A 54,404-nucleotide genomic window follows, 5' to 3' on the forward strand; every position below is an offset into this window, starting at 1 on the left:
GCTTTACAAGTTTATCTTCACAGTATGAAAAATTCAGATTGTCTTAGTGAACCGCCGTATACCGAACGGTACGTACGGTGGTGTGAGAGGCCGGTAGATAAATTAATTATCTACCTCCTACTCTATTATAATCAAGTTTTATGACCGTAGGGAGTAAAATAACCATATCTATTCTTTATTCTCTATTATCTATTCTCTGTTTTTTAAAATTCTCCCGTATTAAAAATAAAAAATTGGTGATAATACTAATAAGATATAAAAAACACGGGGGTGTACATATGGACGAGTTCAATAATAATAACAATAATGATAATAAAAATAACAAAAACAAAGAAAAAAAGTGGACTAAGCTAAAATCGAATTTAAAGCATGCTGTACGAAAAATAGGAGACAAAGATGGATTTTATATAATTTTATTTATTTGTGTTTGTATAGTAGGAACCACTGCAGTATGGGTGTCTAAAAACAATGTAGACAAAATATCAGATAATAATAAATCTGGTATTGAGTTAGTAGGAAAAAACGAAGATAGTAATATTGTAAAAGGCCATGATGAATATGTAGATGAGTTCCAAAACAATATCGAGCCTGAAGCTCCTTTATCGGATAATAATAAAAAACAGGATAAGGGAGATAAGATAAACAAAACTAAAATAAAAGAAACAAAAGAAGAGATGAAAGAAACTAAAGATAATAAAAATAATAACAAAGCAACAAAAGAAGAAATTGCAAAAGCTAATAAAGAACAAAAGACAAACTCTAAATCTAAAGAGGCAAGCACAAATGTGAATACTAAAAAAGAAATAAAGACTAACATAAAGGCCAATATGATAATGCCTTTAATAGGAAAAGTTTCTAAGGAGTATACTATTGATAACTTAGTATACTCAAAAACACTGGAACAGTGGTCAGCCCATAAAGGTATAGATATCAAGGGGAGAGAAGGCAGTGTTGTTAGAGCAGCACTAGATGGAATAGTTTCAGAGAAAAGAAAGGACCCACTATATGGAATAGTTATAGTCATAGACCATGAAAATGGACTAGAGACTGTATATGCAAATGTTTCTACCATGGATATGGTAGAAGTGGGGCAAAGGGTAAATAGTGGAGATGCTATAAGTGGTATAGGCAAAAGTAAAGGCATAGAATTAGCCGATGGACCCCACTTACATTTTGAGGTTTTAGAAAATGGAGAAAAAGTAGATCCAAAAAAATATCTTCCCGACACGCAATAAAAAAATAATGTAGGTATTGAATATATTCTATACCTGTCCTTGGACGAGGACTAACAACACAACACATTTTATTATTTAAGAATTCATAATCCATTTTGTTGTTGAGTGATTCATAATCCATTTTGTTGTTGGGGGATTCGTAATCCCTTTTGTTGTTGGGGGATTCGTAATCCCCCCAACCAAATTAAAGTCCAAAACATTATCATAAAGTGTTCTAATAAAGTTGATAATCGCATAAATATTTAATAAAAGATTTTTAATACTAGAGTAAAATATCACAAAAGGGGGTTAGATATGTGAAAGATTATATAGAAGAACGGGCATTAGAAATTGCAGATTATATAATAAATAGAAAAGCAACCGTAAGACAAACGGCCGAAATTTTCGGAGTGAGTAAGAGTACAGTACATAAAGATGTAACGGAACGGCTACCTAAAATAAACCCTCTTGTAGCAAGAAGAGTTAAAGATGTACTTGAAACTAATAAAGCCGAAAGACATATTAGGGGTGGCAAAGCTACAAAATTAAAATACAAAGCACTTAAGTAGATTTACTACTCTTAAATAGAATACCGATACTAAAAATCCATATTGTCAGTTAACAAAATTATGGATTAAAAAACAAAACATCAATAAAAACATATAAAAATAAAAATATTATCCTTTAAAGGATAATATTTTTATTTTTATATGTTACTTTTTGAAGGATTTTAACAGAGTTTATAGAATAGTTCTAATTAAAGAAGAAAGTAGGAAAAAAACAAAGAATAAAGAATGGAGAATAAAGAATAAATAAAGTAACCTTCGGCTGAATTCGAAGCTACAGATTTTATTGGTGGTCAGAATATCCAGTTTATTGTTGTTGAGAATGTCTAGTTTATTGTTGTTAAGAATACTCAGTTTATTGTTGTTCAGAATACCTAGTTATTGTCGACTAGGTTGCCTAGTTGTTGGGGGATTCGCAATCCCCCAACCATATTTATTCTTTATTCTCTATTGTATCTAAATAAATAAAGTGTATAAATAAAAGAGGGGAATAAAAGGAAAGTGAGGTCGAGGTAATGTTTACATTTAGAACAGATATAGGGATAGATTTGGGAACTGCAAGTGTTTTAGTCTACTTAAAAAACAAGGGAATAGTTCTAAAGGAACCATCAGTTGTTGCCATCAATAAAAGTACCAATAAAATACTAGCTGTAGGCGAGGAAGCAAGACGTATGCTAGGAAGAACTCCTGGAAATATAATAGCAATAAGGCCATTGAAGGATGGAGTAATATCCGATTTTGATATAACGGAGAGGATGCTAAAGTATTTTATAGCTAAGGCATCAGGGAAAATGATGTTTAAACCTAGAATAATAGTATGTGTACCAAGCGGAGTAACAGAAGTAGAAAGAAGGGCTGTTATTGATGCAAGTAACCAAGCCGGTGCTAAAAAAACTTACCTTATAGAGGAACCTATTGCGGCTGCAATTGGAGCCGATTTAGATATAACGGAACCAAGTGGTAACATGGTTATAGATATTGGAGGAGGTACAACAGATGTGGCAGTTATATCCCTTGGGTCAATAGTAGTTAGTAAATCCATAAAGGTAGCAGGGGATAAGTTTGATGAAGCGATAATGAGATATATTAGAAAAAAACATAATGTAATGATAGGGGAAAGAAGTGCCGAAAACTTAAAGATCAATATAGGCACCGCCTATCCTAGGAAAAAGGATATATATATGGACATAAAGGGAAGAAACTTAGTAACTGGACTTCCTAAAAATATAAAAATTAGTTCATCAGAAATGTTAGAAGCTTTAGAAGAACCCATAGCAGCCATAGCAGAAGCAGTTCATTCTGTGATAGAAAAGACCCCGCCGGAACTGGCAGCGGATATTGGGGATAAGGGTATATATATGACTGGAGGAGGTTCATTACTCCATGGGCTAGACACTCTTATAGCTAAAAGAACAGGTATACCAGTAATGATAGCAGAAGATGCAGTTTCCTGCGTCGCTAAAGGTACTGGACAAGCACTAAAATCAATAGATGTACTAGAAAGCACCATGCTTTCCGATGACGATAAAAAAAGAAGATACGACTAGATTAAAGAAGAAAGTGTAAAGAAGAAAGAAGAAATATAAAAAACATAGTGGAGAGCTATCTGTAGGGATAGTGATGCTCTGTTCACTACTAATTTATAAAATCTCATTCTAAAGTATAGCGGGGAATTCGTTCCCCGGTTTTTCGTTGTCCGGGAGTTTACTCACTTAGTCGTTGTGGGATTGCACCGTTGTGTCGGAAAACTTTCCTCACTCTGTTGTTGGGGGATTCGATCCCCCAACCCAAAAACTAAAAAAAAATATAAAATCTAAAGAATCAAAAAAATATATGGTTGATTCTCTAAATATTGTGGGACTGCCCCCATTATATCAATGGATTCTCATACCTCTGTTGTTGGGGGATTCGTAATTCCCCAACCCAAAAACTAAAAAAAATATAAAATCTAAAGAATCAAAAAAATATATGGTTGATTCTCTAAATATTGTGGGACTGCCCCCATTATATCAATGGATTCTCATACCTCTGTTGTTGGGGGATTCGTAATCCCCCAACCCAAAAACTAAAAAAAATATAAAATCTAAAGAATCAAAAAATATGTGGTTGATTCTCTAAATATTGTGGGACCACCCCCATTATATCAATGGATTCTCTTACCTCCGTTGTTGGGGGATTCGTAATCCCCCAACCCAAAAACTAAAAAAATATAAAATCTAAAGAGTCAAAAAAATATATGGTTGATTCTCTAAATATTGTGGGACTGCCCCCATTATATCAATGGATTCTCTTACCTCCGTTGTTGGGGGATTCGTAATCCCCCAACCCAAAAACTAAAAAATATATATAAAATCTAAAGAATCAAAAAAATATGCCGATAATTACACTAGAGTTAAATTAGGATTTATAACATAATTTTAAATTTCACAATACAACTTAAAAAAAATCAAAAATCTAATTAAAAACTTTACAAAGGTAGCTCCGAATTCCTTTGAAGGTTACCATTAAATAGTGTAGAGGGGGAATTCATTCTCCCGGTTGTTGGGAAATCCCCAACTGGCAAAAACACTGGAAAGGAGTTTTCTAAATGGATAGAGGTCTATATATATCTGCAACATCCCTTATATCAAATAGAAGAAGAATGGATGCCATATCCAATAACCTAGCCAACGGTAATACCACTGGCTATAAAAAAGATGTGGTAATATCAGAATCATTTCCCAATGTATTACTTTCTAAAATAAACGATAAAAGCCATACGGCTCCAATCAAGGACTTTCAGGGAGTAGAAGTAAATCAAGAGGGAGATGTATATAAAGTATCCCTAGAAACAGGATACTTTAGGGTAGAAACTCCAGCAGGAATAGATCATAGTAAAGAGTTAAACTTTGTCGTGGATGAAAGTGGATATTTAAAAACATACTATAGAAATGAAAATGGAAATATAAAAACCGATGGAGAAAATGTGGTATTGGGAAAAAATGGTCCTATAAGAGTAGAAGATGGAGACATTGAAATAGATAGAGAAGGAAATATAATGTCAAACGGTCAAACTATAGACAACATAGTAACATTTGCTAATCCCAATGTAATAGGAACCATGGGAAATGGAGTTAGGTTAGACCGACTTAGAACTAACTTTACCCAGGGTAACTTTATAGAAACCAATAATACTTTAGATTTAGCTCTAAAGGGACAGGGATTTTTTAAGGTACAAGTAGAGGACGAAACAATGTATACTAGGGATGGAAACTTTAAACTAAATAATAATGGAGAATTAGTAACATCAAATGGATTAAATATATTAGGACAAGATGGTCCTATAGTACTAGGAAATAATCAATTTTCAATAGAAGAAAATGGGGATATAATAGTTGACAATGCAGTAATTGATACTATAGATGTTGTGGATGTAGAAAATAAGGAGTATCTAAGAAAACAGGGAGATAATCTTTATAAAATGTTAGAAGATGGAAATGGACAAACCATAAATGGAGAGGAAGTCCCCTTTAATGGTGAAGTATTAAGTGGATATATTGAGGGCTCTAATGTAAACAATATAAAAGAGATGGTAAAAATGATATCTGTTTTAAGAAACTATGAAGCAGGACAAAAGGTCATTAAAGCCAAGGACGACATGTTAGGTAAAGCAGTATCGGAAATAGCTAGAGTATAAAAAGGAGGTAATATAAATGAATAGATCACTTTGGACTGCAGCCTCTGGAATGAGGGGTCAGCAGCTTAATATAGATACTATTTCAAACAATCTTGCAAATGTTAATACTACTTCGTATAAAAAACAAAGAGTAGAGTTTAAAGACCTTTTATACTCTACAATAAAAAGAACAAACCTTAATGATAATCAAGGTAGGCCAGTAAATCTAGAAGTAGGTCACGGTGTTATGCCAGTGGCAACAACAAAGGACTTTGCCAACGGCAGCCCAGTTGAAACCCAAAACCCCCTTGATGTAGCCATAGACGGTGGAGGCTTCTTTGCTGTAGCTACACCCAATGAGGAAATCAGGTTTACAAGGGATGGAAGCTTTAAATTAAGTGTAGATGATGGAGAAAGAATATTAACAACATCAGAGGGATACTATATATTAACAGAGGACGAAGATGTTATAACCGTTGAAGAGGGTATGACGGACTTAAACGTTGACCAGTTGGGAAATGTAACAGCAAGAAATGAAGATGGTGAGATAGAAGAACTGGGAAGACTTGCCATAATCGATTTTCCAAATCCTCAAGGGCTATTAAGCGACGGATCCAACCTATATAAAACAACAGAAGCCACTGGGGAACCTATATTTGTTGAAGCAGATCAAATGAAGAGTAAAGTGCTTCAAGGATACCTAGAAAGCTCAAATGTTCAGATAGTAGAAGAAATGGTAAAAATGATAACAGCTCAAAGAGCCTATGAAATAAACTCAAAATCAATACAAACAACCGATGAAATGATGCAACAAGCTAATAATCTAAAGAGATAATATAATGGGGTGTTAAAATGGATGGTATAAATAATATTAACACTATAAATACTATAAATAACAGTAAAATAAAATCTGAAAACAATAAACTAAAAAACCTACAAAAATCATCAGACAGTATAAAAAACGACAAAGAGTTAATGGAAGTCTGTAAAGACTTTGAGTCAATATTTACAAACATGATGCTTAAAGAGATGAGAAACACAATACCTAAAGGTGGCCTAACGGAAAAAAGCAGAGGAAGGGAAATCTTCGAAGATATGTACTATGATGAAATGTCAAAGAACATAAGCAAAAACGATAACGGAATAGGTCTAGCAAAAATCCTTTATGAACAATTTAAAGGTGTTGGGTATAATAAATAAGGCACAGTATTTTGTGCCTTATTTATATGTTCACTTTAAATACGGAGGAGAAAGGAGAATTTAAAGTGGAGAATTGAGAATGGAGAGTGGAGAGTTAGTGTTAAAGAAGAAAGTTAAAAGCAAAGAATAGATAATATAGAATAAAGAACAGATAAGGAAACCTTCGACTGAAGTCGAAGCTACAGACTTGTAGAGGCAAAGAATAGATAAAGAAACCTTCGATTAAAGTCGAAGCTACGGACTTGTTGTTGGGGGATTCGTAATCCCCCAACCCATAAATTTAGGAAGATCAAAAACTGTGGGATTCTAAAGCATCCCTTCGGCAAACGTAGGGTCTGGGCATGCCCAGGCCATCCGCCCTGTTAAGTGGCGGGGAACGGACCGAAAACAAAACCAATAAAAAACAAAAAAACAACTAACAACCAAAAACCACCGAAACACCCTAATTTATAATTTAAAATCTACAATTTAAAATTCCGAAGCATCGCTTCGGCAGAGGGAGTGAAACTAATGCAATTCACCGAAGTACTAAACCAAGCAATGGTACTATTTATCCTACTAATAGTAGGTTTCATAATTAAAAAACTAAAAATACTAACAGACGAATTTAACAAGGGCCTATCAAATCTACTAATAAACGTAACATTACCAGCCCTTATAATAACATCAATGAACTACAAGTTCTCAAAAGAAATGTTTGATAACAGCATCCTTATACTTATCATAGGAATAATAACCTATATCTATATGATAATAATATCAAAAATATTTACTAAAGCATTCCATACAGAAGAACCCCAAAGAGGAGTATACAAATTCCTTGTACTATTTTCCAACACAGGATTTATGGGATACCCCATACTAAACTCCATATATGGAGAAATAGGAATATTCTACGGAGCAATATTTAATCTATTATTTAACATAATGATATGGACTGTGGGAGTCTCATTTGTAAATCAAGAAGATAAAAAGATAAGCTTAAGATCCTTAATAAACCCAGGAATAGTGTCTGTAATAATAGGATTTAGTCTATTTATATTCTCAATAAAACTACCAAACTTACTATATACGTCCCTAAAATCTCTAGGAAGCACCACAACACCATTAGCAATGATACTGGTAGGTTCACTACTTGCCGATGCCAAGTTTAGTGACATATTTAAAAATTATAGACTATTTATAATAACAGCTATAAGACTATTTATAATACCAATATCACTAATATTTGTTCTATCACTATTTAATCTACCAGAAATAGTAATAGGTGTAATAGTAATAGTAAACGCAATGCCTGCTGCCGCAAATGCAGCAATATTTTCAAGAAAATTTGAATCTGACTACAGACTAGCATCCCAAGGAGTATTTCTAACCACCCTCTTAAGCATAGGGACTATTCCAGTTATATTATTATTATTAACAAAATTTATATAATGTACCCTATAGACAGGGTTTACCCTGTCCTTTTCATCGTCCAACTTTCCACTCAAAGGACTTCCAATTCCTTATTTGCCAAGGAACTTCCAATCTCTTTATTGCCAAGAAACTTCCAATCCCTTTATTGGGAAGGTATTCCAATAATCCCTTCGTTGCTAAAGGATTGAAAATTCCCCTTCGTTTTCGGGGATTTTCAATCCTTGTCGTTGTTGGGGCGGATTATAATCCCTATCGTTGTTGGGGGATTCGCAATCCCCCAACCAATAAACCCAGAAAAGACAAAAAAACACAAATCCTCAAACACCCTCTCAAAAAAGTAGCTTCCAATCCATTCAAAGATTCTCTATAACCCTCCACTAAAAAGCCTCCTGTTGTTCTGTTGTTGGGGGATTCGTAATCCCCCGACCAATAAACCCAGAAAAAACAAAAAAACCACAAATCACCAACCCTCCCTGCTAAAAAGTAGCTTCCAATTCATTGGAAGGTCACCTGCCCTCTAAAAAGGGTTTTAAATCCCATGAAACTTGTCAATACTCATAATAAAACCTAAATAAAAAAGGAGAGAAACCATCATGACCAAATCAAAAAAAGAACGGGAAGAACAGGTATCCTATGAAATATCAAGATTCATCGAATTTCTATTTTTTGAAACCCATACCTCAGAAAAAACAAGAAACAGATACAGAGACAACCTAATACTCTTTGCCAACACCATAATGGGCTACACAGACACAACTATGTATACATTAACAAAAGCAAATATCAAAAATTTCATAGAGCTATCATTAATAGAATCAATAATAACATCAAAACAACAACTTAACTCAATGCTAACCACCCTAAGAAAATTTGTCCATTACCTAGGTTATGAAGGAATAATGGAATATCAAGAAAACAAAAAACTATTAACATGGTTAGATGACAGAGACTATTTTAGAAAAAAATACGACACATTTAAATCAATGAAATTTAAAGATGAACTAACAATAGAACAGTGGCTAAACGACGAATTTCTAGATAAGGAAAAAACTAAAATAACCAATCTAGACATAAACAAAAACATACATAACATTATAAAAGACCAAATAAGTAACAATCCACTAATAGAAGACTATGATAAATACATAAATTACATAGAAAATAACAACATAAAAGCAACAGAAACCAATAAACATATATCAAGAACCCATTTAAAGGAACTAAACAGTATAATGAGAAACATAAGGGATAATGGAAAAACTCAAAATCAAATAGACAATCCATATCTCCAACTATTCTACCAATTTTCCATTGACAACAATATAATAACTATCAAAGAAGAATACATAATAGAATCGAAAAACTTTAATAACTATAAACAGTTATCTTTTTCAGAAAAATACACTTTATTCATAGACCACATATGGAACAAACTAAACTGGGCAGATTTACTTAAAAAGCCCCCTATAATAATAAAATTTGAACAAGAAAATAGAAAAGCCTATGCAGAGATGCTATCAAACCTAGCCATAGATAAATGGTATGAGTTTGACAAACTAAAAATAAACTACGAACCCAAGGGAAAAATAAAAGATCCCTTAGATATCATATACTCCCTAGGAAAAGTAGGAGCCATGGATCTATCCATAGCCTTTAATTCCAGAATAATAAGATACTTTGATTTTTTAGGGTTAGTTGATGTAAAATATAATAGCGGCAATAGATACGATAAAACTGGAAAAGACATAAAAATAATAAAACTAACAAAACTAGGATATAAAGTATTAAGCATATTATCGGGCAAAACACACAAAAAAGAACCACAAACCAAAGTAATAAGTTTGTTTTAATATTACATTTGGCCATGCTGAGGAATTGTAGATTGCTATAATGATAAAAGAGATTTTTAATCTCTCCTACTATTAGTGGACTTCCGATCCTTTTAGTTATTGTGGGGATTCCAATCCCTTTCATCATTAGGAAATGCCTAATCCCTTCATCATTAAGGGACTCCCACCCATTTTTGTTGTTGGGGGATTCGTAATCCTCCACCCCATAAACCTAGAAAGGTTAAAAAATAGTGGATTCTCAATCCCACCTTAACAAAAAAAGTAGCCTCGAATTCATTCGAGGATTACCTTTGCAGTAACAAAGTAGCTCCGAATTCATTCGGAGGTTTCATCTGTAGGCTTGAATATATTCAAGCCTCCCCCGCCCTGAAAGTGGCGGGAAATGGACCAAAAATAAAATTAATAAAAAACAAAGAGTAATTAGCGACCAAAAACTATATAATCCCACCAATTTATAATTTAAAATTTACAATTTAAAATTCCGAAGCATGGTTCCAAGGCAAAAACTCAGGCCCCACAAATAATTAACAATTAACAATTAAAAATTAACAATTCCGAAGCCCTCGCTTCGGCAAAAGGGAGGAATCAAAATGTTAAACACAACAGAAATAATGAACATAATCCCCCACCGATACCCATTTTTACTGGTGGACAAAATAACAGAACTAGAAAAAGGAAAAAAGGCAATAGGCATCAAAAACGTAACTATGAATGAGCCCTTCTTCCAAGGACACTTTCCAGGTAACCCATTAATGCCCGGTGTTCTAATAGTAGAAGCCATGGCACAGGTAGGTGCCGTAGCTGTCATGACTCTTGAAGAAAATAAAGACAAGCTAGCAGTATTCACAGGCATAGATAAAATAAGATTCAAAAAACAAGTAAGGCCAGGGGATACACTAAAAATGGAAGTAGAGCTTATATCCATGCGAAGAGGCATAGGAAAAGCAACGGCAATAGCCTATGTAGGGGAAGAAGTAGCATGTAAAGGAACACTAATGTTTGGGATTATAGATAAATAGAATCATTACCTATGACAAGTAACTTCCACATCAGTCGAAGTTACTTGTTATGTCTTTATTATTTTTAAGATATTTCAGCGCTTTATCCAAATGTTCTGGTACTTCGTTATAATACTCTTGAGTTATATATATACTCCTTGTTTTGTAGTGTTGTTATATTTGTTCTTTACATTATATAATATCTATAATACCATAGACGGAGAAGATAAAAGTAGATTATTATAGTTTGTTTTTATAAAGGGACTTAAGGGGAGAGATAAGACTATGAAAAATCTTTTTAATAGATTGGCTATCAATAGTAAAGAGCAAATATTATTATTTATTAAGGGGATAATACTCGGAATGGGATTTATTATTCCTGGGGTAAGCGGAGGTACAATCCTAGTTATTTTTGGTATATATGAAAAGCTTTTAAGTGACTTGTTAAAGCTTCATATTACTCCCTATATTAGTATGGGATTTGGAGCTTTATTTGGAATTATGTCAGGGAGTTTTATAATATCCTATCTTTTCGACTTTTATGAAAGTCCAACATCTGCATTTATACTAGGATGTCTTTTAATGTCGGTTCCCTTTATGCTAAAGAGAACAAAGGGATTTTCTAAGGTGAATATAATATTACTTATTTTAGGTGCTGTTATATCCTTTACACTAACAGTTCTCCCTACTATGATAACATCGGAAAGTTTATCCTTTGGCCAATTATTTATAGCTGGATTTATTGCCAGTGGAACCATGATGATCCCTGGAGTTTCAGGAAGTGCAGTACTGATTATTTTAGGAATGTATGAAGATATGCTTAATGTTATAAAGGGAGTTCAATTAAATTATTTAATTGTATTTGTAATAGGGGCGGTTGTAGGGGTTATAGTCCTTGCAAAAATATTTAAAACCCTTTTTCAAAAGTATCAATCCCAAGTGTTGTTTCTATTTTCAGGTTTGATAATAGGTTCATCTAGGCTTTTGTTTCCCAGCGATATAGATGTATTTTCTATAATTACATTTATAGTAGGATTAGTTATTGTTTATCGTTGGGGTAATTATAAATATAAATAGGTTTGATTTAGGGACTGGGATGATGGTCCCTTTTTTGTTAAAGAAGAATGGGTAAAGAAGAAAGAAGAGATAAAAATAATATATTTTTTTTACAAATAATTAATTTTATTATAAAATAAACATAATAAAAAACAATACATTTAAAATGTTGAAATTTAGGAGGATTAAATTATGTTTAGAAAACTATCGTCATACTTGTTAATTATTTGTTTAGTGACGACTATTATATCACCAATATCCTTTGCAAAAACTAAAAGGAAAAATCCATCTAGGGAAGTGTTAGAAGAGAAGATAGAAGATATTGCAAGAAGAAAAGGAGTTCCTAGTGTATTACTTAAGTCAATAGCTAGGGTAGAAAGTATCTATCAGCAATACAACTCAGACGGAAGTGTTTTTACAGGTCCCAGTGGCAGTATAGGCCTTATGCAGATATATAATGCCTATGGTTGGTTTGATACTGATAAATTAAAGAACGATGTGGACTATAATATAGAAGCAGGGGCTGAAGTATTGCTAAAAAAATGGGATGATGCAGTTCATAGGCTACCAAGCATAGGTAATATGGATCCAAATGTATTGGAAAACTGGTATTTTGCCATATGGGCATATAATGGCTGGCTAGCAAGAAACAATCCCAATGCAACCAGCAAAAAGTATACATATCCACAGCTTATCTACATGATAGCAGAGGAAGAATATGGACAAGATATAACAGAAATAGACCCTAAGTTACTTCCTAGAAGTGGAAGACCAAGCAGGAGCACCCACTTTGATACCCCAAGTCCTGCCCATAATGCTAATATAGAAATGTATCATAAGGGAGACTTAGTGAAAGTGGATGTTATTAGCGCTAGTTTAAGTCTTAGGGATGCCCCTAGGGGAAATACGATAGGGAGTCTTAAAGATGAAACCATGTTAGAGGTAATATCTGAACCTAGGTTAGAAGGGGGATATTATAGATACAAGGTTAAAGAAATAGATGGAGATAGGCAAGGATGGGTAACTGGAAACTGGATATCTAAAACTGGGTCTAAGTATCCCTTTACTGATATATCCGGGTCTTGGGCTAAGGACTATATACTAAAGCTTAACGAGCGAGGAATAATATTAGGGAATGGAAAATCTAAATTTGAGCCTAAAAAAGAATTAACCAGGGAAGAGGTAGCAGTATTTATAACTAAAGGGTTCAGGTTAAATGGCAATGAATATAAGCTTAAATATAAAGATAAAAATAAAATATCAAAATCTGCCATGGAATCGGTTAAAGCTGTAAGTGACATGAGGGTCATGGGGGGCTATGAAGATGGTACCTTTAGACCTAAAGCAAAGTTATATAGAAAAGATGCAGCATTTATGGCTAGAAATTTATTAAGGGTAGTAGAAAGTAAATTAAAACCTAAAGAAGATATAGAGTATAAGGATATAGATGAGTTATCGGAAGCATATAAAGAGGCTATAAACTTTGTTAGTGCTAATAATATTATGACTGGAAAAGATGGATTTTTTAGACCGAATGATTATGTAACTAAAGCAGATATAAGTAAGTTTATTATTGAGATAATGGATTTATTAGGTAAGCACTTTATGTAGCTATCGAAACTGTAGGTTTTGTAGAACAAGACCCAAGGAATTCAATATATTGCATCCCTATACATACTTGGATATAGGAGGTAACTCTTGATTATAATGGAGGGGAAGGAATTCCTTCCCCTCCATTATAATCACTTAGTTGTTTGGTATAGTATTAGTGACTGTTTTGTCAGTTGTCAGGTGTTTATTAACTCCGTCTTGCTAGTTGCTAAGGGTTCATTAACCCCGACTTGTTAGTTGCTAAGGGTTCATTAATCCCGACTTGTTAGTTGCTGGGGGATTCGTAATCCCCCAGCCTATTTTTTATAAGCATATACTAAACTATCGGCAATAACCTCTGCCATATCCATAATCAATGATAATCGTACATTATGAAGACTAAATCCAGTGAAACCTTGGGATATATCCACTATCCCTATTATAGATATATCTCCAATGGAAGGGAGTTTCTTTCCCACTCCTTTTCCGGGATATATTGGTTTGTTTCTTATCTGAATTTTTCCCACATCATTTTTTTCTCCTAAGCAAGCATCTATGGCTATTATAAAGCCAAAGGGATGTTTCTTTTTTATATAATCTATTCTTTCCTTTATATTTATAGCATGAATAGGGTTTTTTAATGTTCCATATATATGAAAAGGGAACTTTTTATTTTTAAGCATGGTACCTACTAGGGGACCTAAACAGTCTCCGATACATTTATCGGTTCCTATACAAACCACTACTATTTCGTTATGGAAATAAGGGTGTATATATTCACCAAGTATAGAAGTGCTATTATTATCGTCATATTTTAATTCCATTTTTTTTGTTTTCAAGGTAATTCCCCCTTATATATGATATGACTATGCTTTTAAAAAGGGGAATAGTACTTTTTAATTAAAGAAGAAAGGGCAAAGAAGAAAGAAGAAATATAAAAACGTAGGGACAGGGCATGCCCTGTCCGGGGGACGGCCATAAAATATCCTTGGAGAAGTAGCAGAGAATTCATTCTCCGTTACATCTTGTTGTTGTGGCTTATTAACCCTGTTGTTGGGGGATTCGTAATCCCCCAACCTATAAAAATAAATCCCATATTAATACATAAATTTTCTATAACAATAAATAATATTACTAAAATAACTTTATTATAGGAGTGATATAAATGAAAAAGAGATCTTATTATCTTACTTTATTATTAGTACTTACTGTTACCACGGTGGCATTGATGTTAAATATGCAAGCTTAATTTAAAGTTAATGTTATCACATAACTTCCTAATCTAGGTCAAATCAAAGCCCTTAAATGCTAATGTTAATGTAAATACTTCAAGTTCAAGTTTATTATATGCCACCGTAAGAAGGGTGTTAAAATAAAACAGAATGTTTTATTACCTTCCATAATAATATATAATGTATGTGTAATGGAGATAAGCGAATATATTGGAGGTTATTATGGGGGGCATAATTACAATTTTTAAGGAAGAATTATTTATATTACTTCTTTCTGCAGCACCTATTTCTGAATTAAGAGGGGCGATACCAGCAGCTATTACTGTACTTGGTTTTAGTCCTTTATATAGTTTAATACTAGGGGTGATTGGTAATACTATACCTGTTCCTTTTTTACTTAAATTATTAAAACCATTGTTTGATTTCTTTGGGGAAACGGGAGCCTTTGGAGGAATAATAACATGGATTAAGAAAAGAACATTAAAGAGAAGTGATAAGGTAAAAAAATATAGTATAGTAGGTTTATATCTTTTAGTTGCCATACCATTACCGACTACAGGGGCATGGACCGGGTGTTTAGCAGCAACCCTGTTTAATATAAAGTTTAAGCATGCTTTTCCTGCTATATTATTAGGAATATTAACATCAGGAATTATAATGGTATTAGTAACAACCCAGGCAACATGGCTTGCTAAATACTTATTTGCAGAGGTGTAATTAAAGAAGAAAGTGTAAAGAAGAAAGAAGAAAAAAAATGTAGGGACTGAATATATTCAGTCCCCCTGTCCTATGAAGAGGCAGGGGGAACAGAATAAAAATTTATTTCCACAATAACAAAAAATATTGACACTATTTCACCAATATGGTATCATCATATTAATATAAAGAAACTGAATAAAAATCTTGATGCCTTATCAAGAGCGGTGGAGGGAAAGGGCCCTATGAAACCCGGCAACCAATGGCTAAGCTATACGGTGCTAAATCCCGCAGAATGGAGATTCTGGAAGATGAGGTGACTCGTGAAAACGACCTCTTCTTTTTAGAAGGGTTTTTTTATTATGTAATATAATAGGGAGGTTTAATCTCTATGTTGGGCCTCAATATATTAGGGCTCTACAAGGATTATACTATTAAAGATTTTTAATTCCATTGAGTTAAGGGATGGATAATCCCTTGTTGTTGGGGGATTCGTGACCCTCCAACCATAAAAATAAAGGAGGAAAAGAAATGAGAAAATGGCTATTTACATCGGAGTCAGTTACAGAAGGTCATCCAGATAAAATGTGCGACCAGGTTTCAGACTCTATACTTGATGCAATATTTGAAAAAGACCCAAATGCAAGGGTGGCTTGTGAGACGTCGGTTACAACGGGACTTGTATTAGTTTCTGGGGAGATTACTACTGATTGTTATGTTGATATACCAAAGGTTGTTAGAAAGACTATTGAAGGAATAGGATATACTAGAGGAAAATATGGATTTGATAGTGAAACTTGTGCAGTTCTTACGGCAATAGATGAACAATCTTCAGATATTGCCATGGGAGTTGATGAGGCTTTAGAGCATAAGAATAAAGAAGAAGATGAAAGAAATTTAACGGGAGCAGGAGATCAAGGTATAATGTTTGGATATGCATGTAATGAGACAGATGAACTTATGCCCCTTCCAATATCATTGGCCCATAAATTAGCAAGAAGATTATCAGAGGTAAGGAAAAATGGAAAGTTACAATATCTAAGACCCGATGGTAAGACCCAGGTTACAGTTGAATACCATGATGATAAACCGGTTAGGGTTGATACCGTGGTTATGTCAACACAACATAGTCCCAATGTTGATTTGGAAACTATAGAGAAAGATTTAATAGAGCATGTTGTAACAGAAATTATACCAGCTGAATTATTAGACGATGATACAAAGTACTATATAAATCCAACTGGAAGATTTGTAATAGGTGGTCCCCAAGGGGATGCAGGATTGACAGGAAGAAAAATAATAGTTGATACCTATGGTGGCTATGCAAAACACGGAGGTGGAGCTTTCTCAGGAAAGGATCCAACAAAGGTTGATAGATCAGCGGCCTATGCAGCTAGATATGTGGCTAAAAACATAGTTGCTGCGGGACTTGCAGATAAATGTGAACTACAACTTGCATATGCAATAGGTGTAGCTAAACCGGTTTCAGTTTTAGTTGATACATTTGGCACAAATAAAATAGAAGAGTCTAAGATAGAAGAGTTAGTTAATAAGCACTTTGACCTAAGACCTGCTGCTATAATAAAGGATTTAGACTTAAGAAGACCTATTTATAAGCAAGTGGCTGCCTATGGACACTTTGGTAGAGACGAGCTTGATTTACCTTGGGAAAAGACGGATAAAGCAGAGATTTTGAGAAAAGAAGGGCTTGAAATTAAAGAATAAAGAATAGAGAATAAAGAATAGATAAGGAGCAAAGTGGCCTCAAGCCACTTTGTTTTTTTTTATAACGGATTTTGCGACTGTAAGGAGTAAAATAACCATATTTATTCTTTATTCTCTATTATCTATTCTTTAAAAATAAATGTGACCTTAGACTTAAGTCTAAGGTCACATTTATTTTTATGAGTCATATTATATACCATAGATAGTTTAACCCTATACAATACAAAAAAAGGATGGGGTATAATGTTATTATTCATTTTTACAGGGGTGGTGTATGTATTCTTTATATATGGGGTTATAGAGTTTTTTAAAAATCTATATAAAGATATATATACTAAAGGCAAAGCATATGAAATGTCGGAAATTAAGATATTGGTTGAGGATTTGGATGATATTGAGTATACAGTTAGTTTACTTAAAAAGAATTTTAATAATATAATAATATTAATTAATGGTGAGGATGAATATCTAATAGAAAATGCTACAAATAAAGTAAAGGATCCTAATATTAGATTTGAAATATTGAAAAGAAGAAAACTAGAAAACTCTTAGAGAGATTTTAATAAAGAAGAAATACAAATTAAAGAATAAAGAATAGAGAATGAAGAATAGATAAGGTTATTTTACTCCTTAGGGTCGTAAACTTTAATTATGTAGGGGCTGAATATATTCAGTCCCCCCGCCGTAAGAAAAGGCGGGGAAAGAATCAGAAATGAAATTGCCACTGATGATGGCAAAATCTATGTTGTTGGGGGATTCGTAATCTCCCAACCCATAAACTCACTACTTAAAAAACTAAAACTCCCAAATTAACAAAAAACCTCCAAAGAGCTATTATTACATTACCGGTAATAAATAGGGCCCTGAAATTTGGAGGTTAGGTTATGTATAAAGAGATAAATTCTTTATTAGCTCAAAGTCAAAGGGGAGATAGAAAAGCTAAAGAGAAACTTGCACTAAAATTAAAACCCTTAATATTAAGTTCCATAAAAAGATACTATAATAAAGCTACTTTATATGATGATCTTATACAAGAGGGGTATGAAGTAGTTCTTAGATGTATAAGGGATTATAATAAATCTAAAAATGCATATTTTCTAGGGTATGTAAAAACCATGTTAATGTACCATTACTTGGACAAGCATGAGAAAAAGTATAATCAAGTATCGATAAATAAGCCAATAGGAGATGAAATAGAAATAATTGATACCATAGCTGATGATTATTCCCTAGAAGATTCAGTTGTTATGGATCATGATATTAAAACTTTGTGGGACAATATATCGAATTTGACAGATAGGCAAAAAACAGTGATTTTACTCTATTATATAAAAGGGATTTCCCTAAAAGAAATCTGTAAAAGACTTAATGTATCCTATAGAACTGTTGTAAATACTAAAGTATATGCCATTGAAAAAATAAAGGCAAATTTATTATAGTAAAAAATCACCTCTGGAGATATATAAGTAATGAAAGGAGGTGATACAGATGGCATTGGATATAACTAATAAGGATTCAAAACTTAGGATCAGATTTGATGGGGGATTAGATGACAAGGGAAAACAGATATTAAAGTCAAAGACGTATTCAAAGATTAAACCAGAGACCACCGATGATGATATCTATGGAGTGGCAACATCATTAACAGGACTTCAAAATCTACCATTGATGTCTGTGACTAGAGTCAACGAAGTGGAATTAGCAGAGGCTTAAATTATCTAAAGATTCTGATATAAGGAGGTGAACGTATGGCTGATAAAAGATTAGAGATGACCTTTAAAAATGAAGCTGATAAAAGGACAACCATTTCAATAGATAACCCTAGAGATGACATAACCGATGCAGAGGTTCAAACTGCTATGAATGATATAATAGCAAAAAACATTTTTAACTCATCAGGGGGAAATTTAGTAGGCATATATAAAGCTAGAATAGTAACAACAGCTGTAGAAGAATTAACGGTTTAAAATAAAAGCGGCCCCTTTGGCCGTTTTTATTTTTAAAAGAGGAGAGTTGAGAATTGAAAGTGGCGGGAATGGACCGAAGGTAAATTGATTTAAAGAATAAAAATAACTAACAACCAAAAACTACGAACCAGCCTAATTTATAATTTAAAATTTGTTGTTGGGGGATTTGTAATCCCCCAACCAATAAAACTGGGGAAGGTAAAAAATGGGAGGTTTAGAATCTACTGGTAACGAAGAAAATCATCCCAATTTAAAATTAACAATTCCAAAGCAAAACTTCGGCAAAGGGGGTGTGTATAAAAATGGAGGAAATATATACTCATGTTGCAAACCTAGGGTTTCCCATAGCCGTTTCTATTTATTTGCTGGTAAGAATAGAAGGTAAACTTAGTAAACTTACAGAGAGCATAAATGAGTTAGCCAAGGTTATAGAAACTAGAAACCCACTCCAGTGAATATAAATAACTTAAAAATGAAAAATATTTATAAAAATAAAATATATCCATTGTAAATTAACATACTATGTGATATAATTTCACTAAAGTTATTCTTAAGTGAACCTATAGTTGAATTATAATAAAAAGAGGGGGAGTTGTAATGAAGAGGTTTTTAGTAGTAGGGTTAGTATTTTTACTTTGTTTTGGAATGTTTGGACAAGCATCATTTGCACGTTCAGATAGTAGAACAGATAACATACCACAACTAAACGGTACAATAAGATCGGATGTATGGATTCAAAGTTTTGCAGATTCCGATGGAACTGGACAATTTCAGGTTACTGCAGACTATAGCAGCTCTAGTCATCCAAGACCAAGTTGGATAAAAACAGAGTGGGATTTTTATGCTATAGGAATATCTGCATCGATTAACTTTAAAGCTGGATCTGGTTCCATTTCTGGTTCAGGATATACATCAACTAGTGGTGGATACTGGAAAAATTCTAACGGAGCTTCTACAGCATGGTATAGAGGCAGAGTTGGAGCTAATGGACTTACTGTATACGTAGGTTGTGAAAATACGGCTTCAGGATTTGCAGCGGGAGTACCATTTTCAACAACTGCTAGGGTATAAGGATAAAACTGTAATATAATAATTTAAAGGTTTAGGGTTCACTTGGAATAACTTTAGTAAAATTCTCTAAGAAATTAGGGAATTTTACTTTATATATCTTTATGATATAACTGTTAATTTTAAAGAATGGAAAGGATATTTATAAAAAGTATTATATTGGGAGTAGATAATTATGAGAAAAAAATTTACATTTTTATTGCTGGGAATAGTATTATTATCATTAATTATTTTTATAAATCAATTTAACCAAGAGACATACTTAAAAGTCAGTGATGTCAAGTTGGAAAACCAAGAAGATATAGATAAGTATTTCTCTAAATTTTTAAATAATACTAGTTTTGAAATTATGGAGTATAGCCATTTGCCATCATTAGAAAATACACTGGTTAATTTAAAGATGATGAATAGGTTGGGTTTAATAGATGAAAAAAATATTAATAGGAACAATCTTAAAAAATTACTTCAAAAAGAAATACTTGAGCTTGGAAATCAAAATGATGACATGGGATTATATAGGAAGTATGATTTGCTGCATTCTTATCAAAGTTATTTAGACGAGTTTAATATAGGGGAAAGTGATTTGGTACTAAATTTAGCTGGGGATATAAATCAAGATGTGGATATGGTTTTAGAGTACATGGAAAGTCATCCAGAAAAAATTGTTACATATCTAGAGATATTAAACAAAATCCTTTATTTAAATGTGGAAAAAAATATAGAAGATAACATAAAGGGAGAAATTGAAAAGATAACAAATATTAACTACGACAAATATCCGCCATCGGAGCAAAGGATGATTAGGTTTAATTTATTAAAGTCATTTAATTATTTAGGGTTAGATAATAATGAGTTAGAAGGAGAATGTAAAAAAACACTTAATAATATGATTGAAAAATATAAAATAAATGGTAATATAAGTATTAAAGATATAGTCATACTAAATAAAGGGGTAAACATATTCTCAAATGATTTAGGGGAAAATAAAAAGTTAAAAGAAATTGTTGAAGAAATGAAACTTATGTTGATAGGAAGAAATGATCATCAAACCTTTGTAAAAAGTAAGGTCTATGATTTGATCAATACATTAGATTTATGGGACAGTGACTTAAAAGAATGGGTACTTAATATGCCTAGAGATAAGGGGTATATATATCCTAAACCGGTCAGCTTAATTCCCACCTTTAGGAATATGTATTTGTATCTAAGAGTAAACCAATTAAATAGCATGGATTTTAAAAGGATAGAAAAAAATAAAATGAATTATCTAGAAGATATTATTAAAATGTATGGCTCAAGGACATTGAGCAAACAGGAACTTTACTATGGATATAAGCTAAAGAAATATTTGAAAAGTGAAAGATTAGATAAAATTATAGAAAAAACTAAAGATAAATACATAGGTGATATTAATAGTCTAAAGATTACTAAAAAAAATATATATGAGAATTATATGTTATTTCAAATTTTAGATAACAGTAGAAATAAAAGCAAATTAAAGGATAAATTTTATGCTTATTTTAACAATGGAGATCTAAATTGTGAAAATCCCGGAGAAGAGTTATTTATAAATATGATGAAGCTTAATATTGATTTACTTAGTGGAGAAGATATATCCCATGGGGATATAAAAAAATATAATAAAATGATAACTGATTATAAAGGGGAATTAGAAATCACCATACTGAAGATGTATTTGAGGGCCCATGAAAACTTAAATATTAAAGTAAATGCTGGGATGGTCCAGATTATAAAAGAAAAGCTAAATAGATATAGGGTGAAAAACGGCTATTTTATAGATGGGAGATTCCGTTCCGTAAGTTTATATGGAACTCAACAGGGTTTAGAAATTGAATCTTTGTTAATATTAAATGATAGGAGGGATGATGGTGACTAATACTATTTTAGAACTAAGGAATATTTCTAAAAGATATGGAGATAAAAAAGTTCTTAATGATATAAGCCTAAAGGTTAATTTAGGAGATATGATATTAATAAAGGGGAGTTCTGGAGCTGGGAAATCAACATTATTAAATATATTAGCTTTTTTAGAAGCTAAAGACTGTGGGGAGATTTTTTGGAAAGGAAAAAATATCGATAGCCTAACTATCAAGGAAAAAAAGGGTATTAGAAAAAGGGAAATGGGATTTATTTTTCAAGAATTTAATCTATTTGAGAACTTAACAGTTAAAGAAAATTTAGATGTCGTATTATCCCTTACTACAAAAACAACAAAGGAAGATAGAAAAGGTAGGATAAAGGAATACTTACAAAAATTTCAGATGGAAGATAGGGGAGATACATATGTTAAACTCTTATCGGGAGGGGAACGGCAAAGAGTAGCAATAGTAAGAACCTTTTTAACAGATTCCACTATTGTGTTTGCAGATGAACCCTCAGCAAATGTAGATGATAAGAATAAGGATATAATAAAGGGATATTTAGTGGAACTTAAAAATGCTGGAAAAAGTATAGTTATTGTATCCCATGATGACTATTACGATAAAATTGCAAATAGAATATATGAAATTAAAAATGGATATATTAAAAAGATTCCCGGGGAGGGAGAGAGATGAGAATTGCTTTTTTATTTTTTAAGAGAAATTTTAAGAAGTTTACTGGCATAATACTGTCTCTACTATCTTTTCTTTTAGTAATGAATCTTATACTGGGAATAATACTATCGGTAAATGATAATTTTAAAAGGGGAATAGTTAACAACAGTGACCTATATTTTATGGAAGTATATAATGAGGATGCTCCTATGGATATATCCCTTAAACTAAGGGATAAAGTAAATAGTATTGAAGGGGTTGAAAGCTCATTTTTTGATTTTTCCCATCCAGTAAAGTTATATGATAAAGGGAAAAATAATATAGACATGACAAATATATTAGGTGTTGAAACTAAGGCATTACAATATTTTAATGTAGATGATATTGATGTAGAAGAGGACTTTATTTTTATAAATAGGTCTTTATCTGATAAAAAGGAGTTTAAAGATTTAAAAAAAGGAGATAAGGTTTACATTAAAGATTATAAGTATGTTAAACAAGGTGATTCCTGGGAAGGGGAAGAGTATTTTTTAGAGAGAACATTTTATGGTTTTTTAGATTTTGATGAAAATAACATATTTAGGAATAATATATCCCTAATAGAATATAATTCTGCTGAAAAAATAGCTAGGGGAATGACAAGGACGGGAGATCCTTATTTTAGCAGGTTTATAGTAATAGTACCTGAAGTGGATAAATTAGAGGAAGTGGCAAACATAATAAGGGAAGAAGATAAGGACTTAAAGGTTAGGTATACATTGGACGAAACTGGAAGTTTACCTAGTTTTGCTGTGATTATAGTAGCTGTAAGTGCTTTAATAATAGCTATATTATTTTTAATAAGTGTTTTTAGTGTGTTATCTAACCTAAATCAAATATTAGAGTTAAGGAAGAGGGATTTTGCCCTATTTGATATGTTTGGTGTAGATGAGAAAGAAATCATGAAGATGTTTATAGTTGAGTTATTTATCCATGGTATATTAACCTTCATTAGTACGGTTGTAATTACATATGTTTCCTTCTATTTATTTAGGAGCTTTTTACAGTTTGATTTATTAACAGAGTATTTATATATATATATTCTGGTAGATTTTATATTGGCTGTCGGAATGCTGGTATTTATAGGAATTATAAAACTTAAGAAGACCCTAAAGGCTAATGATACCATGGGATTTTATAAGGAGGTATTGAAGCAATGAGAAGATATTTAAGTCTAGGAATGATTTTATTTGGCCTTACCCTATTTATAGGTGGATGTAGCTTTGGGCCTAAGATGGATGTTTATATAGATGGAGATACTAATGAAGAAAATATAAAGGCTATTGGTGAAAGTCCGATTTTTTATACAAAACCTAATGATGAATATATAGAATATATATACTATGACAGGGATAACAGTCTATCGAAAGAGGTGAATATTGGATATGAATATATAGCAAAGGAAGATTTATTAACTATAAGTGACAAAGGAGATTATCTATTAGCTCAAAAAAATATGGGAAAGGGAATTGATAGACTTATAGATCTTACTGGATTAAAAAGTTATAAACTTACATCTAGTGGATATCAGATGATAGGGGAAAACAAAGAAAACATTCTTTTGCAAAGATTTGATGAAAATAAAAACCAGTGGACTATAGAAATCTTTAATAAATCAAGTAAAGCTCTAGATACCAGTGAATTCTACAAAAATATTAATGAAACAAGTTCAGAAATAAACAGGGGAATAAGTTTAGGGGAAAAAAGATTCCTCTTTGTTTTTAAAGAGGGCGATGGTACATATCTTGCCTATGTGAATAATGATAACCTAATGTATACTAAAATTAGTGATGAGATTATGAGGGATATTAAAATTTTGCAAAATGGTGAAAATGAGGTTGTAATATATAAGGGATATAAAGAGGAAATTTCTAGAGGTGTTATAGATCCTAAAATTATCTTTATACGATATGAAATTAAAGATGATACTCTTAAGGCCCAGATAGATAAAACCATTGATATAGAGAATAAAAACAATAGATTAGATGGTAGTGAATCCATGGAGTTTATTAGAGATAAAGAAGGATACCTAATATTATTTAGATACCAAGGAAATGGAGCTATGAAATTATTTAAAGTAGGAAATGGGGGAGAGTTAACAGAGGTAGATTCGGTAAATAATTTTGATACTAAAAGGGTTATTTCCACAGAAGATGGATTTTATTGCTTCGATGGAAAAGATTTAGTTTTATTGAAAAAGTAAATGAAAATATTTTTCACATTAAACTTTGGCACTGCCCAAGGGATAGATTGTACTCTGTTCCTTGGGCATTTCTAATTTTATTAGCAAATAGAGGACGATGAACCTATACCTTTTTTATTATTTAAAAAAGCTATTGACAATAAAACGTGCGTTCGATTATAATGGAATTATAATACAGGGGGTGAAATAAATGGATAAGATTGACATGGTTATAGAAAACAAAATTATGGCAATAATACCGGTATATGTGGAAAACAAGGGGAATTCAACAAAGGTTATAACAGCAGGTGCCGATATCACTTTAATCTACAAAAGTATTAAAACTGTTTTAAAAATCATTGCCAATTATTTTATGACAGATATGAGGGTAGGGAAAAAATATTATGGAAATTTGATTGGAGCAACAAATGTAGTTCCGGTGGTGTTTAATAATCATAATATCTTTGTACCATTAAAAACAAGAAAACCAATATCTAAAAATGATGGCTCCTTTGGGTACTTTAATTTAGACTATATAGAAAGAGTAGAGAAGAAAAATGGAGAAATATATATAATATTAAAAAATGATATAAAGGTAAAAACCATATTAAAATTGAAATCAGTTAAAAAGCACATAAGGGAAGGTAAGATAATCAAAAATGTTTGTACAAGCAGCCCCGATAGTTTATCATATTCTAGGGAGGGATTTTATTGTGATTTCAATGCTCCTGCCACTAAGGGGGATATAGCAATATTAAGAAATGAAATCCTATCTCTACAAAGGGAATATCAAAAATGATATAATTGATTTAACATTATATTGGAGGGAATAAAAATGGTAACTATAGAGGGAACAGTGGAGGAGATAATATTTCAAAATGAAACTAACGGATATGTTGTAGCTATTGTGGAAACAAAGGATGATGTAGTTACTATTGTGGGAAATATTCCAATGATAAATATCGGAGAAACATTAAACTTACAAGGGGATTGGGATTATCACCCTAATTATGGTCAACAATTTAAAGTTGAAGTATATAGTATGGTTGTGCCGGCTACCCTAAATGGAATAGAAAAATATCTAGCATCGGGGCTTATATCGGGAATAGGACCTAAGACTGCTAAGAGCATTGTTAAAAAGTTTGGGAAAGAGTCCCTAGATATACTTCAATACAATCCTGAAAAATTAATGGAAGTGGATGGAATAGGAAAGAAAAAGGGAAAAAAGATAGCAGAAGCATTTCAGGAACAGAGAGAGTTACAAGATGTAATGATGTTTTTACAGCAGTATGGAATAAGCGCTAATTATGGTGTTAAAATATATAAAAAATATGGAAGTGAAACAGTAGCTAAAATAAAGGAAAATCCCTATAGGTTATCCCAAGATATATTTGGCATAGGATTTAAGATGGCGGATAAAATAGCTAAAAATATGGGAATAGATAATAACAGTGAATATAGGGTTAGTGCCGGAATAAAGTTTGCCTTAATGGAGTCTTCCACAAGTGGACATACCTATATTCCTAAGGAAGAACTTATAAGAAAATCAGCGGGTCTTTTAGAGGTTAATATGGATATTATTGAAAATAGTATAACAGCCCTTGCACTAAATCAGGAAATACAACTGGAAAACTTTGATGGTAAAACCTGTGTATATTATATGCCCTATTATTATGCAGAGACCAGTGTAAGCAAAGCAGTGGTGGCATTATCTCAAGGGGAGCTAAAAAAGCTTGAGATAAATGTTGAAAGGGAAATAGATGATATAGAAAAGGAAAATCAAATAAGATTTGCTAAAAAACAAAAAGATGCCATAAGGGAAGCGGTGGACAATGGGCTATTAGTAGTAACTGGAGGTCCGGGAACCGGCAAGACAACCACTATAAATAGTATAATAAAATTATTTGAAAAAAATAATCTAACAATACAATTAGCGGCCCCCACAGGACGGGCGGCAAAAAGGATGAGTGAAGCAACGGGAAGGGAAGCCAAAACCATCCATAGATTACTAGAATATAACTTTGTTGATGATCAAGTGGGTATGGCATTTTCTAGAGACGATGGAACACCTTTAGAAACCGATGTTCTTATTGTAGATGAGGTATCAATGGTTGATATATTGCTTATGAATAACCTTCTTAAGGCTATAGTACCGGGTACTAGAGTTATATTAGTTGGGGATATAGACCAATTACCATCGGTGGGTCCTGGGAATGTTCTTAGGGATATAATAGATAGTAAAATAGTTAAAGTTGTGACTTTAGACGAAATATTTAGACAGGCAAAGGAGAGTATGATTGTAGTTAATGCCCACAAAATAAATAAAGGGGAAGCACCTAGTTTAAATGTAAAGGGAAAAGACTTTTTCTTTATGAGAAGAAATACTGGAAAAAGTGTTACTGATACCATACTGGAACTATGTAGTGAAAGACTCCCTAAGTTTAATGGATATGACCCTGTTAAGGACATTCAAGTACTATCCCCGATGAAAAAGGGGGATACAGGTGTTAATATGTTAAATGAAAAGATGCAGGATAGGTTAAATCCTAAGGTATCAAATGAATACGAAAAAAAATCAGGAGATACCATATTTAGGGTGGGAGATAAGGTAATGCAAATAAAGAACAACTATCAAATGGAATGGAAACTATTAGAGAACGGAGTGGTGGTAGACGATGGTGAAGGTGTATTTAATGGAGATTTTGGATACGTCACAGAAATAGACGATGAAGAGGATGAATTAAAGGTATTATTTGATGAAACTAAAGAGGTGACGTATAGCTACAATCAATTGGACGAACTAAGACTAGCCTATGCCACAACAATACACAAAAGCCAAGGGAGTGAATTTCCAGTGGTGGTAATACCCATATGCTGGGGACCACCTATGCTACTTACAAGAAACCTACTATATACAGCCATAACGAGGGCAAAGGATTTAGTGGTACTGGTAGGTAACGAAAAATACCTTCATATGATGATAAATAATAATAGGATAAATAAAAGGTATTCTGGACTTAAAAACAGATTGTTGCGGATTTTGAGCATCTAAAAGAGGCTGGTTTAAATACAATTGTTAATGGTGAATTGTTAATTGGCTTAGCTGTTAAGGGATCTAGGAGAGGTTCATTACATCATAGCCCCATGTTGGGGGATTCGCAATCCCACAATTTCCAACCCTGTTGTTGGGGGTTGGTAATCCCACAACTTCCAACCTTGTTGTTGGGGGTTGGTAATCCCGCAACTTCCAACCTTGTTGTTGGGGGATTCGTAATCCCACAACTTGATCATGACTAACAATTAAAAAATGTAGGGCCTGAATATATTCAGGCCGCTGAACCGAAATAAAACTAACTTTAAACTCCAAAACATACTAACCACCAAAACCCACACAACCCCCAATAATTAATCATTAATAATTCACAATTAACAATTATTCCGAAGGAAGGATAACAAAATGCCAAAACTAAAACAAATCCTCACCATATTCATAAAAACTATACTTGATCTCCTCTACCCTGAGGATAACCTCTGTTTTATATGTGATGAGGTCCATGATGAAGTTGATGAGGGACATATTTGCCATAGTTGCATGAAGGAGCTAGTTTTTGTAGGAGATAATAAATGTTTTATATGCAGTAAACCACTGGAACTAGGTTATTTACCAGATAAATGCCCCGATTGTATGAATAATAAGCATTATTTTAAAAAGGCAATATCTCCATTACTTTATACAGGAACCATAAAAGATGCCATATATAAATATAAATACGGAAAAAAATCATATATGTATAAGGCCTTTGGATATATTTTAAAAGGTGCTATTGAAAAAGATATATCTAATATAGATATAATAGTACCAGTGCCCCTCCATAAATCAAAACTTTCAGATAGGGGCTTTAATCAGTCCCTTCTACTTTCAAAATACATATCAAATGAATTTAAAACTCCCCTAGACAATAAAAATCTAATAAGAATTAAAAAAACTACAATCCAAAATAAATTACATAAAAAAGAAAGAAGAAAAAATATAAAAAATGCATTTAAGGTTATAGATAATAGGGTATTTATAAATAAAATAGTATTATTAATAGACGATATATTTACAACCGGGGCAACAGCCGATGAATGCAGCAAAGTTTTATTGAATGCAGGAGCTAAAGAAGTCGTAGTATTGACGTTGACAACAGGAAGAAACAATTATAAATTATAAATTTTAAATTCAAAACATAGGGCTAAACTAGTTTAGCCCAAAGGATACAGAATTATTTTTAATATGGAGGGATGTATATAACCGAAATTGAATATTGATAACTGCTTTGCTAATTTACAATTTATAATTTATAATTTAAAATTATCTCCTAAGGTTTTTGTTAAATTATGCCGAAAATAATAATAAACCTAATATATATAATTTGCGGGGGTGAAATCATGGAACTGAAAAACTGTAAAAAATGCGGCAGGATCTATGCGTATGATGGATATGATAGTTGTTCAAGATGTAGACAATCAGATGAAGAAGAGTTTAGAAGAGTAAAGGAATATATATATGAACATCCAGGAGCTACGATACATGAAGTCTCAGAAGAGACGGAAGTTAGTAAAAATAAGATTTTGAAATTTTTAAGGGCAGGAAGACTTGAGATAAAGGGCGATGATGCTAACCTTATATTAGACTGTGAGAGATGTGGAAAATCAATAAAAACTGGTAGATTTTGCAATCAATGTACAGCAGAAATGCAAAGAGAATTTAAATCTGCAGTTGCTCCTAAAAAGTCTCCTGAAAATGAAAGGAAGAAAAGAGAAGACGATAGGATGTATATAGCTAAGCGACGTAAAAGATAAAAAATAACTAAAGGATTAACCCCATTTTTCCGATAATCTTAATATAAGAACGGAAAATGGGGTGTTTTTATGAAAATAAATAACAATAATATTAGGAAAATGCTTAAGACTTACAATACACAGCAAAAAGACAATAAAATAAATAAGACAGATAGGCTTAAAAAGAGGGATAAAATAGCTCTTTCAACTAAAGGAAAGGACTATCAAATGGCCATGGAAGCAATAAAAAATGTACCGGATATAAGACAGGATAAAGTTGATGAGATAAAAAAGAAAGTTAATAGTGGAACCTATAATATTGATGCAGAAGAAATAGCAGAGAAGATGATTAATCATATAGATATTGGTATATAAAGGGTTTTAACCTGGGGGATTACAAACCCCCCAGGAACGGGAATTTGTTGTAGGATTCCCCAATAAACTTTGGTGATGTAGAGGGGGAATTCATTTCCCTGTTGTTGGGGGATTCGTAATCCCCCAACTGTAGGGCTGAATACATTCAGCCCCACTGGACCGAAAATATAATCAATATCTCCACATATAGTAGAGAACAAACCAAAACAACGGCTATGCCAATTTAAAACTTATAATTTGAAATTCCAAAGCTCAGCTTTGGTAAAGGGTGGTGCAATATATGGACAAGCTCATAATGGTACTTAAAAAAACATTAAAAGATCAAATCAATATATATAACACACTATTAGAACTAAGTGAGAAAAAGACAGATATTATAGTAAGGAACAATATAAAAGAGTTGGATAATTTAACAAAGGAAGAGCAACAAATCATAATCGACTTATCCCAGTGTGAAAAAAACAGACAGAAAGCAGTAAATACCATAGCCAGTATTATGGAAGTAAAAGAAGATATTAATATGATAGCTATTTATGACCACTTAAATGACCATGACAAAAAAGAAATAGAAGAAATAAGGGATGAATTACTAAATATAATAGAAAAGTTAAATGACAGAAATAAGCTAAATGAATCTCTTATAAAGGATTCATTGGAATATATAGATTTAAATTTAGAATTATTAACAACTGATGGATTTGAAAATACCTATAGTGATAAAGATAATGGCCAAGTAAACAAAAAGCAAAAGAGTCTATTTGACTTTAAAGCATAGGTGCCCACCTTCGGTGGGAATTGTAAATTTTAAATTGTAAATTAGTTTGCGGGAGCGAAGTTTATGGTGGTTAGTAGTAGTGTTTAAAGTACAAGTGTAGGGTGACTAGGTTTGATTGCTAGGTATCTTTAAATTCTGTTGTTGGGGGATTCGCAATCCCCCAACCCATAGACCGAAATTAGCGAAAAAGGAAGTGAAACTATGTCCACATTTGGAGGATTGTCAATATCTATATCGGGACTTTATGCAAATAAGAAGTCTTTAGATACCATATCCCATAATATATCTAATGTTAATACTCCAGGTTATGTTAGGCAACAGGCCTTGCATGAATCGGCTTATTATAAGAAAATAGCCGGTGGATTTAAAGCTGGAACCGGCGCGAATGTCCAACAGATAAGACAAATAAGAGATGAATTTTTAGATATGAAATTCAGGGATGAAAATGAAAAGTTTGGATATTGGGAATCTAAGAGCAATATGATGCAAGGGGTAGAATCAATATTTAATGAAGTTAGCGATAGTGGGATTCAAAAGATTATGGACCAATTTTGGAATGGTTGGGAGGAACTATCAAAACATTCCGATAGTCTTACCATAAGGGGGCTTGTCCATGAAAGGGCTGTTGCCTTTACGGAGGCTGTTAATCATATAAGGACTCAGCTAGATAGTCTTCAATTAAATCTAAATAAGGATATTGATAATAATATATTCAGGATAAACAACATAATTAAAGGAGTATCAGATCTAAATCAAAAAATAAGGGATATTGAGTCTACAGATGTAAATGTTAAAGCCAATGACTTAAGGGACAAAAGAAATAACTTAATAGATGAATTGTCGGGAATGATTCCCATAACTACTGAATATGCCAATGATGGATCTATAAATGTATCTACTAAAGGAAGGCTTTTGGTTGTAGAAGATCAGTATAGAGAGCTAACTAAGAAACAGAATGATAAGGGATACAACTACTTAGCATATAAAAGGACTGGAGATAAGATAGATTTAAATGAAGATGAAGGACAGATAGCGGGACTTATATCAGTTAGGGATAAAGAGATAGAAGAAATGAAATTAAGACTTAATCTATTTGTAAATACTGTGGCTAAAGCAGTAAATAAAGAGCATAAAAATGGTTATGATCTTTTAGGGAATAGTGTTTCAGGAACTAATGCTGAAAAATTCTTTACTACAAAGAATGGAACAGGAAAAATAGAAGCGGGAAATATTCAAGTGAATCCGGAATTAAGTGATTATAATAAAATAGCTGCTTCTTTAAACGGAGATACTGGAAATGGAGAGATAGCTAAGGCTATATGTGAGTTAAGGGATGAACAAATATTTGATGATATAAAAAATCCCGATGGAACTATAAATGAAAAGGGAACAATAACCGAACTATTAGATAAAGCAAGTGACTATGATGGAACTCCCCTTGAGGGCTTAATAAAAGAAATAGATACAAAACAAGATGAATATAAAAGCATGACCAGTGATGACTTCTATAGAAATTTAATTTTAAAAATAGGTTTAAGTAGAGGTCAAGCGAGGAGTATAGCTAAAAATCAGACCATACTTATAGGTCAAATAGATGGCAAAAGGCAGTCAATATCAGGGGTATCATTAGATGAAGAAATGACAGCGATGATGAAATACCAACACTCCTATGTAGCAAACTCAAGGGTAATAAATGCCATAGATGGAATGATAGAAAACATTATAAATAAAATGGGAATCGTCGGAAGGTAAATCTACGATTTACCTTCCGAATTACAAATTATAAATTATAAATTTTAAATTGGCAAAGCTGCTAAGCGAATATATTTTGGTTATAAGCATATGTCTCATATCATCAAGTATTTAATGTATAGAATCTGAAAATATGGGAAGTATTCCAATATATTAATTAATAATGTGTTGGAGGTTAAATATGAAAACTGATAATGCTGTTAGGGAGAAAACATATAATTTTGCTTTGAGAATAGTAAAGATGTATAGGTATATAGTTGAAGAAAAGAAGGAATATGTAATTTCTAAACAATTATTGAGATGTGGTACAAGCATAGGGGCTAATATAGAAGAAGGCTGTTCTGCTCAAAGTAGAAAAGATTTTATAAATAAATTATCAATAGCGCAAAAAGAATCCTACGAAACAAGATATTGGCTCAAATTGTTAAGAGACAGTGAGATTATAGAAACTATATACATAAAAAGTATGTTAAAAGATTGTGAAGAAATAATAAAACTAATATCTAAAATATTAGTTACAACAAAGAAGAATGATAAAATATGATAATGGTATTTTACGAATATTTCACGGAGTGAAATAGAGGTGTTTATAATATGAAACGTAAAAATATAAATCAATATAAAATAGTGAAGAAAAATAAAGTAGCGGGCAGAAACAATTTATAATTTACAATTTAAAATTTAAAATTATTTTACGAAGGGACTGAGTAAAAGATGTCTGGTTGGGTAGGTTTTAATACAGCGGTTTCAGGACTGTTAGGAAGTCAGAAATCACTATATACAGTTAGTCATAATATAACTAATGCGGAAACTCCAGGCTATTCAAGGCAAAAAGCTTCTCAAAGAGCTACCGATGCCTTTAATTTACCGGGAATAGGACTTCTTGGTACTGGAGCTGAAGTATATAGTATAGATAGAATAAGGGATAGTTACACCGATTACAAATATTGGACAGAAAGTGCACCAAAGGGTGAGTGGGAAGTGAAAAATAAAAACTTAGAGCAGGTAGAGGTTTTATTTAATGAACCATCGGATAGTAGTTTTAGACAGTATCTAGATGACTTTTTCACTTCTTTAGAAAATCTAAGTACAAACCCATCAGATATGTCCTACAGAGCGGATGTAAGGGAAAAGGCAGTTGCCTTTACAAAACACATAAATGATACTGCTAAGAGATTAGCTAATTTAAAGGAAGAACTTAATGGTACTATAAAGACAAAGGTTGATACAATAAATGATTTATCCCATCAGATAGGAGCTTTAAATAAGCAGATATATTCTCTAGAGATAGGTGGAACTAAAGCCAATGATTTGAGGGATAAAAGGGAACTATTAATAGACGAGCTTTCAAAAATAGCAAATGTCCAGGTTAATGAAATAAAGGGTAGTGAAAACAAACTAAATAATGGTAAAATAACAGTTTCATTAAATGGCATTGCTCTGGTTGATCATATGAACGTTACAGAGATGTCATATAAAAAGAATGGAGATAATGTAGATGTAGAGTGGGAAAATGGAACACCACTAAATATTAAGTCTGGGGAATTAAGAGGACTTATGGATATGACAAAGGGTGATGGTCAAAATGGACATTATAGGGGTATCCCCTATTATCAAGAAAGACTTGATAAATTTGCAGGTACATTTGCAACAATATTTAATAATCAGCATATGAAAGGAGAGGCCCTTGAGGGGCAAGATAGTACTCCAGATAATATAGCATTTTTTACAACAACCGATGGTACAACTGATATCAATGCTAGCAATATAAAAGTCTCAGATGATATAGTATCTAATTTAAATAATATAGCAGCAGCTGCAGCAAATAATGGCGAGGAAGGTAAAGAGGATAACGAAAACATAAAAGAGCTTTTGAGCTTAAGACATAAAAATGACTTTTTTGACGACCCAGATTCTAAAGGAACTCCCGATGATTATATTAAATCGGTACTTTCAAACCTAGCAGTTGACGGTCAGCAGTCAGAAAGAATGAAGGATACCCAAAACTTAATAGTTGAAAATATAGAAAAGAAAAGGGAATCAGTATCAGGTGTATCTCTAAATGAAGAAATGCAAAATATGGTAAGATTCAACCAATCCTATAGAGCAGCAGCCAAAATGCTAACAACAATGGATCAGATATTAGAGATTACAGTAAATAGATTAGGACTCGTCGGTAGATAAGGTGTAGCCTTATCTACCGAATTACAAATTTTAAATTATAAATTAAAAGAGAAGTCAGCTATGCTGACTTTATGAGGACAGGGCAACCCTGTCCTATGAATAGCAAAGGTGTTGGTGGCAACTTAGTTTTTTTCCGTTGTTGGGGGATTCGTAATCCCCCAAAATCTAAAATGAAAAAGAAAACTAGGGTTTTATAAAGAGTCTAATAAAAGGACCTGTGGGATTACGAATCCTCCAGCGAACAAAAAATTAAAAGATAAGTCAGGTATAATGACTTCCGTAGAGACAGGGCAACCCTGTCCTATGAAGCAAAATAAAGCTATTTTAAAGGTGAAAAAACGTAAGACCATTAAAAAACAACTTTAATGACCAATTTATAATTTAAAATTTACAATTTAAAATTCCGCAGCTTTGCTTGCAAAGGGAGGACAATGATGCGTATAACAAATAGTATGATGATAAGTGATATGATGAGAAACTTAAATAATAATATGGAAAGGATGAATAAAACCTATAGTCAATATACAACAGGTAAGAAGTTTCAGTTACCATCGGACGATCCAATAGGTGTGTCAAAGAGTTTAAAGTTACATACCGATGTGTCGGTATTGGAACAGTATAAAAGAAATGCAGACGATGCCAGATCATGGCTTGATATAACAGAAACCACATTAAAAGAGATGGGAGATGTTATTCATAGAGCTAGGGAACTTACAGTGGATGCTGCTAATGATACAAAAACTCCAGAGGATAGAAAGAAAATAGGAGAAGAGATAAAACAATTAAAGGAGCATTTAATAAAGCTTGGAAATACAACCTATGCAGGAAGATATATTTTTTCAGGGTTTAAAACAGATCAAAAGCTATTAGATGAAGATGGTAACTATGATCTAAATGGAGAAAATCTTAAAAATACCGAAATAAGTAAGTATAATATAGGTGTAGCAACGGATATAGAAGTTAATACTGTAGGAACTAAAGTTTTTGGTAACTTTGATGGAACCAACCTTGAATTTAATAACTCAGATGTAAGTAGCGGAGATACTCCTGCATTAATACAAGCTTTTACTAAGCTAGAGAAAGCTTTAGATGGAACAAGTGCTAATCCCCAAGATGATATACAAGAAAGTATAGCTAATATGGATAAAGTGCTTAATAACACCTTAGCAGTGAGATCGGAAGTAGGAGCTAAAACTAATAGACTCGAGATAACACAGCAAAAGTTAGATAGCCAAATATTGAACTTCACTAAACTACTATCAAACAACGAAGATGCTGATATGGCAAGGGTAATAATAGACTTAAAGACCCAAGAAAGTGTCTATAGAGCATCGTTATCATCGGGCTCAAGAATAATACAACCAACACTAATAGATTTTCTAAGGTAAAGCATCTTAGAAAATCTATTAGTAATTGTTAATTGTGAATTGATAATTGTGAATTAGTTGGAGAATCAAGGCTTAATATAGAACTAACACCATTGTTTAGATTGTTTATAATGGGTGTGTAGGGACAGGGCATGCCCTGTCCGGTGGACCAACATAAAACTAATCTTAAAACAAAAAACATAAAATCACCAAAAAAAACAACTTTAACGACCAATTAACAATTCACAATTAAAAATTAACAATTCCGAGGTTCCACCTCGGCAACGGGGGTGATAAATTGCCACTTCAAATTAACACCATAAGGGGTCAAATAGGAATAAGAACTCAAAATGCATCACAGAGTATAAGAAACTTTCAAGGGGAACAAAAAATAGAAACAACAATGCCAAAGGTAAAAATAAAAAGTGAAAAGCCAAGGGTAATAATAGACCAGTACCAATGTTTTGCAGAGGCAGGACTTAAGAATAATGCAGACTTAACTAAAGACATGGTAGAGTATGCAAAAATGAAACATAAACAAATGATAGATACAATAGTAGCCGATGGAAATAGAATGGCAAATATAAAAAATGGAACACCACCAGCTATCCCAGAAATAGCAGAAAAAAATGCTCGAGGCCCAGAAAAACAGTTTAGATTCGGACCAATGCCCAGTAGTAGACCGAAAATAGAAGTTGAGGGTAGTTTAGATATTAGTTGGGAGATGGGGAAAGTAAACATAAGCTATACACCAAGAAAACCACAAATAACATATAATCCTGGGAAGGTGGAAGTTTATTTAAAACAAAAACCTAGTATAGATATACAGTACGTGGATACGAAAAGATAATAGTTAACAGTTAATAGTTAATAGTCAAAGAAAAAATCAGCTAAGGCTGATTTTAAATTTAAGTACTTAGGTTTAACTTAGCATCTGGTCTAGGCATGTCTAGACCGATGGACCAACATATCGTTGTTGGGGGATTCGCAATCCCCCAACCCGAAAAACTAAGAATCAAAAATAAACCTGTGGGATTACGGAGCTCTTAGGAACGAAATTAACAATTCCGAAACTCAACTTCGGCAAGGAGGGTTAAATACAAAATGCAACTAAAAACAAAACATTTCGGCGAAATAACAATAGAAAAAGAAAAAATAATAACCTTCAAAAATGGCCTATATGGCTTTGAAGATCAGAACAGATTCACAATAATCGAAAACAATGATAAAGAGAACCCCTTCCAGTGGCTACAATCAATAGATGACTCTAATTTAGCATTTGTAGTAATAAATCCATTCATATTCAAACCAGACTACGACTTTGATATACCAGATTCTACAGTAGATAAACTAGAGATAGAAGATCCAAAGGATCTACTGATATACACAATAGCTGTTGTTCCAGAAGATATAAAGGATGTAACGGTAAACTTATCGGGCCCAATAATAATAAATTCAAAAAATAAACTGGGAAAACAAATAATAATAGAAGATAAAAGGTATACTACAAAATACTATATATTTAAAGAGCTTGAGCAAATGGACGGTGAAGAATAATGCTTATACTATCGAGAAAGAAAAATGAAAGTATAATTATAGATGATAATATAGAAATAGTAGTTACCGATATAGAAGAGGGCAAAGTGAAAATAGGCATAAATGCTCCAAAGAATGTAGATATTCATAGAAAAGAAGTATATAAACTTATTAAAGAAAGTAATAAGGAAGCCGCTAAATCTGATAGAGTTGATTTAGGGTCACTTGGGGATTTATTTAAGAAATAAATTTATAATTTCAAATTCTGAAGGTTCCACCTTGGTTTTGTGTAGGGACTGGGCATGCCCAGTCCGCCGGACCTATGCAAATCTAATACTGAAACACAAAAAATTAACAAAAACTAACTTTAATACATTTATTAGCACGTTGTTGGGGGATTCGCAATCCCCCAACCCATAAACTCAAAGCTAAGAAAGAAACCAAAGTTTTCACGTTTATCTAAGCTAAGGCCTGTGGGATTACGAATCCCCCAGGAACATTTGGGGTGACCTGAAACCTTGCTCCCATTGCTGTGGTATTCCCGATTTCCCAGTAACATTTAGGGTCACTCAAAAAAACTAACCCCAGTTGTTGGGGGATTCGCAATCCCACAACCCAAAAACTCAAAGATAAGAAAGAAACCAAAGGTTTTCCCCCATCCTAGACAAAGAGACTAAGAGCATAAACCAAAAAATATATTAAAAAACTTTACTATAAATGATATAATATAACTATAAAATACTGGAGGTCAGAAATGGAAAAAATATTAAATCAAATATTAACAGAAATCCAAGGTATAAAAAAAGAAGTATCAGATTTTAAAGGTGAAATGACAGGGTTTAAGCAAGAGATGACAGAATTTAAACAAGAAATGACAGAGTTTAAACAGGAAATGACAGAGTTTAAGCAGGAAACTGAAGAAAAATTAGATAAAGTAGATTCAAAAATAGAAAATATGGATAAAAAAATAGAAGTAATATACGACAAAACAGCAGATTTAGTAGAAGGTCAAAATGAAATAAAAAGTGATTTAGGTAAAGTAGAAACAGTTACTGCAAGCAACTGGCAAGATATAATAAAATTAAAATCTATAAAGTAATTGTTACTAAAAGTCGGGTTTCCGGCTTTATTTTTTTGTCTATGATTATAAGGGGATGGATATAATTACAAAAGACTGAAAGATTACGAATCCCCCAGTAACCTCTAGGTTGCCCCGAAACCTAGTCCCCGTTGTTGGGGGATTCGCACTCCTCCAACCCAAAAGCCTAATATTCCAAAAATAAAAAAATAAAAAAACACTAAAAAACTAAAGTCCTGTCGTAAAGTGTCGATATTTATATTGAAAGGTTAAAAACCTTATAAATTTTGGCCAAAATTTAGTTAAAAACCTTTTAAAAATACGGGCAAGGATGCCCAAATAAAATTCAGGGAGGAATTACAAATGAGAATTAATAACAATCTTATGGCGATGAACGCCCACAGACAATTAGGAATCAACAGTTCTAATCAAGGAAAATCTTTAGAAAAGCTATCTTCAGGGCAAAGAATAAATAGAGCTGGAGACGATGCAGCAGGACTAGCTATATCAGAAAAAATGAGAGGCCAAATCAGAGGTCTTAATCAAGCTAGTAGAAATGCTCAAGATAGTATTTCTTTAATTCAAACAGCAGAAGGTGCTATGAATGAGACTCATGCTATACTTCAGAGAATGAGAGAATTAGCAGTACAGGCATCAAATGATACTAATGTAACTGCTGATAGAACAGCTATAACAGATGAAGTGAAACAACTTGAAAGTGAAATAAATAGAATTTCATCTCAAACAGAATTTAACACTCAAAAACTTTTAACTGGAAGTTTTTCTAGTAAAAATTTCCAGATAGGAGCTAATAAAGGTCAGCAAATAACTTTAACTATAGCTACAATGGGAGCAGGTGCTTTAGGAGTTTCTGGAGTGAATGCAAATCTAAGTAATGCCGCTTCTGCAACAGCAGCGATATCAACAATAAATACTGCAATAGCTACGGTATCAACTGAAAGATCAAAGCTTGGTGCATATCAAAATAGATTAGAGCATACTATAAAGAACTTAGATACATCATCTGAAAACTTACAGGCAGCTGAATCAAGAATCAGAGACGTAGACATGGCTAAGGAAATGATGGAGTATTCTAAGAACAATATCTTAAAGCAAGCTGCTCAATCAATGTTAGCTCAAGCAAATCAAGCACCACAAGGTGTACTTCAGCTATTAAGATAATTACAATCAAATATTTGGAAAAAAGTAGATGGATATCCATCTACTTTTTTTTAAAGTTTTTGATAAAATATGTCGATGATAGAGTAAAGACTAAGTATTGGAGTGATTAATTTTGAAAAGCATATATGAAAAAAATATAGAAGCAATAAATAGGTCTTCTAATAACCATTATATAGATAAAAATAGTAAAGTAACTAAACAAGATATAAAAATAGAACACTCCAAAGATGGTAACTTTACAGCTATAGTTAATATCGACGGAAAGGATAAATATATAAGTAGTAAATACTCACCATTAAAAGAAGCAAAGAGATTTATTGACAGTATAGAAGATTACGATACCGAGACTTTATTTATTGTATACGGATTGGGATTAGGATATCACATTATTGAATTATATAAAAACATAGGAGAAAAAAATAAAATTTTTGTCATAGAACCTAATATAGAACTATTTAAAAAGGCTATGGAAATAAATGATTTTACAGATCTAATAAACACTAATAGTGTGCACTTTTGTGTTGGGTTATCTGAAGAGAATCTATTTAAATTTTACGCTTATAATATAGATATAAAAGCTGCAAATAATTTTAAGTTTAATATTTTTTCTCAATATGACAGATATTATAGAGATTTTAGTAATATAGTTATAGAGCATTTAAAAGAGACCATAAACAGAGAGAAAGTTATAATAAACACATTAAAGCATTTTTCTTATGATATGAATAAAAACTTATTTTATAATTTTAAAGATATACTTAAAGGAGATACAATTAGTATACTAAAAAATAAGTTTAATAATAAACCAGCTATTATAGTATCGGCAGGGCCATCTTTAGATAAGAATATTAGTCAGCTAAAATATGCTAAAGGAAAAGCAATAATAATATCTGGGGGAAGGACATTAAAACCATTATTAAAAAATGGCATTAAGCCTGATTTAGTAGTATCATTAGACCCTGGAATAGGAGCATACAAGGTTATAAAGGAAAACTTAGACACTGATATACCTATGGTTACAACTGTAGTTTCCCATAGCGATGTTATAGATGAATATAAAGGGAAAAAGATATTTTGTAATAATGAAGAGGTTGCCCAACTGGTGGAGGATTTATTAGATAAAAAGGTCGATAGAATTCCTCAAGGAGGCTCTGTAGCTAATATGTCCTTGAGTCTAGCAGACTATATGGGATGTGATCCTATGATTTTAATAGGTCAAGATTTAGCCTATACTAATGGTAAATTTCATGCAGATAGTGCTACATTAAATCAAAAAAATAATAAAGTTATTACTGAAAATAACCCAATAATAAAAGATATACATGGACAGGATGTTTACACGACTCAAGTATGGTTATCATTTTTAAGGTGGTTTGAAGAGTATATAGAAACAATATCTGATAAAGTAGTGATAGACGCTACAGAAGGTGGTGCCAAAATAAAAGGAACTAAAGTTATGACACTAAAAGAAACCATTGATAAATATTGTTTGAAAAATATACAAATACCAGATGAAATAAAAAGGCATAAAGAAATAAAGGAAATATATGATGAAGTAAAAGACTTTAATAAAAAGTTTAAAAAGTTAAAGAGTGATTTAGAGAAAGTTAGAAAGTATGCTTCTAGGGGAGTTAAATATAACAAAAAAATGTTAAGGTTCTATGAAGGTAATAAAGAAGTAAATATATCCAACGTATTAACTAAATTAGAAGAAATAGATAAAAAAATGGAAAAATATCAAAAACAAAATGTTGCCATAAATAGCTTAGTTTCACCTACTATAATAAAAACTCTATTTAGCAAAAACTTTAGAGAAAAGATAAATGAAAGTGATATAGATAGAGGAAAAAGGGTATCCAATAGAGGCTATACACTATATAAAGGAATAAAAGAGTCTATAGATAAAATTAAACCAGATATAGAAAATAGCATAAAAAGAATTGAAAAGATAGGAGCTGATAAAGGTGAGTAGGATAAAAGAGATGAAAGAAGTCTTATTAGGAATATATAATTATCTAAATAAATTAGAAAAGGGGATAGAAGACATAATAGAAAGATATCAAGATGGCGATGAAGGACAAGCAAATAGAATGATGGTTGAGGTTATTGATAGTATGGGGTGGATTATAGAAGGTATAAACTCCACTGGAGAAATACAGAAAGAAGAAATAGAAGTTGACAAAATTAATGAACACCTTAAAGAGATAATTATGGCTTTTGAAAATAGAGACTATGTACTACTTGGGGACCTATTAGAATATGAAATAAATCCTATAATAGATGATTGGAAGAAGAAAATAAAGCCTATTATAGAGGAGTAGATTATGAGTCTGTATAAAAGAAACTTAGAGATTATAAAGGACAAGTACCCTGTACTTTATAGAAAAGTTCTAAATACTAAAGTTGATGAAAGGGAAAATATTACTATAAAAACTAAAAGTGAAGATTATACAGTAAGAGTAGTAAATAGTGATGGAATAAATAATAGTCAAAACTTTATTCATAGTAAATATAACCCCAGAAGGGAAGCTAAAAGGTTTGCTAATAATCAACTTAAAAGTAGAGAAAAGACAAATATAATTTATGGTTTTGGTTTAGGATATCACATAGAGGAAATATTAAAGTTACTAGATAATAAAAATAAATTATATGTTTTTGAGTTAAATTTACAAATATTTAAATTAGCTCTTAAACTAAGGGATCTAAGCAAACTTTTATTAGATAGTAGGTTAATATTAATAGTTGATAATAATGAAAAAACATTAGCTAGTAAAATGAAACCTCTTTTAAAAGAAAACAGGAAGTTTATTAGTTATAGCCCTTCAGTTAAGGCTATACCTAATCAGTATAATAAATTTAAGTTTATTATGGAAAATTGGAATTTAAAGAAAAATTTAAAGATAAAATGGGAAGACTTAATGAATGAAAATTATAAAAAAAATATTAAAAACAAAGATAAAGATATAAAGGATCTGTTTAATAAATATAACAATAAGCCAATAATAATAGTATCTGCTGGACCATCACTAAATAAAAACAAACATTTATTAAAAAAAATAAATAAAAAAACTTTTATATTTTCTGTAGGTTCTGCCCTTAAGCCGTTATTAAAGGCTGATATAAGACCTGATATGTTTTGTATAATAGATCCTCAAGATATAACTTATAATCAAATAAAAGGGTTTGAAGATTTAGATATTCCATTTGTTTATATGGATACTGCCAGTGCCTATACAGTCTCTAAATATAATGGACCTAAATATATTGCTAATAGTACTAAAGAAGAGACCGATAATAAAACAATAGATTCAGGAGGCTCTGTTGCTACAGCAGTTATGGATATGGCTATAAAATTTGGAGGAAATCCCATTGTTTTTGTAGGACAGGATTTAGCATATACAAATAATAAACATCATGCTGATGGAACAATGTATGATAAAGATGATGTAAAGTCTTTATCAAATATGAGAAAAATAAGGGGTCAAAATGGAGAAGTTTTAGATACTACTTTAGGACTTCTTAGTTTTAAACATTGGATAGAAAATAAGATTATAGATAATCCTTCTGTTAACTTTATAAATGCAACAGAGGGAGGAGCTTATATAGAAGGTTGTAAACATATGAGACTAGAGGAGTTTATATATGGACTTTTATAAGGTAGAACTAGAGAAGGCTAAAAATGGAGAAAATACTTTTAAAGTAAAATATGATAATAGGGAAATATACATTCACAGTAAATACAATCCCACAAAAGAAGCAAAAAAAGGGTTAAAGGCTTTAAGTTTAGAAGATTCCGATAAAAATACTGTTTTTATATGTATGGGATTAGGTCTTGGATATAACCTTATAGAGCTTTATAAAAGTATAACCCTAAAAAATAAAATTATTGTCATAGAGCCAAACAAAGAAATTATAAAATATAATTATAAAGTAAATGATGTTTTAAAAAAGGGAAATGTAAAAATCATAAAGGGGATTGATTTAATAAAGGTAAAAGAAACTATAGAAAACAATATTAAGTTAGAAAATTATAATAACATAAAAATTTATGAATTAACCCCCTATAAAAAAATATATAAAGACTACTTAAAGAAAGTATATGATGTTATTTATAAGCATGAAAACCAACTAAAACTTCATATAAATACAAATAGATTACACGGACAAAAGATTAGTGAAAATGCTATAAAAAATCTACCCTATATAATTAGAGATGGAAAAAGTATTGATATATTAAAAAATAAATTTTATAATAAACCAGCTATTATAGTGTCGGCAGGCCCTTCACTAGAAAAAAATATAGATTTACTAAAGGATATTCAAAATGATGCATTTATAATATCTGGAGGAAGAACGTTAAAACCTCTTTTAGAAAAGGGAATAATACCACATCTTATCTGTAGTATAGATCCCCAGGATATAGCCTTTAAACTAATAGATAAATTAGATTTTAGTGAGATCCCTTTAGTTACACTTATTCATGGAAACTATAAGGTGGTATCAAATCATAAAGGACAGGTACTCTTTATAGGAGATAAATATCATAATCCTATGGTTGAATACATTACAAAAAAAACTCTTGAAGAGATAGAAGTAGGAGGGTCAGTAGCTACCACATCTTTATCAGTTGCAAAATATATAGGATGTAATCCGATTTGTTTTATAGGACAAGACCTTGCCTATACAGATAATAAGTACTATAGTGATAATGCCAGTATAAATAAGGATAATAATATATCTAAAAATGAAGAATTATTAAAGGTAAAAAACATATATGGTAACGATATATTTACTAATGAATCTTTGTATTATTTTTTAAAGTTGATAGAGGAATTTATTTCTACAAACAAAAGTAATACTTATATAAATGCCACAGAAGGTGGAGCAAAAATAAGTGGAACAAAGGATATGACTTTAAAAGATTTTATAGAAAAATATTGTCATGAAGCCTTTTACCCAAAAGATAAATTAAGGACTTGCTTAAAAGAAGACATAAATGGCATAAAAGAAGTTAATATAGCAAAACAGAATATTAAGGATGTTATAGAAAATTTAAATAACTTAGAAAAATTTTCATTATATAATATGAATCTAGCAGATAAACTATCAAAAGTTTATTTGGAAAGTTCACAGGAAGATATGGAAAATATATTATCTAAAATGGATATAAATGATAATTTAATTGAAAAATATAAAAATGAAGAATTAATGATGCATTACTTTAGACAACTTTTTTTAATAGATATAGTTAATAAATACGAAGAAAAAACATATGAGAATCCTATTGATAGAGATTTAAGAATTATAAATAAAGATAAGGAAATTTATAAGATGAAAAGTTACTTGGCTAATCAGTATAAAAGTTATTTTAATGAAATATTAACTAAACTTTAGACTTAATAGATAAAGGAAGTGAATATATGAAGAACCCGTCGTTCTTTAAAAACAAAAAAATACTTATAATAGGTGGTACAGGAACAATAGGTAGTAGCTTAGTAAAATCTTTATTATATTACGATGTAGATGTAATAAGAATATTAAGTCGTGATGAATATAAACAATATAACATGATGCAAAATATAGATAAAGAGAATATAAGGTTTTTATTAGGAGATGTTAGAGACTATAAAAGAATAAGTAGAGCTATGGAAGACATTGACATAGTATTTCATGTGGCTGCATTAAAACATGTTCCTTCTTGTGAATATAATCCCTTTGAAGCTGTAAAAACCAATGTAATGGGAACTCAAAATGTCATAGAAGCAGCTATTGATAACGGTGTAGAACGGGTAATATTAACATCTACCGATAAAACTATAAGCCCTACTAACACTTATGGTGCTACAAAGCTATTAGCAGAGAGACTTATATCTTCGGCTAATTACTTCAAGGGTAAGCATAAAACTATATTCTCTGCAGTTAGATTTGGAAATGTTATGGGCTCAAGAGGTTCAGTTATTCCTTTATTTAAAAATCAAATTATAAAAAATAGAAAAGTTACAGTTACAGACCCTAATATGAGTAGATTTATGATGACCTTATCTCAAGCTACAAACTTAACTTTAGAGGCATGTAAACGGGCTAAGGGGGGAGAAATATTTGTGCTTAAAATGCCCGTCATAAGACTGGGGGATTTGGTAGATGTAGTTATAGAAGAAGTATGTAAAAAACATAGTATTGATGAAAAAGAAGTGTTAATAAAGAAAATAGGACTAAGACCTGGTGAAAAAATGTATGAAGAATTAATGACATATGAAGAGTCTAAACATGCCATCGAATTTGAAAATATGTTTGCTATTCCACCTATGAATAATAGTAAACAAGTTATATACGGTGAAGGTAAAAAAGCTCAAAATAAAACCTATAGTTCAGATGATGAAAAAATAATTATTAAAGATGATATAAAAAGATTAATTGCTAAAGAAGAATTAGTTTAATACACATTCGTAAGGAGGATATATTATGAATATATTAGTAACCGGAGGAGCAGGATTTATAGGAAGATGGGTTGTAAAAAGACTTTTAGAAGATAATCATAGTGTATGGATACTAGACGATTTATCCAACGGAAGAAGGGAAAATATAAAAGAGTTTTTATCAAATAATAATCTTAAAGAATTCATTCATGGTGATATAAAGAATAGAGAACTATTAAAAGACTTATTTAATAATAAATTTGATATATGCTATCATCTAGGAGCTAGTATAAATGTACAAGATAGTATAGATGATCCGGAGACCACATTTAATAATGATGTTATAGGAACATTTAATATATTAGAGGAATGTAGAAAGCATAATACTAAAGTAGTATTTATGAGTACTTGTATGGTGTATGATAGGGCAGACAATGAAGAGGGAATAAATGAAATACACCCAATAAAACCAACATCACCCTATGCAGGAAGTAAAATATCTGGGGAAAATATGGTTCTTTCTTATTGGCATGCATACAAATTACCCACTGTAGTTATAAGACCCTTTAATACCTATGGCCCTTTCCAAAAAACTGGAGGAGAAGGGGGAGTAGTAGCCATATTTATAAAAAGAAATCTAGAAGGAGAAACATTAAATATATATGGAGAAGGAACTCAAACTAGAGATCTATTATATGTTGAAGATTGTGCTAGATTTGTAGTTGAAGCTGGATATAGTTATAAAGTGAACGGAGAAATAATTAATGCAGGGCTAGGGAGAGATATAACCATAAATGACCTAGCTAAATTAATAGCCAAGGATGAAAAACAGATAAAACACGTTCCCCATATACATCCCCAAAGTGAGATAGAAAAGTTACTATGTGATTATTCTAAGGCTAAGAAGCTCCTTGATTGGGAACCTAGATTTACACTAGAAGAGGGAATTAAAAATACGGAAAGATGGATTGAAGAAAATCCAGATTTAATGTAAATAAGAAAAGTAGCATATAGAGTCATACTATAATGTAGAGGTGAATACATGAAAAATATAGCAATAATTCAAGCTAGAATGGGTTCTACAAGATTACCAGGGAAAGTCATGATGAACTTGTGTGGCAAAACCATATTAGCTCATGTAATCAATAGAGTGAAGCAAAGTAAACTTATAGATGAAATAATAGTAGCAACTACATGTAAAGAAAAAGATGATGCTATAAAGGATGAAAGTAAAAAAAATGGTGTAAAAGTTTTCAGAGGTAGTGAAAATGATGTTTTAAGTAGATATTATTATGCCTCTAAGGAAAATGGTGGAGATACTATAATAAGAATAACTTCAGATTGTCCCCTTATAGATCCTTATCTTATAGATGAAATGTTAGACTTTTATATAAAAAATGACTATGATATGGTTACAAATGCAACTAAAGATTTAAGTTTAAGAACATATCCTAGGGGATTAGATACAGAGATTTTTTCTTTTGAAAATTTGAAAGATGCTTTCAATAATGCCAATAAATTAAACGAGAGGGAACATGTAACCCCTTATTTATATAAAAATAGTGAAAGAACATATTATTATAGAAATAATACTGATTATTCTAATCATAGGTGGACCTTAGATACTATTGATGATTTCAAATTGATAAAAGAAATATATGAAAAATTATATGATGGGCATCATGATTTTTACTTTAAAGATATATTAAAACTATTTAAACAGTATCCTAAACTAATGAATATAAATAGTCATATAAAACAAAAAAATATTTAGTTATGTAAAAGCGAGGGATAAATATGGAGGATATATTGGCAATAAATGGCGGAAAACCAGTGAGGAATAAATTTTTACCCTATGGTGGACAGTGGATAGAATATGATGATATCGAAATGGTAGTTAAAACTTTAAAAAGTGATTATCTAACTACTGGACCTAAAGTTAAAGCGTTTGAGGAAAAAGTAGCTGAGTACGTTGGAGCTAAGTATGCAGTTGCTGTATCAAATGGAACTGCCGCTCTTCACGGAGCATGTTTTGCAGCAGATATAAGAAAGGGGGACGAAGTTATAACTACTCCTTTAACCTTTGCAGCGTCAGCAAATTGCATATTATATCAAGGTGGCAAACCTGTTTTTGCAGATATAAATCCAAAGACTTATAACATAGATGTAAATGATATAGAAAAAAAAATAACAGATAAAACAAAAGCCATTATACCAGTTGACTTTACTGGTCAGGCAGTAGACCTAGAAAAAATAATGGAATTAGCTGATAGATATAATCTTATGGTGATTGAGGACGCTGCTCATGCAATAGGAACCGAATATAAAGGTAAAAGAGTGGGGAGTATATCTCATATGACTGAATTTAGCTTTCATCCAGTAAAACATATAACGACTGGAGAAGGAGGAGTTATAACTACAAACGATAAAAAACTATATGAAAAGTTAAAGTCCTTTAGAACCCATGGCATTACACGAGATAAGAAATTGCTAAATAATAAGGATGAAGGACCATGGTATTATGAACAGTTAGATTTAGGATTTAACTATAGAATTACAGATATTCAATGTGCTATGGGCATAAGTCAGCTTAGTAAATTAGATAAATTTATTAAGAGAAGAAGAGAACTAGTAAAGCATTACAATAAATTAATATCACAAATAGATGGTGTAATTGTACCCCATGAGCCAGGGTACTCTAATTCTAGTTGGCATATCTATGTTATTCAATTAGAGTTAGATAAGTTGAAAGTAGATAGAAAAAAAATATTTAAAGCACTTAAAGAAGAAAATATAGGGGTTAATGTTCACTATATACCAGTATATTATCATCCTTATTATCAAAAACTTGGATATAGTAAAGGAATATGTGAAAATGCAGAAAAACTTTATGAAAGAATAATAACGTTACCTCTATTTCCCCAAATGACCAATAAAGACGCTGAAGATGTAGTTAAAGCACTAAATAAAGTAATAAAGTACTATATTAAATAAACCAGGTTTCATTAACTTTTTATAATATAAAGAAGAAATACCTTATGTAAAGGATGTGCTTTTGTGATCTTCGAATTAGTTTCTGCCAATAAAAAACACTGTGATTTGTTGTTTCAATGGGTTAATAATGATTTAGTTAGAAAAAATTCTTTTAACACAAAAAATATTGAGTATAAAGATCATAAGAATTGGTTTGTAAGCAAAATACTATCTAAATATTGTCATATATACATTTTATACTTGAAAGATATAGCTATAGGGCAAGTTAGAATAGATATAAAAGATAAAAAAGGAATAATAGATTATAGTATAGATGAAAAATATAGAGGCAATAATTATGGAGTAGTATTACTTAATTTGTTAAAAGGTAAGGTGAGCCGTGAGGGGATCGATATAAATATGCTATTAGGCAGTGTTAAAAAACAGAATATAGCATCTCAAAAGGTCTTTGAAAAATGTGGATACAGTAAAGTAATAAAAGATGACTATATAAATTATTACTATGAAATATAAAAGGAGTGGTATTTTGAATAATCTAATAAAGATGAATAATAGATATATAGGTGGAGATACTCCTTGTTATATAATAGCTGAAATGTCGGCTAATCATGCAGGAGACTTCAATAGGGCTATAGATATAATACATGCTGCTAAAGAGTCAGGAGCTGATTGTATAAAGATACAAACATATACACCAGATACTATGACAATAGATTGTGATAATGACTACTTCCAAATAAAAAAAGGGACATGGAAAAATGAAAAGTTATATGATTTGTACAATAAAGCATATACACCTTGGGAGTGGCAGTCTAAGCTAAAAGAAGAAGCGGAAAAAGTTGGATTAGATTTTCTTTCAACTCCCTTTGATCAAACTTCTGTAGATTTTTTAGAGGATTTAGAAATTAATTTTTATAAAATAGCTTCATTTGAGTTGACAGACATACCACTAATAAAATATATAGCTTCAAAAGGAAAACCTATTATCATATCTACTGGTATGGCAACTCTAGGAGAAATAGAAGAGGCAGTAAAGGCTATAAAAGAAATGAAAAATGAAGATATATGCTTATTAAAGTGTTCTAGTGCATATCCTGCCATACCAGATGATATGAACTTAAAAACTATAAAGAATTTAAAAGAAACTTTTGGGGTACCTGTAGGATTATCGGATCATTCTTTAGGCTCTGTTGCTGCTATAACAGCAGTTGCTATAGGAGCTAGTGTAGTAGAAAAACATTTTTGTATAAGTCGCGATATAGAAAATCCAGATTCATCTTTTTCTATGGAGCCAAATGAATTTAGAGGTATGGTAGATAGTATAAGAGCAGCAGAAAGAGCTATAGGAAAGGTGTCTTATAAGGTTTCAGAAAAAGAGAAAGTTAGTAGAATATTTAGGAGGTCAATCTTTGCTGTTGAAGACATAGGCAAGGGAGATATATTTGATGAAAATAACATAAGAGTGATAAGACCAGCTTATGGATTAGCACCTAAATATTATAACGATATTAAGGGGAAAAAGGCTACCACTGATATTGTCAGGGGAACACCATTAAAGTGGAGTATGATAGATTAATATGAATATCATAATAGCAACTACTAAATCTTGGAATATTAATAATGCAAAAAAATTTATTAAGAATACTAATAATAAATATAAAGTATATTTGATTACAAGTAAAGAAGAACTGGAGTATAAAAAAGTAAAAATTATGGATCCAGATTATATCTTTTTTCCTCATTGGTCATGGGTTATTCCGAAGGATATTTTTATAGAGTTTGCGTGTATAGTTTTTCATATGACTGATTTACCATTTGGAAGAGGAGGAAGCCCTCTTCAAAATTTAATAGAATTGGGCATAAAGGATACTAAAATATCTGCTATAAAAGTTGATGGTGGAATAGATACAGGAGAGATATATATGAAAAAGGATTTAAATCTAAACGGAAGTGCTGAGGAGATTTTTATGAGAGCTTCCAATATAATATTTGATAATATGATTAATGAAATTATAAATAATAAAATAATTCCTAAAAAGCAAGAGGGAGAAGTAGTTAAGTTTAAAAGAAGAACTTCAAGACAAAGTGAGATTAAAAAAGACTTTGATTTAAATAAAATATATGATTATATTAGAATGCTTGATTGTAAAGGTTATCCTAAAGCCTATATAGACTTTGGTGATTATAGATTAGAATTTTCAAGAGCAAGTCTAAAAGAAGGAAAAATAGTGGCTGATGTAGAGATAAGAGTTCAATAATATCTTTGATTTTGTTGTATTAAAAAATATAGTTAAGGAGAAATATAAAATGAAAAATATCTTGGTTGTAGCTGCTCATCCAGATGATGAGATATTAGGACTAGGTGGAACTATAAAAAAGCATGTAGACGATGGTGATTTGGTAGATTGTATTATTTTAGGAGAGGGTATGACTTCAAGAGGGAAAAATAGGAAAGAGGTTGAACAATCTTCTGTAGATAAGTTACACAATGATACTATGAAATCTGCCAAAATAATAGGATTTAGAAATGTTTATTTTTCAAAATTTCCTGATAATAGGTTTGACTCTATTGACTTATTAGATATTGTCAAGGATATAGAAAGGCATATAGAGAAAATAAAGCCAGATATTATATATACTCATCATTATGGTGATTTAAATATAGACCATAAAAAGACCTTTGATGCTGTTATAACTGCTTGCAGACCAGCAAGAGATTATTGCGTAAAAGAAATATACTGTTTTGAAACACCATCTTCAACTGAATGGAATTTGAAGTATGGAACAGACACCTTTAAGCCTAATATATTTGTAGACGTAAAGGATACTTTAAAGGATAAGTTAGATGCAATGGCTTGTTATGAAACTGAGCTAGAAGAGTATCCTCATCCTAGAAGTCTAGAGGCACTTAAAATAATAGCTAGCAGATGGGGAACAGTTGTAGGAAGGAAATATGTTGAAGCCTTTGAGCTAATTAGAAAGGTTGATTAGATTGTATAATGTAGCTTTTAGAGTAGATGGAAGCACTAGCATAGGAATGGGACATATTACTAGATGCTTATCTCTTGCTAAAGAATTTAAAAGTAATAATTATAAAGTATATTTTATAAGTAAATATGATAAAGGTACATATGTTATTAGGAATAATGGATTTGAAGTAATAAAATTGAAAAATAACAGTAGTAAAAGTGTTAAGGGTTTTTATTATGGGGATAAGAGGGATTTAGAATATGAAGTAAAAGAAATAATTAAAGCTATTAAGCTTTATAATATACAGCTACTTATAGTAGATAGTTATAATGTAACAGAGAAATACTTTTTAGAGCTCAAAAATAATATCAATAAATTAGGATATATAGATGATATCAATAAATTTACATATCCTGTGGATATCTTAATAAATGGTAATATATATGGTGAAATTATGGACTACAAAAAATATTTTAGTAATGAAATTATGCTATTGGGCTCTAGGTATAATTTGATAAGAGATGAATTTAAAAACTTACCTAATAAAAAAATAAATAAAGAAATAAAAGATGTGATGATAACCACTGGTGGTTCAGATCCATATAATATAACTACTAATATAATAAATATGTTTTCTGATACTAAACAGTTAAATGATGTTAGACTACATACAGTAGTAGGAAGGGGATTTACAAATAAAAAAGAATTAAAAGTTCTAGCAAATAAAAATAATAATATCATACTTTATGAAGATGTAAAATATATGTCTAAAATAATGCTTAAATGTGATTTAGCTATATCTTCTGGTGGAAGTACCCTTTATGAACTCTGTTCAACAGGTACTCCAACTATAACCTTTATTATAGCAGATAATCAAATAAATAATGTAGAATATATGAAAAGAAGGGGCTATATGGATACTTTAGGTTGGTATAGTGATATAACTAAAGAAAACTTATTAAAAATGATAAACAACTTATACGGTTATAAAAAAAGATTTACCCTAAGCAAAAAAACAAGAAACTTAGTTGATGGGAATGGAACTAAAAGGATTGTTAAAGAAGTTTCAAAAGTATTATAGTTATGTACAGTTAAAAAATGAGTATTTTAGACCATTGTAGGAGGGAATTTAATCTCTAGTATATAAAAATTAAAAAAAGCTAAAGTACGACAAATTTCTACCGATAATAATATTGAGAAGACGTAATAACTGATTAAACTTCATAAAGTTTATTGAACAATGATGTCTAGAGACTAATGTAAGTTATTACACAAATAGTAACTGTAATAGTATCTTGGAATTCATTCGAAGATCTCCTTTAAAAAATTAAATATATATTCGGTTCAGGGACGAACCTTTCATACCTATTGTTTGCAGGACGCAAATATATTAGGGTGTGTAGGTTCGTCATTTTTGTCGCATTATAAGTTATTTTGTAGTAAAATTTGAATATAAAGTTAGTTATAAATTAACATGTTACAAGAAAAGACATAATAAGACAAAAGTAGTGGAATATCACAATGCATTTCGACAACTTTATAAAGTAGAATTTAGTATTATATATGTTGTTCTATATTATGAAAGAAAATATAGGAATATATATATGATACTAAAAGTATTGCTACATAATATAAAATTCAAGGAGGAATGGACATGCTAGTAATAGGCAGGAAGCCGGGACAATATGTAAAAATAGGTGACAATATAAGGGTAAAGGTAATAAAAAGTGAAGATGGAGATTTAAGATTAGGAATAGATGCTCCTAAAGATGTAAAGATAATCAGAGGAGAAATTGAAGAAAGTTAATTTATCCGTAGGGACAAGGCATGCCTTGTCCAATTGACTCAAAGTAACCCATCGCTGGGGGATTCATAATCCCATAGCCCGTAAATATTGACGTTACTTAGGGATTCGTAATCCCCAACTCATAAACTAAGTTAA

53 protein-coding genes and 1 riboswitch are annotated in these 54,404 nt (G+C 31.4%); of the genes, 52 read left to right on the forward strand and 1 reads right to left on the reverse strand.

Going from position 1 to position 54,404, the window contains the following annotated elements; genetic code table 11:
- Positions 1-278: 278 nt before the first annotated feature.
- The 11 genes from V6137_RS11050 to V6137_RS11100 all read left to right on the forward strand — a co-directional run bounded on the left by V6137_RS11050 (position 279) and on the right by V6137_RS11100 (position 13,566).
- Positions 279-1,235 carry a peptidoglycan DD-metalloendopeptidase family protein gene (locus tag V6137_RS11050; RefSeq protein ID WP_425447993.1) on the forward strand — a complete coding sequence of 319 codons (957 nt, stop codon included), beginning with the start codon at positions 279-281 and terminating at the stop codon, positions 1,233-1,235.
- A 296-nt stretch (positions 1,236-1,531) separates the two neighbouring features.
- Entirely contained in the window at positions 1,532-1,783 is a 252-nt protein-coding gene (gene spoIIID / locus V6137_RS11055; protein WP_425447994.1) for a sporulation transcriptional regulator SpoIIID, read from the forward strand.
- Positions 1,784-2,295: 512 nt separating this feature from the next.
- Positions 2,296-3,327 (forward strand): rod shape-determining protein, encoded by a 1,032-nt coding sequence (gene mreB / locus V6137_RS11060; RefSeq protein ID WP_425447995.1) that lies wholly within the window; start codon positions 2,296-2,298, stop codon positions 3,325-3,327.
- 1,040 nt (positions 3,328-4,367) lie between these two features.
- Positions 4,368-5,456, forward strand: coding sequence for a flagellar hook-basal body protein (locus tag V6137_RS11065; RefSeq protein WP_425447996.1), 1,089 nt, complete (start codon positions 4,368-4,370; stop codon positions 5,454-5,456).
- Between the two features lie 16 nt (positions 5,457-5,472).
- The gene (gene flgG, locus V6137_RS11070; protein ID WP_425447997.1) at positions 5,473-6,270 is read left to right on the forward strand and encodes a flagellar basal-body rod protein FlgG; all 798 of its coding nucleotides are present in this window, start codon (positions 5,473-5,475) and stop codon (positions 6,268-6,270) included.
- A 17-nt stretch (positions 6,271-6,287) separates the two neighbouring features.
- The gene (locus tag V6137_RS11075) at positions 6,288-6,635 is read left to right on the forward strand and encodes a rod-binding protein (RefSeq protein ID WP_425447998.1); all 348 of its coding nucleotides are present in this window, start codon (positions 6,288-6,290) and stop codon (positions 6,633-6,635) included.
- 510 nt (positions 6,636-7,145) lie between these two features.
- Complete coding sequence (locus V6137_RS11080; protein WP_425447999.1) at positions 7,146-8,069, forward strand: AEC family transporter; 924 nt, start codon at positions 7,146-7,148, stop codon at positions 8,067-8,069.
- Positions 8,070-8,644: 575 nt separating this feature from the next.
- Entirely contained in the window at positions 8,645-9,901 is a 1,257-nt protein-coding gene (locus tag V6137_RS11085) for a site-specific integrase (protein ID WP_425448000.1), read from the forward strand.
- Between the two features lie 590 nt (positions 9,902-10,491).
- Complete coding sequence (gene fabZ, locus V6137_RS11090) at positions 10,492-10,920, forward strand: 3-hydroxyacyl-ACP dehydratase FabZ (protein WP_425448001.1); 429 nt, start codon at positions 10,492-10,494, stop codon at positions 10,918-10,920.
- A gap of 264 nt (positions 10,921-11,184) precedes the next feature.
- Positions 11,185-11,976: a DUF368 domain-containing protein gene (locus V6137_RS11095; protein WP_425448002.1), complete on the forward strand. Its 792-nt coding sequence runs from the start codon at positions 11,185-11,187 to the stop codon at positions 11,974-11,976.
- Positions 11,977-12,147: 171 nt separating this feature from the next.
- On the forward strand, positions 12,148-13,566 hold the full coding sequence (locus tag V6137_RS11100; protein ID WP_425448003.1) for an S-layer homology domain-containing protein: 1,419 nt from the start codon (positions 12,148-12,150) through the stop codon (positions 13,564-13,566).
- Positions 13,567-13,862: 296 nt separating this feature from the next.
- Here the strand turns inward: V6137_RS11100 and yyaC are convergent, their stop codons facing one another.
- Complete coding sequence (yyaC, locus tag V6137_RS11105) at positions 13,863-14,384, reverse strand: spore protease YyaC (RefSeq protein WP_425448004.1); 522 nt, start codon at positions 14,382-14,384, stop codon at positions 13,863-13,865.
- 615 nt (positions 14,385-14,999) lie between these two features.
- Here yyaC and V6137_RS11110 point away from each other — a divergent pair.
- From V6137_RS11110 to V6137_RS11310, 41 genes are all read left to right on the forward strand, one after another.
- The gene (locus V6137_RS11110) at positions 15,000-15,494 is read left to right on the forward strand and encodes a COG2426 family protein (RefSeq protein WP_425448005.1); all 495 of its coding nucleotides are present in this window, start codon (positions 15,000-15,002) and stop codon (positions 15,492-15,494) included.
- Between the two features lie 191 nt (positions 15,495-15,685).
- Positions 15,686-15,791, forward strand: a riboswitch (SAM riboswitch).
- A gap of 213 nt (positions 15,792-16,004) precedes the next feature.
- Entirely contained in the window at positions 16,005-17,198 is a 1,194-nt protein-coding gene (gene metK / locus V6137_RS11115) for a methionine adenosyltransferase (protein WP_425448006.1), read from the forward strand.
- Positions 17,199-17,441: 243 nt separating this feature from the next.
- Positions 17,442-17,750, forward strand: a complete 309-nt coding sequence (locus V6137_RS11120) for a hypothetical protein (protein WP_425448007.1) — start codon at positions 17,442-17,444, stop codon at positions 17,748-17,750.
- A 332-nt stretch (positions 17,751-18,082) separates the two neighbouring features.
- Positions 18,083-18,637 carry a sigma-70 family RNA polymerase sigma factor gene (locus V6137_RS11125; protein ID WP_425448008.1) on the forward strand — a complete coding sequence of 185 codons (555 nt, stop codon included), beginning with the start codon at positions 18,083-18,085 and terminating at the stop codon, positions 18,635-18,637.
- A gap of 49 nt (positions 18,638-18,686) precedes the next feature.
- The gene (locus V6137_RS11130; RefSeq protein ID WP_425448009.1) at positions 18,687-18,911 is read left to right on the forward strand and encodes a DUF1659 domain-containing protein; all 225 of its coding nucleotides are present in this window, start codon (positions 18,687-18,689) and stop codon (positions 18,909-18,911) included.
- Positions 18,912-18,946: 35 nt separating this feature from the next.
- Positions 18,947-19,165: a DUF2922 domain-containing protein gene (locus V6137_RS11135; RefSeq protein WP_425448010.1), complete on the forward strand. Its 219-nt coding sequence runs from the start codon at positions 18,947-18,949 to the stop codon at positions 19,163-19,165.
- A gap of 302 nt (positions 19,166-19,467) precedes the next feature.
- Positions 19,468-19,620: a YvrJ family protein gene (locus V6137_RS11140; RefSeq protein ID WP_425448011.1), complete on the forward strand. Its 153-nt coding sequence runs from the start codon at positions 19,468-19,470 to the stop codon at positions 19,618-19,620.
- A 142-nt stretch (positions 19,621-19,762) separates the two neighbouring features.
- Complete coding sequence (locus V6137_RS11145; protein WP_425448012.1) at positions 19,763-20,236, forward strand: hypothetical protein; 474 nt, start codon at positions 19,763-19,765, stop codon at positions 20,234-20,236.
- A 172-nt stretch (positions 20,237-20,408) separates the two neighbouring features.
- Positions 20,409-22,130 carry a hypothetical protein gene (locus tag V6137_RS11150; RefSeq protein ID WP_425448013.1) on the forward strand — a complete coding sequence of 574 codons (1,722 nt, stop codon included), beginning with the start codon at positions 20,409-20,411 and terminating at the stop codon, positions 22,128-22,130.
- The gene (locus V6137_RS11155) at positions 22,123-22,809 is read left to right on the forward strand and encodes an ABC transporter ATP-binding protein (protein WP_425448014.1); all 687 of its coding nucleotides are present in this window, start codon (positions 22,123-22,125) and stop codon (positions 22,807-22,809) included. Before V6137_RS11150 ends, V6137_RS11155 begins: the two co-directional genes overlap by 8 nt.
- On the forward strand, positions 22,806-23,987 hold the full coding sequence (locus tag V6137_RS11160; RefSeq protein WP_425448015.1) for an FtsX-like permease family protein: 1,182 nt from the start codon (positions 22,806-22,808) through the stop codon (positions 23,985-23,987). Before V6137_RS11155 ends, V6137_RS11160 begins: the two co-directional genes overlap by 4 nt.
- Positions 23,984-25,030, forward strand: a complete 1,047-nt coding sequence (locus tag V6137_RS11165) for a hypothetical protein (RefSeq protein WP_425448016.1) — start codon at positions 23,984-23,986, stop codon at positions 25,028-25,030. The genes V6137_RS11160 and V6137_RS11165 overlap by 4 nt, the downstream gene beginning before the upstream one ends.
- A 190-nt stretch (positions 25,031-25,220) precedes the next feature.
- Entirely contained in the window at positions 25,221-25,808 is a 588-nt protein-coding gene (locus V6137_RS11170; protein ID WP_425448017.1) for a hypothetical protein, read from the forward strand.
- A gap of 36 nt (positions 25,809-25,844) precedes the next feature.
- Positions 25,845-28,061 carry an SF1B family DNA helicase RecD2 gene (gene recD2, locus V6137_RS11175; RefSeq protein ID WP_425448018.1) on the forward strand — a complete coding sequence of 739 codons (2,217 nt, stop codon included), beginning with the start codon at positions 25,845-25,847 and terminating at the stop codon, positions 28,059-28,061.
- Positions 28,062-28,466: 405 nt separating this feature from the next.
- The gene (locus V6137_RS11180; RefSeq protein ID WP_425448019.1) at positions 28,467-29,222 is read left to right on the forward strand and encodes a ComF family protein; all 756 of its coding nucleotides are present in this window, start codon (positions 28,467-28,469) and stop codon (positions 29,220-29,222) included.
- Between the two features lie 218 nt (positions 29,223-29,440).
- Positions 29,441-29,854, forward strand: coding sequence for a TIGR03826 family flagellar region protein (locus tag V6137_RS11185; protein ID WP_425448020.1), 414 nt, complete (start codon positions 29,441-29,443; stop codon positions 29,852-29,854).
- A 69-nt stretch (positions 29,855-29,923) separates the two neighbouring features.
- Positions 29,924-30,208 (forward strand): flagellar biosynthesis anti-sigma factor FlgM, encoded by a 285-nt coding sequence (flgM, locus tag V6137_RS11190; RefSeq protein ID WP_425448021.1) that lies wholly within the window; start codon positions 29,924-29,926, stop codon positions 30,206-30,208.
- Positions 30,209-30,488: 280 nt separating this feature from the next.
- On the forward strand, positions 30,489-30,983 hold the full coding sequence (locus V6137_RS11195; RefSeq protein ID WP_425448022.1) for a flagellar protein FlgN: 495 nt from the start codon (positions 30,489-30,491) through the stop codon (positions 30,981-30,983).
- Positions 30,984-31,184: 201 nt separating this feature from the next.
- Positions 31,185-32,735, forward strand: a complete 1,551-nt coding sequence (gene flgK, locus V6137_RS11200; RefSeq protein ID WP_425448023.1) for a flagellar hook-associated protein FlgK — start codon at positions 31,185-31,187, stop codon at positions 32,733-32,735.
- Positions 32,736-32,916: 181 nt separating this feature from the next.
- Positions 32,917-33,279, forward strand: a complete 363-nt coding sequence (locus V6137_RS11205; protein ID WP_425448024.1) for a four helix bundle protein — start codon at positions 32,917-32,919, stop codon at positions 33,277-33,279.
- A 170-nt stretch (positions 33,280-33,449) separates the two neighbouring features.
- Complete coding sequence (flgK, locus tag V6137_RS11210) at positions 33,450-34,919, forward strand: flagellar hook-associated protein FlgK (protein WP_425448025.1); 1,470 nt, start codon at positions 33,450-33,452, stop codon at positions 34,917-34,919.
- Between the two features lie 434 nt (positions 34,920-35,353).
- Positions 35,354-36,307, forward strand: coding sequence for a flagellar hook-associated protein FlgL (gene flgL, locus V6137_RS11215; RefSeq protein WP_425448026.1), 954 nt, complete (start codon positions 35,354-35,356; stop codon positions 36,305-36,307).
- 277 nt (positions 36,308-36,584) lie between these two features.
- On the forward strand, positions 36,585-37,136 hold the full coding sequence (locus V6137_RS11220) for a DUF6470 family protein (RefSeq protein ID WP_425448027.1): 552 nt from the start codon (positions 36,585-36,587) through the stop codon (positions 37,134-37,136).
- A gap of 254 nt (positions 37,137-37,390) precedes the next feature.
- Positions 37,391-37,843, forward strand: a complete 453-nt coding sequence (gene fliW / locus V6137_RS11225; RefSeq protein WP_425448028.1) for a flagellar assembly protein FliW — start codon at positions 37,391-37,393, stop codon at positions 37,841-37,843.
- Positions 37,843-38,070: a carbon storage regulator CsrA gene (gene csrA, locus V6137_RS11230; protein ID WP_425448029.1), complete on the forward strand. Its 228-nt coding sequence runs from the start codon at positions 37,843-37,845 to the stop codon at positions 38,068-38,070. The genes fliW and csrA overlap by 1 nt, the downstream gene beginning before the upstream one ends.
- A gap of 506 nt (positions 38,071-38,576) precedes the next feature.
- Complete coding sequence (locus V6137_RS11235; RefSeq protein ID WP_425448030.1) at positions 38,577-38,921, forward strand: hypothetical protein; 345 nt, start codon at positions 38,577-38,579, stop codon at positions 38,919-38,921.
- A gap of 342 nt (positions 38,922-39,263) precedes the next feature.
- The gene (locus tag V6137_RS11240) at positions 39,264-40,082 is read left to right on the forward strand and encodes a flagellin N-terminal helical domain-containing protein (protein WP_425448031.1); all 819 of its coding nucleotides are present in this window, start codon (positions 39,264-39,266) and stop codon (positions 40,080-40,082) included.
- Between the two features lie 112 nt (positions 40,083-40,194).
- A complete protein-coding gene (locus V6137_RS11245) occupies positions 40,195-42,054 on the forward strand; it encodes a motility associated factor glycosyltransferase family protein (protein ID WP_425448032.1) in 1,860 nt (619 codons plus the stop codon).
- Positions 42,047-42,403, forward strand: coding sequence for a DUF8042 domain-containing protein (locus V6137_RS11250; RefSeq protein WP_425448033.1), 357 nt, complete (start codon positions 42,047-42,049; stop codon positions 42,401-42,403). Before V6137_RS11245 ends, V6137_RS11250 begins: the two co-directional genes overlap by 8 nt.
- A gap of 3 nt (positions 42,404-42,406) precedes the next feature.
- Positions 42,407-43,738, forward strand: a complete 1,332-nt coding sequence (locus V6137_RS11255; RefSeq protein WP_425448034.1) for a motility associated factor glycosyltransferase family protein — start codon at positions 42,407-42,409, stop codon at positions 43,736-43,738.
- Entirely contained in the window at positions 43,725-45,476 is a 1,752-nt protein-coding gene (locus V6137_RS11260; protein ID WP_425448035.1) for a motility associated factor glycosyltransferase family protein, read from the forward strand. The genes V6137_RS11255 and V6137_RS11260 overlap by 14 nt, the downstream gene beginning before the upstream one ends.
- A gap of 26 nt (positions 45,477-45,502) precedes the next feature.
- On the forward strand, positions 45,503-46,519 hold the full coding sequence (locus V6137_RS11265) for a UDP-N-acetylglucosamine 4,6-dehydratase family protein (RefSeq protein ID WP_425448036.1): 1,017 nt from the start codon (positions 45,503-45,505) through the stop codon (positions 46,517-46,519).
- Between the two features lie 25 nt (positions 46,520-46,544).
- Positions 46,545-47,492, forward strand: coding sequence for a dTDP-glucose 4,6-dehydratase (locus V6137_RS11270; RefSeq protein WP_425448037.1), 948 nt, complete (start codon positions 46,545-46,547; stop codon positions 47,490-47,492).
- A gap of 48 nt (positions 47,493-47,540) precedes the next feature.
- Positions 47,541-48,272, forward strand: a complete 732-nt coding sequence (locus tag V6137_RS11275; RefSeq protein ID WP_425448038.1) for a cytidylyltransferase domain-containing protein — start codon at positions 47,541-47,543, stop codon at positions 48,270-48,272.
- A 23-nt stretch (positions 48,273-48,295) separates the two neighbouring features.
- Entirely contained in the window at positions 48,296-49,492 is a 1,197-nt protein-coding gene (gene pseC, locus V6137_RS11280; protein ID WP_425448039.1) for a UDP-4-amino-4,6-dideoxy-N-acetyl-beta-L-altrosamine transaminase, read from the forward strand.
- A gap of 63 nt (positions 49,493-49,555) precedes the next feature.
- A complete protein-coding gene (locus V6137_RS11285; protein WP_425448040.1) occupies positions 49,556-50,005 on the forward strand; it encodes a GNAT family N-acetyltransferase in 450 nt (149 codons plus the stop codon).
- Between the two features lie 13 nt (positions 50,006-50,018).
- Positions 50,019-51,068 carry a pseudaminic acid synthase gene (gene pseI / locus V6137_RS11290; RefSeq protein WP_425448041.1) on the forward strand — a complete coding sequence of 350 codons (1,050 nt, stop codon included), beginning with the start codon at positions 50,019-50,021 and terminating at the stop codon, positions 51,066-51,068.
- Between the two features lies 1 nt (position 51,069).
- Positions 51,070-51,750 (forward strand): formyl transferase, encoded by a 681-nt coding sequence (locus V6137_RS11295; RefSeq protein WP_425448042.1) that lies wholly within the window; start codon positions 51,070-51,072, stop codon positions 51,748-51,750.
- Between the two features lie 49 nt (positions 51,751-51,799).
- A complete protein-coding gene (locus V6137_RS11300) occupies positions 51,800-52,483 on the forward strand; it encodes a PIG-L deacetylase family protein (RefSeq protein ID WP_425448043.1) in 684 nt (227 codons plus the stop codon).
- Positions 52,476-53,543, forward strand: a complete 1,068-nt coding sequence (pseG, locus tag V6137_RS11305) for a UDP-2,4-diacetamido-2,4,6-trideoxy-beta-L-altropyranose hydrolase (RefSeq protein WP_425448044.1) — start codon at positions 52,476-52,478, stop codon at positions 53,541-53,543. The genes V6137_RS11300 and pseG overlap by 8 nt, the downstream gene beginning before the upstream one ends.
- 573 nt (positions 53,544-54,116) lie before the next feature.
- Entirely contained in the window at positions 54,117-54,269 is a 153-nt protein-coding gene (locus V6137_RS11310; RefSeq protein WP_425448045.1) for a carbon storage regulator, read from the forward strand.
- The last annotated feature ends 135 nt before the right edge of the window (positions 54,270-54,404 follow it).

The sequence above is a fragment of the Dethiothermospora halolimnae genome, from assembly GCF_037577855.1.
GTDB classification, from domain to species: Bacteria; Bacillota; Clostridia; order Tissierellales; family VENL01; genus Dethiothermospora; species Dethiothermospora halolimnae.

What these genes read in the sequence shown, in the direction of transcription:
- V6137_RS11050 (WP_425447993.1), top strand. Translation starts at nt 279, where the DNA reads ATGGACGAGTTCAATAATAATAACAATAATGATAATAAAAATAACAAA.
- mreB (WP_425447995.1), top strand. Translation starts at nt 2,296, where the DNA reads ATGTTTACATTTAGAACAGATATAGGGATAGATTTGGGAACTGCAAGT.
- V6137_RS11065 (WP_425447996.1), top strand. Translation starts at nt 4,368, where the DNA reads ATGGATAGAGGTCTATATATATCTGCAACATCCCTTATATCAAATAGA.
- flgG (WP_425447997.1), top strand. Translation starts at nt 5,473, where the DNA reads ATGAATAGATCACTTTGGACTGCAGCCTCTGGAATGAGGGGTCAGCAG.
- V6137_RS11075 (WP_425447998.1), top strand. Translation starts at nt 6,288, where the DNA reads ATGGATGGTATAAATAATATTAACACTATAAATACTATAAATAACAGT.
- V6137_RS11080 (WP_425447999.1), top strand. Translation starts at nt 7,146, where the DNA reads ATGCAATTCACCGAAGTACTAAACCAAGCAATGGTACTATTTATCCTA.
- V6137_RS11085 (WP_425448000.1), top strand. Translation starts at nt 8,645, where the DNA reads ATGACCAAATCAAAAAAAGAACGGGAAGAACAGGTATCCTATGAAATA.
- fabZ (WP_425448001.1), top strand. Translation starts at nt 10,492, where the DNA reads ATGTTAAACACAACAGAAATAATGAACATAATCCCCCACCGATACCCA.
- V6137_RS11095 (WP_425448002.1), top strand. Translation starts at nt 11,185, where the DNA reads ATGAAAAATCTTTTTAATAGATTGGCTATCAATAGTAAAGAGCAAATA.
- V6137_RS11100 (WP_425448003.1), top strand. Translation starts at nt 12,148, where the DNA reads ATGTTTAGAAAACTATCGTCATACTTGTTAATTATTTGTTTAGTGACG.
- V6137_RS11110 (WP_425448005.1), top strand. Translation starts at nt 15,000, where the DNA reads ATGGGGGGCATAATTACAATTTTTAAGGAAGAATTATTTATATTACTT.
- metK (WP_425448006.1), top strand. Translation starts at nt 16,005, where the DNA reads ATGAGAAAATGGCTATTTACATCGGAGTCAGTTACAGAAGGTCATCCA.
- V6137_RS11120 (WP_425448007.1), top strand. Translation starts at nt 17,442, where the DNA reads ATGTTATTATTCATTTTTACAGGGGTGGTGTATGTATTCTTTATATAT.
- V6137_RS11125 (WP_425448008.1), top strand. Translation starts at nt 18,083, where the DNA reads ATGTATAAAGAGATAAATTCTTTATTAGCTCAAAGTCAAAGGGGAGAT.
- V6137_RS11130 (WP_425448009.1), top strand. Translation starts at nt 18,687, where the DNA reads ATGGCATTGGATATAACTAATAAGGATTCAAAACTTAGGATCAGATTT.
- V6137_RS11135 (WP_425448010.1), top strand. Translation starts at nt 18,947, where the DNA reads ATGGCTGATAAAAGATTAGAGATGACCTTTAAAAATGAAGCTGATAAA.
- V6137_RS11140 (WP_425448011.1), top strand. Translation starts at nt 19,468, where the DNA reads ATGGAGGAAATATATACTCATGTTGCAAACCTAGGGTTTCCCATAGCC.
- V6137_RS11145 (WP_425448012.1), top strand. Translation starts at nt 19,763, where the DNA reads ATGAAGAGGTTTTTAGTAGTAGGGTTAGTATTTTTACTTTGTTTTGGA.
- V6137_RS11150 (WP_425448013.1), top strand. Translation starts at nt 20,409, where the DNA reads ATGAGAAAAAAATTTACATTTTTATTGCTGGGAATAGTATTATTATCA.
- V6137_RS11160 (WP_425448015.1), top strand. Translation starts at nt 22,806, where the DNA reads ATGAGAATTGCTTTTTTATTTTTTAAGAGAAATTTTAAGAAGTTTACT.
- V6137_RS11165 (WP_425448016.1), top strand. Translation starts at nt 23,984, where the DNA reads ATGAGAAGATATTTAAGTCTAGGAATGATTTTATTTGGCCTTACCCTA.
- V6137_RS11170 (WP_425448017.1), top strand. Translation starts at nt 25,221, where the DNA reads ATGGATAAGATTGACATGGTTATAGAAAACAAAATTATGGCAATAATA.
- recD2 (WP_425448018.1), top strand. Translation starts at nt 25,845, where the DNA reads ATGGTAACTATAGAGGGAACAGTGGAGGAGATAATATTTCAAAATGAA.
- V6137_RS11180 (WP_425448019.1), top strand. Translation starts at nt 28,467, where the DNA reads ATGCCAAAACTAAAACAAATCCTCACCATATTCATAAAAACTATACTT.
- V6137_RS11185 (WP_425448020.1), top strand. Translation starts at nt 29,441, where the DNA reads ATGGAACTGAAAAACTGTAAAAAATGCGGCAGGATCTATGCGTATGAT.
- flgM (WP_425448021.1), top strand. Translation starts at nt 29,924, where the DNA reads ATGAAAATAAATAACAATAATATTAGGAAAATGCTTAAGACTTACAAT.
- V6137_RS11195 (WP_425448022.1), top strand. Translation starts at nt 30,489, where the DNA reads ATGGACAAGCTCATAATGGTACTTAAAAAAACATTAAAAGATCAAATC.
- flgK (WP_425448023.1), top strand. Translation starts at nt 31,185, where the DNA reads ATGTCCACATTTGGAGGATTGTCAATATCTATATCGGGACTTTATGCA.
- V6137_RS11205 (WP_425448024.1), top strand. Translation starts at nt 32,917, where the DNA reads ATGAAAACTGATAATGCTGTTAGGGAGAAAACATATAATTTTGCTTTG.
- flgK (WP_425448025.1), top strand. Translation starts at nt 33,450, where the DNA reads ATGTCTGGTTGGGTAGGTTTTAATACAGCGGTTTCAGGACTGTTAGGA.
- flgL (WP_425448026.1), top strand. Translation starts at nt 35,354, where the DNA reads ATGCGTATAACAAATAGTATGATGATAAGTGATATGATGAGAAACTTA.
- fliW (WP_425448028.1), top strand. Translation starts at nt 37,391, where the DNA reads ATGCAACTAAAAACAAAACATTTCGGCGAAATAACAATAGAAAAAGAA.
- csrA (WP_425448029.1), top strand. Translation starts at nt 37,843, where the DNA reads ATGCTTATACTATCGAGAAAGAAAAATGAAAGTATAATTATAGATGAT.
- V6137_RS11235 (WP_425448030.1), top strand. Translation starts at nt 38,577, where the DNA reads ATGGAAAAAATATTAAATCAAATATTAACAGAAATCCAAGGTATAAAA.
- V6137_RS11240 (WP_425448031.1), top strand. Translation starts at nt 39,264, where the DNA reads ATGAGAATTAATAACAATCTTATGGCGATGAACGCCCACAGACAATTA.
- V6137_RS11255 (WP_425448034.1), top strand. Translation starts at nt 42,407, where the DNA reads ATGAGTCTGTATAAAAGAAACTTAGAGATTATAAAGGACAAGTACCCT.
- V6137_RS11260 (WP_425448035.1), top strand. Translation starts at nt 43,725, where the DNA reads ATGGACTTTTATAAGGTAGAACTAGAGAAGGCTAAAAATGGAGAAAAT.
- V6137_RS11265 (WP_425448036.1), top strand. Translation starts at nt 45,503, where the DNA reads ATGAAGAACCCGTCGTTCTTTAAAAACAAAAAAATACTTATAATAGGT.
- V6137_RS11270 (WP_425448037.1), top strand. Translation starts at nt 46,545, where the DNA reads ATGAATATATTAGTAACCGGAGGAGCAGGATTTATAGGAAGATGGGTT.
- V6137_RS11275 (WP_425448038.1), top strand. Translation starts at nt 47,541, where the DNA reads ATGAAAAATATAGCAATAATTCAAGCTAGAATGGGTTCTACAAGATTA.
- pseC (WP_425448039.1), top strand. Translation starts at nt 48,296, where the DNA reads ATGGAGGATATATTGGCAATAAATGGCGGAAAACCAGTGAGGAATAAA.
- V6137_RS11295 (WP_425448042.1), top strand. Translation starts at nt 51,070, where the DNA reads ATGAATATCATAATAGCAACTACTAAATCTTGGAATATTAATAATGCA.
- V6137_RS11300 (WP_425448043.1), top strand. Translation starts at nt 51,800, where the DNA reads ATGAAAAATATCTTGGTTGTAGCTGCTCATCCAGATGATGAGATATTA.
- V6137_RS11310 (WP_425448045.1), top strand. Translation starts at nt 54,117, where the DNA reads ATGCTAGTAATAGGCAGGAAGCCGGGACAATATGTAAAAATAGGTGAC.